Below are 56,156 nucleotides of genomic sequence, written 5' to 3'. Positions count from 1 at the left end.
CCTACGCCCTGCCCCGCCCCACCGACCCCCAGGGCGGCTTCACCGGCCCGCTGTACCTCGCCCAGGAGTACCCCTGGTGGCTCAGCGACGGCCTGACCCGCCTCCAGCTCACCGAACAGGGCCGCCCCCTGGACCTCACCGCCGGCGCCCCCGCCCGCGGCACCTCGCTGCCCGGCCTGCTGCGGCTCACCCACGACCTCGGCGGCGGCCTCGCCCTCACCCTGGACCTGCGCTTCGCCGGCAACCGCACCGCCCTGCTCCGCGCCCGGCTCGCCAACACCGGCCCGGCCGTACGGACCCTCGCCGCCGCCTGGACCGGCCGGCTGCTGCGCCCCGCCACCGGCCCCCAGCGCGAGGCACCGAAGCTGGTCGCCGCCGAACGCGGCGTGGAGGTGCGCTTCGCCAAGGTCCGGCAGACCTGGGACTACCTCACCGACGGCACCGAACGCTTCGCCGTCCGCCACGCCCGGCCCGTCCGGGTCGTGCTGAGCGCCGACGGCGACGGCCACCGCACCGAACTCGCCGAGCCCGTACGGCTGGCGCCGGGGGAGACCCGCAGCCTGGACTGGACCGAGAGCTACACCTTCACCGAGGCCGAGTACGCCCGCGCCGCGAAGGAGGCGGACGCCGCGCTGCGCACCCCGGAACGGGTCGCGGCGGAGGGCACCGCCCGCTGGCACGGGTACCTCGTCCGCGCCACCGAGGGCGTCCCGGCCGCCCGCCGCCGTACCGCCGCCAAGTGCGTCCAGACCCTGGTCACCAACTGGCGCAGCCCGGCCGGAAGGATCCGGCACGACGCCGTCACCCCCACGCTCTCCTACAAGTGGTTCAGCGGGGTCTGGGCCTGGGACACCTGGAAGCAGGCCGTCGGCACCGCCGCCTTCGCCCCCGGCCTCGCCGCCGACCAGATCCGCGCCGTCTTCGACCACCAGGTCCCGTCCGGCTCCGCCGAGCGCCCGCAGGACGCCGGGATGGTCCCCGACTGCGTCTTCTACAACGACCAGACCACCGGCGGCGGCAACTGGAACGAGCGCAACTCCAAGCCCCCGCTGGCCTCCTGGGCGGTCTGGGAGGTCTACCGGCGCAGCGGCGACCGCGCCTTCCTGCGCGAGATGCTGCCCAGGCTGACCGCCTACCGGGACTGGTGGTACCGCACCCGCGACCACCTCGGCGAGGGCCTGTGCCAGTACGGCGCCACCGTCGACCCGGCCAACGCCACCGCCGAGGACTGCCGGGAGGCGGCGGCCTGGGAGTCCGGCATGGACAACGCCCCGCGCTTCGACACCTCCGCCGTCGTCCCCAACCGGGACGCGCACGGCACACTGCTCGGCTGGTCGCTCGACCAGCGCTCGGTCGACCTCAACGCCTACCTCGCCGCCGACCACCGCCACCTGGCGCTGATCGCCGCCGAACTCGGCGACCGGCCCGCCGCCGACCGGCTGCGCGCCGGCGCCGACCGGATCGACACCGCCGTGCGCGACACCATGTACGACCCGGCCACCGGCTGGTTCCACGACACCGACCTGGGCACCGGCGCCCGGCTCACCGCCCGCGGCCGCGGCATCGAGGGCGCGATCCCGCTCTGGTCCGGCACCGCCACCGCCGCCCAGGCCCGTACCGTCCGCCGGCTGCTGCTCGACCCGGCCGAGTTCGGCACCGCCATGCCGTTCCCGACCGTGGCCCGCAGCTCGCCCTCCTTCGACCCCGGCGGCTACTGGCGCGGACTGGCCTGGCTCGACCAGACCTACTTCGCGATCGAGGGTCTGCGCCGCTACGGCTGGGAGCAGGACGCCCGGCGCACCGTCGAGCGGCTGCTGGCCACCGCCGCCGGACTGGCCGGCGACGGCCCGGTGCGGGAGAACTACGACCCGCTGACGGGGGAGGGGCACAGCTCGACCAACTTCAGCTGGTCGGCGGCGCTGCTGCTGCCCCTGCTGCGCACCTGAGCGGCTTTGTCTCCGGGCCGTCCGACCAGGCATGATCGGGGCATGGTCGAACGAGTCATTGCAGCGTGTGACGGAGCAGCCAAGGGCAACCCCGGGCCGGCGGGCTGGGCCTACGTGGTCGCGGACGCCACCGGGGCGCCCCAGCGCTGGCAGGCCGGCGCGCTCGGGCACAGCACCAACAACGTGGGCGAGCTGACGGCGCTGCGGCAGCTGCTGGCCGCGACGGACCCGGCGGCGCCGCTGGAGGTGCGGCTGGACAGCACCTACACCCGCGACTCGGTGACCAAGTGGCTGAAGGGCTGGAAGCGCAACGGCTGGAAGACGGCGGCCGGCAAGCCGGTCGCCAACCAGGAGCTGATCCAGGCGATCGACGCCCTGCTGGAGGGCCGGGACGTCACCTTCGTGTACGTGCCGGCCCACCAGGTGGACGGCGACCCGCTGAACGCCATCGCCGACAAGGCCGCCAGCGACGCCGCCCGCACCCAGCAGGACGCCTCCGGCACCGCCGCCGACCTGCCCGTCCCCGACCCGGCCGCCGCCTCGAAGGCCCCCAAGGCGCGCAGCACCCGTACGGCATCCGTGTCCTCCACCGGCGGCACGGGCGCCGCCAAGCGGAGCGGCGGCTCGCGCACCCTGAACGCCCGCTTCCCCGGCACCTGCCCGTGCAGCCGCGGGTACGCCAAGGGCGACAAGATCACCAAGGTCGGCAGCTCCTGGGGCCACCCGGAGTGCGCCGCCGCCCACGCCTGACCCGCCGCCCCGTCCGACCGCGAGTACGCCGACGCCGCCGGGTGAGTATCCGTACTCATGCGGTGGCCCGGCCCGGCGGTGGACGATGGTGATCATGAGGAATCGCGCAACGAAGGACGGGCCTGGCCGCCGCACGGCCGTGCGGGTCACGGCGGTGGCCGGGGCCGCCGGGGCCCTGGTGCTCGGCACGGTCGGGTACACGGCGTACGGGGCGGCGGAGGCGGTCTGGACGGGCAAGCCGTACCCCGTGGCGGACCCGGCGGCCGTCGCGCGGCACCTCGACGCCCGGACGCAGACCGTCTACGAGGCCCTCGCGCTGCGCCCGGAGGCGACACCGGCTCCCGACCACCGCGGCGACGACGGGATCACGGCCCGGATCTACGGCGCCTGCTCCGCCCGGGGCCTCTCCCACCTCCTGGAGAGCATGAACGACACCGGCGCCGACCAGCCCCGCACGGCCGCCCTGCGCGCGCGGTTTACCCTCACCGGGGTCACCCGGCCCGAGTGGGAGGAGGCGGTCGGACGGGCCCGGCAGAGCCTGACCGCCCAGGGCTGGACGGTCGCCTCCTCCGACGAGTCCGCCCCGGTCCCCAGCCTGACGCTGACGCCGCCGGACACCGGCCCGGGCTCCCTCGCGGAGAGCGCCTCGCTGCGCTTCGACCCCGCGTACCACACCCTCGAGGTGAGCGCGGGCAGCGAGTGTGCCAGCTACCCCGACGGCACCGCGGTGGACCAGGAGGGCCGCCCGGCCGACCTGCCGACCGGCACGGCGCCGACCCGGCCGCCCGGCCGGTGACCGCGGCCGGCTCCGGCCGGAGGTGAACAGCCGGGCGCCGCGCACCGTACAGACGAGTGGGCGGGGCCCGAAGGGAGGTGAGCCCGGTGATCGTCTCGGAGACGGCGGAGTTCCACGTCGGGGACAGGGTGTGGGTCTACCGCGAGTCCTCCTACGCCGCGGTCGAGTGCGCCGTCGTGGTCGGCGCCCCGGCGGACCGCAGCCTGCGGCTGGAGTACGGGGACGGTCACCGCGGCCACCTCCGCGAGGGCCGGGTCGAGCTGCTCGACCCGCGCTCCCGGCGGCCGTCGGGCGGCTGACCGATGAGGCGCGGCCGGGAGCACGCGGCCGGAAACGCGCGACCGGAAACGCGCGACCGGCCGACCGCTCGGGGGCGGTCGGCCGGTCGGGTCGGTACGGCTACGCCCCGGCGGGGGCGGTCGTCCTGGCGATCTCCTTGATGTCCTGGAAGGTCAGGCCGGCCTCGTTGTAGACGCGGGCCCGGACCTCCGGGATGCCGAGCGCGGCGAGCTCCTTGAGCTGGGCGGCGGTCAGCGGAGTGGCGGCGGGCAGGTCCTCCGGGTCCTCGTCGTCGGAGTCGTCCCCGGCGGTGGCCAGGCCCAGCACCGCGTCCATCAGCTGCTCGTCGGTCACCTTGACGGCGTCGGCCGGGGCCTGGACGTTCGGGGCCGCCTGGCTGAAGGCGAGCTTCACCGGGAAGTTGACGCCCGGCTCCACCTTGTCGGCCAGCTGGGCGAGGTCGAAGGTGGCGGAGGAGAAGGCGCCGTCCTTCAGGTAGAGGTCGACGCCGATCCTACGGTCCGGCACGTCGCTCGGGGCCTGGTCCGGGAAGTCGCCCAGCTGCTTGGGGAACTTGGCGGACAGCGGCTTGACGGCCTTGAACATCTCGTCCACCAGCTGCCGGGCCGGGGCGCTCACCCAGAGGTGCTCGGTGCCGTCCTTCTTGCCCTTGTCCTCGTACGTGACGGTGCGGCCGATCACGTCCTTGATCGAGTTGAGGAGCTGGTTCTGGAGCTCCGGGTCGAGGGTGGGGGCGGCGCTCGGGGCGGCGGCCCTCTTGCCGTCGGACTCCTTCGCCTGGTCCGCGAGCGACTGGAGGTCGAAGGAGACCCACTTGCCGGCCAGCACGTCCCCGACCGGCTTCAGCTGCTCGGGCATGCCCTTGCGCAGCTCGTCCACCACGGACGGGTCCTCGCCGGCCAGCTTGACCAGGCCCTTGGCGTCGGCGTGCAGGTACCCGGTGGCGTCGACCTGACGGTACTCCAGCAGCGCGGTGCCGCTGCGGTCGGCGAGCACGTAGGAGACGCGCACCGACTTGTCGAGCGTCAGGTCGGTGTTCTTGTCGGCCTTGGCGGCGTCCCTGAAGGCCTCGACGTCCTTGAGCGGCTTGTCGGCCGAGATGGCGACCGAGACGGAGAGGCCGGAGATCGCCTTGGCGGTCTTCTCGTCCATGTCGCCGTCGCCCCGGGCGGCACCGATCATGCCCTTGCCGCCCTTGTGCTCACCGGAGTTGGCGAACGCGGCGACCTGCTCGGGGGTGGCGTCGATGGACAGGGTGAAGCCGGCCGACTTGCCGTCGCGGATCTTGTCGAAGGCCTTCGACACCTTCTGCGCGGCGGACAGCTGCTGGACGGTGCCGCAGGCGGTGAGGCCGGTGGCGAGCACGGAGGCGGTGACGGCGACGGGCACGGCCCCACGGGCGGCCTTGCGGATGGCGGTGTTGATGGTGCGACTCCTGTTGATCAGGCCCGCCCGGTGAGGCGGACCGGTCCCTCCCCTGTGACGCACAACGCCACAGCGCCCACACATGTGATCACATTTTCGGCAAGAGGTCATTCGATTATTTGGCGTGGTCTTTAACCAGAACGGCCAAAAACATGACCAAAACCCGGAAGTCGGGCCCGAGGAGCCTTCCTGATTCCCGGAATCCCGCACGCGGACGGGCCGCCGTTCGTACGATCGGCTCCGTCCGGGACCGGCGGGAGCCGCTGCCGGCCGAGGGAACCGGTGGGAGGGGGAGCGATGGGGCCCGTGGGCTGGATCCTGACGGTCGTGCTGGTGGCCGCCGGAGCGGTGGCCTGGCTGATGCTGCGCTACCCCGGGGGCTGGCGGTGCGCCTTCGGCCCGGAGTACGCCGAGCACCGGCGCGACCTGGACGCCGCCCGAGGGAAGCTCCGCGACCTGAAGCGCGAGGCGGGCCGCGAACGCGGCAGGGCCCGCTCCGCGGTCGAAGCGGCCGAGCGGGCCCACGCGAGCCGGGTCGGCGAGGCCCGGGCGCACCTGGACCGGCTCCGGTCCCCGGACCGGGGGTCGCTGAGGTCCTCCCTCGGGGACAGCCTGCGGCTGTACGACCCAGGGCCTGTCTTCGAACTCGCGTCTGCGGGGCGACGCCGGGGCCGCACCTCGCCGCGTTGTCGTCGGTCGCCAATGCTCCGCAGTGGCTCCCTCCTCCGCCTTGCGATGCACGCACCCCAACGCCGCCCCGCCCGCCCTCCGGGCGGACGACGCGAGTTCGAAGACAGGCCCTAGTACTGGAAGTGACGGCCGAGGGCCGTACGGCGGAGTACCCGCTGCACGAGGTCGCGCTCCTTGACGAGTACTCCGGCACCGACGGCCACGTCTACGTGGCGCTCCCGACCGGCCGTCGGCAGATGGTCTCCGTCCCGCTGGACGGGACGCCCGAGGCCGAGGTCCGGAAGTTCGTCGTCGAGGTGTTCAACGCCGCCGCCGACGCCAAGGCGGCCACGGCCGAACGCCAGGCGCTCGTGCCCCGGGCCGAGGCCGACCTGCGCGAAGCGGTCGAGGACACGGCCGAGCAGGAGGAGGCCCGGCGCCGGCTCGCCGACGTGCTGGCCCGCCAGAAGGCGGACACGCGCATCCCCGGGGCCCGCCGCGAACTGGACGAGGCACGGGACCGGTGGCAGAGGCTCACCGGCCGGCGGCCGGTGTAGCCGGGCCGCCGCCCGTCAGGCCCGGTGCACGCCCTAGCCTTCGACGACCTGGACCTTGTCGGCCTGCATCCCCTTCTGGCCCTGGACCGCCTCGAACGTCACCCGCTGGCCCTCGACCAGGGACTTGAAGCCGGCCCCCTCGATCGACCTGAAGTGCACGAACAGGTCCGGGCCGGACTCCGGGGTGATGAACCCGTAGCCCTTCTCGTCGTTGAACCACTTCACGGTGCCGTTCTGGCGGTCGGCCATGTCCACTCCTTGCACAGGGATCACACTGACCGCGCCAGTCTCTCACGCAGCGGAGCCGCTCCGACGCGAAGCGCAGCGGCGGCCGCCGGGACGTTCGCGGTGACCGTGCCCCCGACCTCCGGTACGGCCTACTGGGTGGCGTCGCAGTCCTGACAGCGGCTCGTCGCGGAGCGCTGGGTGTTGCCTCCGGTGGCGTGCAGCGGGTTGGAGGCGGAGAGCCGGCGCCACGCCCCCGGCGAGGGGTCGAGCACCCAGCCGTAGACCGGCGGTTCGACGTCGGCCGGGAGGATGTGGGGGCAGCCCGGCAGATGCGCCTTCCGGCTGGCGTGGACGATGATCGCCGACGGCGGCCAGCCGTCCCACTCGGTGCCGGGTGCGCCCTCGCGGGGCTGCGCCCGCGGAGCGCAGTCCGCGCAGTTGCTCAACTCGTGGCGGCAGTAGTCCATCGGTCCTCATCCCGTCCGGCTCGCGCCCGAGTCTACGGGTGTGTGAGTGGCGGATCGGCCTGAGCCGGGGAGGCCGGCCGCCCGCTCTGCCGACGGCTAAGTCGGGCCCGGGCGGGGGCCGGTCCTCACTACAGTCCCGTTCCATGACGATGGTCACCACGCGTACGGTCGAGTACCCGGCCGACGGAATGACGATGATCGGGCACCTCGCGCTGCCCGCCGGAACCGGCCGCCGGCCCGCGGTCCTGATCGGGCCCGAGGGGCCCGGCCTGAACGACTTCCAGCGCCGCCGGGCCGACGCCCTCGCCGAACTGGGCTACGTGGCACTGGCCTTCGACCTCCACGGCGGGCGCTGGATCAGCGACCCGCAGGAGATGCTGGCGCGGGTGATGCCGCTGCTCGACGACCCCGACCGGATGCGGGGCATCGGCCACGCGGCCCTCGACGTGCTGCTCGCCGAACCGCGGACCGACCCCGAGCGGATCGCCGCCATCGGCTACGGCACCGGGGGCGCGATCGCGCTGGAACTCGGGCGTGACGGCGTCGACCTGCGGGCGATCGGGACGGTCAACGGCCTGGTCACGGGCCGCCCGGGGGAGGCCGCCCGGATCCGCTGCCCGGTGTGGGCCGGGGTCGGGTCGGAGGACCCGATCATGCCGCCCGAGCGGCGGGACGCCTTCGCCGCCGAGATGCAGGCCGCGGGCGTCGACTGGCGCCTGGTGGTCTACGGCGGCGCCCAGCACGCCTTCCACCACCCGACGGTCGGCCACGCCGTGCTCCCCGGCGTCGCCCACCACCCGCGGCAGGCCCAGCGGGCCTGGCGCGACATCGTCGGCCTGCTCGCCGAGTGCCTGCCCGTACAGGAGTGAGCCCCGGCCCCTGCCCGTCGACCGACCGGGTCGACGGGCAGGGCGGGCACCGGGGCGGGGCCCCTTGCCGGCGGACGTCCTACAGGTGGACGTCGGAGACCTCGAAGGTTTGCACGGTACGGGCGTTGAAGTAGGACCAGAACCGGGTGCCGCGCATCACGGTGTCCGCGTGCTGCTGGTAGCGCTCACCGCCGGCGTCCGTCCCGGTGGCCCACCGCTCGACCAGGGCACCGTCCTGTCCGGGCCTGCCGAACCGGGAGAGGTCGAAGTTGATCCACTGTCCTTCCCCGTAGTTCACGGCGACGATGACCAGCTTGTGGTTCACGCTGTCGTAGGCCGCGACGGCGTCGGGGTGGCCCGCGTCGATGATCGTCATGCCGGGGCGGATGTGCCGCATGTACTGGGCGAGCAGGAAGTACTTCGGGTTGACGGCGCCGATCACCCCGTTGGTGAGGGTGATCGCCCCGTAGTTCTCCCAGTCGAGGATCTGCCAGATGACCCATGCCGTGGGGTGCAGCCAGCGCAGGTCGAAGTTGAGGTTCCGGGCGAGCTGGAGGCCGCTGGTGTCACCGTCGCCGTACTCGGACATCCAGATGTTCTTGCCGTCCGCCGCCACCATCTTGTACAGCGCGTCGCGGTCACCGTCGACGTCGTAGCCGTGGACGTTCACCCGTCCCACGGCCGCGCGGGTGGCGGCGTCGAAGTCGGGGTTGTCGTGCCAGTTGTACGCGGCGCTGCCGACGCCCCAGTCGTCGAGGCCCGCCACCATCATCCAGTGCAGGCCGCGCGCGTCCAGCTGGGTGCGGGTCTGCCGGATGATCTCGGCCAGTCGGGGCCGGTCGTAGTGGCAGCCCTCCTGTCCGCCGACGAAGTCCGGCGAGTATCCACCCCAGTTGGCCCCCGGCTCGTTGACCGGTTGGACGGAGGTGAAGTCGATGCCCCAGTGGTCGTGGGCGTACCGGGCCACCGTCGCCATGTACGCCGCGTGGCGGCCGAAGTTGTCGTCCCGCAGGTTGCAGCTCCAGCCGTCCGGCGCTCCGCGGGGGTCGTCGTTCTTCAGCATCCACCACATCGGCGAGTTGCTGAAGAGCTCGAACCTGTCGGCGCCGCGGTCCCGGGCCAGCCACATCATGTCGCGCTGGTGCGCGTCGGCGTTCCAGTTCCAGCTGGACGACTGCGGGTCCGCGGAGGCCCAGTCGAGCTGGTAGCCCTCGATCTGCTTGAAGCCGTCCAGTGTCGGACCGGGCTTCATCGTCCTGCCGCCGATGCTGTTCGTTCCCGAGCCGCCGACGTTGTAGCGGACCACGTTCATCCCCAGCCCGGGTACCGTCTGCCCCTGGAACCGGACGGTCTTCCGGCTGAACAGCACATCGGCCAGGTCCTCCCGGGGGCCGAGCTGGTTGGCCCACCAGGCCAGCGAGGTGCCCCACCCTTCCCAGGTCCCCCAGTTGGCCGACGGATTCACCGTCGTGGTGAAGTCGGCCCAGGCCGGTCGGGCGGCGGAGAGCACCGCCATCGCTCCGACCGGCAGGCCCACCAGTCCACGCAGAACCGTACGACGTTCCATCAAATCCCCCTGAACGGAATCCGCGCGCCCGGATGTGGGGCGTGCGCGAAGCGCTCAGTCTGCACCACCGGCGAGAGGCGGAACCAGTGTGGTGTTGATCACTTCCCGGCCCTGTGGTCTGCCGGTCTCACGGAGCTGTGGTGTCCCCGGATTCCGGGCCGAGGGGCTGGGTGAGCCGCAGGGCGGTGTCGATCAGCGGGACGTGGCTGAAGGCCTGGGGGAAGTTGCCGACCTGGCGCTTGAGGCGCGGGTCCCACTCCTCGGCGAGCAGGCCGACGTCGTTGCGGATCGACAGCAGGCGCTCGAACAGTTCGCGGGCCTCGTCGGTGCGGCCGATCAGGGCGAGGGCGTCGGCGAGCCAGAAGGAGCAGGCGAGGAAGGCGCCTTCGTCGCCCGGCAGGCCGTCCACTCCGCCGTCGGTGGGGTAGCGCAGGACGAAGCCGTCCTCGGTGGACAGTTCGCGCTGGATGGCCTCGATGGTGCCGATGACGCGCTTGTCGTCGGCGGGCAGGAAGTCGACCTGGGGGATCAGCAGCAGGGAGGCGTCGAGTTCGGCTGAGCCGTAGGACTGGGTGAAGGTGTTGCGGTCCGGGTCGTAACCGTGCTCGCAGACCTCGGCGTGGATGGTGTCGCGCAGCGCGCGCCACCGCTCCAACGAGCCCTGTTCGTCGGTCCGTTCCAGCAGTTCGATGGTGCGGTCGACGGCGACCCAGGCCATGACCTTGGAGTGGACGAAGTGGCGGCGGGGGCCGCGGACCTCCCAGATGCCCTCGTCGGGGTTCTGCCAGTGGTCCTCGAGGTAGTCGATCAGGCGCAGTTGGAGCTGGTGGGCGTGGTCGTTGCGGACGAGGCCGGTCATGTGGGCGAGGTGGAGGGCTTCGACGACCTCGCCGTAGACGTCGAGCTGGAGTTGTCCGGCGGCGCCGTTGCCGATGCGGACGGGCTGGGAGCCCTCGTAGCCGGGCAGCCAGTCCAGCGAGGACTCGGTGAGTTCGCGTTCGCCGGCGATGCCGTACATGATCTGGAGGTTCTCGGGGTCGCCGGCGACGGCGCGCAGGAGCCATTCGCGCCAGGCCTTGGCCTCGTCGCGGTAGCCGGTGCGCAGCAGGGAGGAGAGGGTGATGGCGGCGTCGCGCAGCCAGGTGTAGCGGTAGTCCCAGTTGCGTTCGCCGCCGATGTCCTCGGGCAGGGAGGTGGTGGGGGCGGCGACGATGCCGCCGGTGGGGGCGTAGGTGAGGCCCTTGAGGGTGATCAGGGAGCGGATCACGGCTTCGCGGTAGGGGCCCTGGTAGGTGCACTGGTCGGCCCAGTCGTGCCAGAAGTCGGCGGTGGCGTCGAGTGCCTGGGCCGCGTCCGGCTGGTCGGGTGCGGGGAGGTGGGAGGCCTGCCAGGTGAGGGCGAAGGCGATCCGCTCCCCGGCGGTGACGGTGAAGTCGGCGTAGGTGGTGAGGTCGCGGCCGTAGGTCTCGGCCTCGCCGTCCAGCCAGACGGAGTCGGGGCCGGCCACGGCCACCGTGCGCGACTGCCCGCCCTCCTCGACGCGGCGGACCCAGGGGATCACCCGGCCGTAGGAGAAGCGCATCCGCAGTGCGGAGCGCATCCGCACGGTGCCGGAGACGCCCTCGACGATCCGGATCAGCTGCGGGGCGGCGGTACCGCGCGGGGGCATGAAGTCCACCACCCGCACGGTGCCGCCGTCGGTGTCCCACTCCTGCTCCAGGATCAGCGAGTCGCCCCGGTAGCGGCGGCGGTCGGCGGGCACGGCCGGGGCGGCGGTGTCGCCGCCCGGGCCGAGCCGCCAGAAGCCGTGCTCGTCGGTCCCCAGCAGGCCGGCGAAGACCGCCGGGGAGTCGAAGCGGGGCAGGCAGAGCCAGTCGACGGAGCCGTCCCGGCCGACCAGGGCGGCGGTCTGCATGTCGCCGATCAGCGCGTAGTCCTCGATGCGGGCGGGCACGGGCGTTCTCCAGAGTGGTGCGGAAGGGATGGGAGAGGGGAAGAGCGGGGGCTAGCCCTTGGACGAGCCCGAGTTGGCGTCGCGCACGAAGTGCCGCTGGAAGCAGAAGAACAGCAGCGCCACCGGGAGGGTGGAGACGAGCGCCGCCGCCAGCTTGAGCGGGTACTGGGTGCCGGAGCCGAGGCCGCCGGCGACGAAGTGGGCGAGTCCGGTGGTCAGGGTGTCGTGGTCGCTGGACTGGGTGGAGACCAGGAAGTGGGTGAACTCGTTCCAGGAGCCCTGGAAGGAGAGCACGGTGAGGGTGATCAGGGAGGGCCGGGACATCGGCAGTACGACCGACCAGAAGATCCGGAAGGTCCCGGCGCCGTCGATCCGCGCCGCCTCCTCGATCTCGCGCGGCACCGACTCGAAGAACTGCTTCATGATGAAGATCCCGGCGGCGTCGACCAGCAGGGGCAGGACCATCCCGCTGTAGGTGTCGAACATGCCGAAGCTCTTCAGCACCAGGAACTTGGGGATCAGCAGCACCACGCCCGGCACCGCCATCACGGCGAGCACGAAGCCGAAGAGCAGCCGCCGGCCGGGGAACCTGATCCGGGCCAGCGCGTAGCCCGCCATCGAGTCGAACAGCACCCGGCCGGCCGTGACCAGGACGGTCACCACCACGCTGTTGCCCAGCCAGCGCAGGAACGGGACGTTCTCCACGCCGTCCGCCAGCCCGAGCAGCCGCCGGTAGGAGGCGAGGGTGCCGCCGTCCGGGAGCAGCGACATCGGGTGGGCGGCCGCGTCCGGGTCGGTCTTGAAGCTGTTCACCAGTTGCAGCAGGAACGGCAGCAGGTAGATCAGCGCGAAGCCGGCCAGGGCCGCGTAGCCGAGGAGGCGCAGCGGTCGGGGGAAGCGGCCGAGGACCGGCCGGTCCTCGGCCCGCGGGGCGTCAGTGCGCGGCACGTCGGGCTCCCTTCCGCCCCGGCTTGCCGTCCCGTTCCCGCAGCACCCACCGCTGGACGGCGGTGAGCAGCAGGATCAGGCCGAGCAGGACGAAGGCGATGGCGGCGCCCTGCCCGTAGTCGGCGTTGTCGAAGCCGGAGGAGTAGGACAGGTAGGCGGGAGTGAGGGTGGTGTTGCCGGGGGCGCCCTTGCCCATCACGTAGACCTGGTCGAAGACCTGCCAGGTGGAGATCAGGCCGAGGGTCAGGACGAGGAACAGGACGGGCCGCAGCGCGGGCAGGGTGACGTGGCGCAGCAGTTGGCCGCGGTTGACGCCGTCCAGGGCGGCGGCCTCCTCCAGTTCGCGCGGGATGTCCTGGAGGGCGGCGAGGAAGATCAGCATGAAGGTGCCGGAGGTGGTCCAGACCGCCATCAGGATCAGGGTGGACATCGCGACCGAGGGCCCGGCGAACCACTCGGACCAGGAGAGTCCGAGCGGCCCGCCGGCGGTCGGCGCGGGCTGGTCGACGCCGAACCAGCCGAGGACCAGCCAGACCAGTCCGCGCGGGTCGGCGAACCAGTTCGGCCCCTGGACGCCGAGCCAGCCGAGCATCCGGTTGACGGCGCCGCTGCCCTGGAAGAGGAAGAGGAAGACCGTCGAGACGGCGATCGAGCTGGTGACGGACGGGAAGTAGAACACCGTGCGCAGGGCGCCCCGGCCGCGCAGCATCCGCTGGTTGACGGCGATGGCGAGGAAGAGCGCCAGCCCCGTCTGGAGCGGCACGGTCAGCACCACGTAGTACAGGGTGTTGCGCAGCGAGGTGGCGAACAGGGTGCGGTCCAGGCCGTCCTGGGTGAACAGCCGCCGGTAGTTGTCCAGGCCGACGAAGTCCGCGCTGCCGCTGAAGGGGTTGGACTGGCCGTCCCAGTGCAGCAGGCTGACCCACAGGGCCATCGCGATGGGCAGGACCATGAAGAGCCCGAGGACGAGGACCATGGGGCCGGTGAACAGCCAGCCCCACGCTCCCTCGCGCAGGCCGCGCCCGGCCTTCGTCCCGGCGGTGCGGGCCGTACGGGCGGTGCGGTCGGTACGGGCGGCGCTCTTACTTGGCATTCTTGAGCGCCTGCTCGCCGTTGCGCTGGAGGCTGCCCAGGACGGCCGCCGGGTCTCCGGTCTTCAGCGACTGGAGGTCGGTGTTGAACTGGGTGAGCACCTGGTTGAACCCGGCGATGGTGACCGGCGGCTGGGAGGTGGCGACGCCGTCGACCCAGGCCTTGGACTCCGGGTACTGCTGGGCGTAGGTGGCCAGCGCGCTGGTGCGCGAGGGCATCACGCCGAAGGCCTTGGAGAACTCCAGCTGCTGGTCGGCGCTGGTCAGGTGCTTGACCAGGTCGACGCCGGCGGCCTGGTGGGTGCTCTTGGCGGCGATGCCCCAGCAGTTGCTGAAGGCGAGGGTACCGGGGCCGGCCGGGCCGGCGGGCAGCGGGAGCACCTTGTACGGGACGTTCGGGAAGTCCTTGGCCATCGCCCCCTTCAGCCAGTTGCCCTCGATGGTCATCGCGGCCTTGCCCTTGCCGAGCGCCTCGCCGCCCCAGCCGGCGTCCACCTCGGCGACGTACTTGGCGGAGCCGGCCTTCATCATGGACTGGAGGTACTCCAGTGCCTGCTTGTTGGCCGGGCTGTCGGCGGTCATCGTCTTCTGCTCGGGGTCGGTGATCCAGCCGCCGGCCTCCTTCAGCAGGGCGCCGACCCGCTGGTAGTCGGGGGCGGTGACGAGGCCGGTGACGCCGTCCTTGGTGAGCTTGGCGGCGTCGTCGGACAGCTGCTGCCAGGTGGTGGGGTAGTCGGCCTCGGTCAGGCCGGCCTGCTTCCAGAGGTCGGTGTTGATCGCCAGGCCCAGGGTGGAGCTGTCCTTGGGCAGGCAGGTGAGCTTGCCGTCGTTGCTGAAGGCCTTGCGCAGCTGCTCGGAGAAGTCCGCGGCGTCGGGTATCTGGTCGCCGTAGGCGTAGAGCGAGCCGCCCTTGGCGTAGTTCGCGAACTGGTCGGAGTTGACGTAGAAGAGGTCCGGCGGGGTGCCGCCGGCGAGGGCCTGGCCGAGCTGCTGGTTGATGTTGCTGGCGATCTGCACCGTGACGGTGTTGCCGGTCTGCTGTGCCCAGGCGGCGGTGGCCGCCTTGACCGCGGCGGTCTCGGCCTCGCCGGAGGTGGCGATCAGCACCGTCAGGTCCTGCTTGCCGCCGGAGGACTGCTTGGCCGTCGAGTCGCCGAAGCCGCCGGAGGAGGAGCAGCCGGTGACGGCGCCGAGGGCGACGGCCGCGCAGACGGCGGCCGCGGCGAGGGTGCGGGAGGTGGCCATGCGTGATCTCCTTGCGAGGGTGGGGGATGGGTCGGAGACGGCTCGGGGGAGCGGTGTCACACGCTTTCGCGGAGCACCAGTTCCGGTTCCAGCAGGACGTGTTCGGTCGGCCGTTGCCGGTCGCCGAGCCGGTCGAGCAGGAGCCGCATGCACTCGCGGCCGACCGCGTCGAGCGGCTGGGCGAGGCTGGACAGCGAGGGGAAGAGCAGGGGGGCGATCGGCGAGTCGTCGAAGCCGATGACGGCTGCCTCCGGGCCGGGGGTGCGGCCGTCGTGCCGCAGCGCCTGGTACCAGCCGAGGGCCAGGGTGTCGCTGGCGGCCACGACCGCGGTCGCGCCGGCCGCGAGCAGCCGCTCGGCGGCCTCGGTGGCGCGCTCCGGGTCGTCCGGGCTCTCGGCCCGGCGGCCCCGGGTGGGCAGGCCGAGTTCGCGCATCGTGCTCTGCCAGCCGCGGGCGCGGTCGTCGCCGACGCCGGAGCCCTTGGGCCAGCCGAGGAAGCCGATCCTGCGGTGGCCGAGCCCGGCGAGGTGCCGGACGGCGGCCGAGGTCCCGGCGGCGCCGTCCACGTCGACCCAGTCGCCGACGTCCCGGCCGCTCCAGGTGCGGCCGAAGGCGACGTACGGGACGCCCTGTTCGTGCAGCCAGCCCTGGCGGCGGTCGCCGCGGTCGGTGCCGCTGAGCACGAAGCCGTCCGCGCCGTGCTCGTCCAGCAGTTGCCGGTAGCTGGTGAGCTCGTCGTCCCCGGGGGCGACGGCGAACAGCACCACCCGGTAGCCGGCCCGGTCGGCGGCCTCGGAGAGCGAGTGCAGGAACCGGTCCAGGACGGGGGTCGCGACGCCGGTGCTGCTGGAGCGGATGCCGTAGCCGATCAGCCGGCTGGCCCTGGTCTTCAGGGCCTGCGCGGCCCGGTGCGGCCGGTAGCCGAGCTCGTCGATGGCGCGCCGGACCCGCTCCAGCGTCTGCGGGCGCAGCAGCTCGGGCGAGTTGATCGCGTTGGAGACCGTCTGGCGGCCCACGCCGGCCCGGGCGGCGACCATTTCGAGGGTCACGGCGGACCCTGTCCTGGGCCGGGGCGATGAGTGTGCATGCATGACGGCGATCCTAGGTTCTGTCTCCATCGACATGAATGTTGGAGCGTTCCAATCCGGGGTTCCATCATCCCCACCAGGGGGGTTAATGTCTTGGAACGCTCCAACGGCAGAAAGGTTGCGCCCGGGTGGAAGCAACTGTCAAGCCCCCAGCAGAGGATGAAGAGACCATGTCAGCGATGGAAGCGATTGACCTGCAGCCGTTCCTGCACGACGCCCGGCTCTCCGTGGCCGCCCCGAGCTTCTGCGCCTCCCGCCCCGACGGCCGGTTCGCCAGGGGAGCGGACGGCTTCTTCCACGGGGACCGCCGGATCCTCTCCCGCCTGGAGGCCACCGTCCCCGGCGTCCCCAACGCCCCCGTCGCCACCGCCGAGGGACCGGACGGCAGCACCACCTTCGTCACCGTGCTGCGCGGCCTCGCCGAGCGGACCGCCGACCCCGCCACCACCCTGGAACGCCGCCGCGAACTCGCCCCCGGACGCCTCACCGAGCGCTACACCGTCCACAACGGCGGCGACCTCACCGCCCGGCTGCGCCTGGACCTGCGCGCCGAGAGCGACTTCGCCGCGATGGACACCGTCAAGGCCGGCCGCGCCGACACCCCGCTGACCGCCGGCGCCGACGGCGACGACGCACTGCGCTGGAGCCGGGGCCCGCTCACCGCCGTCCTCGCCCTCACCCCGGCCCCCGACCACCTCGACCCCGCCACCGGCACCGCCGGCTACGACATCGAACTCGCCCCCGGCCAGTCCTGGCACGCCGTCCTGGAGTGCACCGCCGAACACGCCGAGGGCGACCTCTTCCCCGCCCCGCCCGCCGACGCCGCCCCCTGGCACACCCCCGAGGTCACCGGCCGCGAACACGACCTCGGCCACTGGCTCGCCCGCTCCCACCAGGACCTGCGCGGCCTGCTGCTCACCGACCCGCTGAGCCCCGCCGACACCTTCCTCGGCGCCGGCGCGCCCTGGTTCCTCACCCTGTTCGGCCGCGACTCGCTCTGGGCGGCCCGGATGCTCCTCCCGCTCGGCACCGAGCTCGCCGCCGGCACCCTGCGCACCCTGGCCCGGCGCCAGGGCCGCGCCGTCGACCCGGCCACCGAGGAGCAGCCCGGCAAGATCCTGCACGAGGTCCGCCGCGCCGAGCAGCACCTCGACACCGGCGCCCACCTGCCGCCCTGCTACTTCGGCACCGCCGACGCCACCCCGCTCTGGCTCGTCCTGCTGCACGACGCCTGGCGCTGGGGCCTGCCCGCCGACCAGGTCGAGGACCTCCTCCCGCACGCCGAGGCCGCCCTCGACTGGCTGGAGCGGTACGCCGACGCGGACGGCGACGGCTTCCTGGAGTACGTGGACAGCACCGGCAGCGGCCTGTCCAACCAGGGCTGGAAGGACTCCTCCGACAGCATCCGCTTCCGCGACGGCCGGATCGCCGACGCCCCGATCGCGCTCAGCGAGGTCCAGGCCTACGCCCACGAGGCGGCGGTCAAGGCGGCCGACCTGCTGGAGGCCTTCGGCCGCCCCGGCGCCGAGCACTGGCGGCAGTGGGCCGAGCGGCTGCGGGAACGCTTCCGCGACAGCTTCTGGACCGAGGACGGAAACGGCCGCTACCCGGTGGTCGCCCTCGACGGCGACAAGCGCCGGGTCGACTCGATCGCCTCCAACATGGGCCACCTGCTCGGCACCGGCCTGCTCGACGCCGAGGAGAGCGCCCTGGTCGCCGCCCGGCTCACCGCCCCGGGCATGGACAGCGGCTACGGGCTGCGCACCCTGGACGCCGCCGCGGCCGGCTTCAACCCGCTCGGCTACCACACCGGTTCGGTCTGGCCGCACGACAGCGCCATCGCCGTCCACGGCCTCGCCAAGGCCGGACTGCACGAGGCCGCCGAGCCGCTGGCCGCGGGACTGGTGCGCGCCGCCGCGGGCTTCGACCACCGGCTGCCCGAGCTCTTCGGCGGCCATCCGCGCGAGCACTACGCCCGTCCTGTCCCGTACCCGGCGTCCTGCCGCCCGCAGGCCTGGGCCGCCGCCTCCGCCGTGACGGTCCTCCAGTCGCTGCTCGGCCTGGAGGCCGACGCACCGGGCCGTCGGCTGACGGTCCGGGCGCGGGTGCCCGCCGGGTACGAGTCGCTGCGGATCGACGGGCTGACGGTGGCCGGACTGCCGATCGAGGTGACCACCGACCACACCGGCGCGGTCCGGCTGCGGGCGCCCGAGGGCTTCACGGTCACCGTGGTCGACTGACCGGCGGCACCGCGGTGCGCCGACGGCGCTTCGGTCGCGCGGAACACAGGTCGGCTCCGGCTCCCGGGTGGGAACCGGAGCCGAACCGGGAGTTCCGGTGGTTACCGCAGGACGTCGACGAGGATGACGGCACCGAGGACGACGGAGGCCAGGAGCCCGACCTTCACCGGCGTCAGCCGGTCCCGCACCTGGGCGCCCGGCCGGACGCGCTCGCCCGGCTCGGTGCTGAGCTCCCACCAGTTGACGACCCGGCGGAAGTCCGTGTCGAAGTCCGCCGACGGGTAGAAGGTGCTGCTCTGGAGGGCCGGAAGCGAGCGGCGCCGGCCGTCGACGGTGTGGATCCGGGCCGCGCGCGTGCCCTCGCTCATGCCGAAGCCCTTGGTCTCCCGCACGTCGATCCAGGCGATCTGCTGCCAGGAGTAGGTGCGGCCACGGCCGAGCCCCCAGCAGAGGGTGATCCCGTCGGCACCGACCCGGCTCCAGCACCGCATGGTGGCGTAGCGGCTCGGGACGGCGATCACCAGGGTCCCGGCGACGATCAGGAGCGTCGGGACGAGGCCGAGCCTCTTGTAGCCGATGACCAGTTGGGCCGCGAGGATGATCGCGAGCAGGCCGAAATCGGACCAGGACGGGCGGAACTTGTCTTTCCCCCGGAAGATCAGTTCGTTCACAGGGCGCACCCTACGCCCCGGTCGCCGGGCCCCGACAGGGCGGGGTCCCCGTGACGGGGCCCGGCGGACGGGACGTCACGGCAGGTAGTACGTCAGCAGATCGGACGTCAGCGGCGGGAACAGCGCCCGGTGCAGCTCCTCGTCCCCACGCCCGTACACGTCCGGCCGGATGCGGCTCAACCCCTCCAGCCCGTACGGCCCGAAGAGCAGCGCCGCCAGCGCGTCCGGCGCCACGCCCACGCCGCCGCCCGGGCCCGTGCCCTGCATCGTGCCGCCCGTGACCACCGAGCCCGGATCCCGCTCGCCGAGCGGGATCCGGTAGTGCGCGCGGTAGGTGGAGAGCAGCAGTTCGCCGTCGGCGCGGTCCAGGCCGGCGGCGGCGAGGCGTTGGCGGAACAGGGGGCGCAGCCGGTCGAGCAGCACGGCCGGATCGGGGACGCGGACGTAGTACTGCTCCGCCTCGGCGCGCGGGGTGTCGTCCAGCAGCCCGTGCCAGACGGTGGCCGGCAGGGTGCCGGGCCGGTGCACCACCTGGAGCCGCGCCTCGGGCGCCAACGCCGCCACACCGGCCAGCAGTTCGCGCGCCGCCCGCTCGTCCGCGGCGGCCGCCTCGACCAGGTGGAACTCGCCGTCGTCCACCGGGGTGGTGCGGCCCACCGCCACCACCTCGCCCGCGCGCTCGACCACCCGCAGGGTGCTCGCCTCGTGCGCCAGCAGCCAGCGCCAGCGGGCGGGGGCGTGGCCCATCGCGAGGTCGAAGCCGCGCTGCGCCTGCTCCTGGAGCGTGGCCAGAGCGGGCAGGTCCGCCGCTCGGGCGGTGCGCAGCGCGGGGGCGTCCCCGGCGCCGACGGCGGGCGGGGCGGTGAGCAGCGGCCGCGAGACCGGGATGTCGATCGCGTACTCGTAGCCGAACAGCCGGTAGAAGTACGGGATTCCGATCATCACCTGGACCACGTGCCCGCGCGCGGCGGAGCGTGCGTGCGCCCACCGCAGCAGGGCCCGGACCAGGCCGCGGCCCTCGTACTCCCCGTCGGTGGCGACCATGTCGACCTGCCCGGCGGGCAGTCGGACACCGCCGAGGCGCAGCTCCTCGTCCAGCAGGGTGGCGGTGGAGACGACCCGGTCGCCGTCGACCACCACGGCGCTGGCCGACCGGCCGGCGTCCGGGTCCTCGACCACCAGGCGGTGGTCGAGCGCGTCCCCCGGGTCGCCGCGCTCCGTGAGCAGCGCGCCGATCCGCTCCTCGTCCTCCGGCCGGGACTCGCGCAGGAGCAGGCCGCCGGGCAGGGCCGTCGGCAGGGCAAAGGGTTCGTCAACGGTCATTCCCGGACCCTCGCACCGGTGGCCGCGCGCGGCCAAGGGGTTTTTGCCGAACCGGCAAGGAAGAGCGGGAACACGCCTGATGTGGAGGGGAGTTGGCGAGATCGTACCCGTCTCGGGCGTGGTCGGGTTGACCGTGGCCACGACCGGAGGGTTGGCTTCCTCCTGGGGGACGGGGGAGTGCGGGGGAATCCACGAGGAATCCAAGGGGAGGGGAGCCCATGAAGACGACGACGCTCCGGGTGGTCTGTGTCCTGGCGGCCGCGCTGCTGGCAGGCACCGCGGCACCGGCGGCCCACGCGCGGCCCGAGCCCGCGGCCACGCTCACGCTCACGTCCGCATCCGCGTCCGCGAGCGGTGACCCGGTCCGGGTGAACGTGAGCCCCGACGGCGCGCCCGCCGACGACTGGTCCGAGCCGCTCGGGCTGAGCGCCGACGGCCGGTACGCCCTGTTCACCTCGCTGGCCTCGAACCTGGTGCCCGGGGACACCAACCGCCTCTACGACGTCTTCGTCCGCGACCTGTGGACGCGGCACACCGAGCGGGTCAGCCTCGCCGACGACGGCGCCCAGCTGGACGGCTCCACCAGCCAGGCGGCGATCAGTGCCGACGGCCGCTACGTCGCCTTCAGCAGCGACGCCGCCAACGCCGTCCCCGGGAACGGCAGCGGCCGCACCGACGTCTACGTCCGCGACCGCCTGACCGGCCGCACCGAGCTGGTCACCGCCGGCACCGGCGCCGGAAACTCCGTCAGCCCCGCGATCAGCGCCGACGGCCGCTTCGTCGCCTACTCCTCGGACCGCGCCGACCTCGCCCCCGGGGCGGGGGCCGGCACCGCCAACGTCTACCTGACGGACCGCCGGACCGGCGGCACCCGGCTGGTCAGCACCGGGCAGGGCGGCGCCCCCGCCGACGGCGGCTCGGTGGAGCCCTCGCTCAGCGCGGACGGCCGGACCGTCGCGTTCCGGTCGAAGGCGGCCAACCTGCTGCCGGCCGCCGCGACCGGCCCGACCGCCCGGCCCGCCGAGCCCGCCGTGAAGCCGCCGCCCGCCCGCCAGCTCTTCCCGCTCTACGTCTACGACACCCGCACCGGCCGGATCGAGGGCGCGAGCGTCGACGCGAGCGGCACCCTGCGCGACGCCGTGCGGCAGAGCCGGCTGAGCCCCGACGGCCGGTTCGCGCTGTTCCGGGTGTTCGAGCCCGGCCAAGGCGCCACCCGCGTCCCGCTCCTCGCCCGCGACCTGCGCACCGGGGCGGTCACCGAGGTGGCCCCCGCCGGCACCCAGCCGGGCGTCATGACGGCGGACGACCGCTGGGCCTACTTCGTCTCGGACGACGCCGGCCTGGTGCCCGGCGACACCAACGGCGCCCCGGACCTCTTCCGGCGGGACCTGAGGACCGGCCTGGTCGAGCGGGTCGCCGAGGGCGTCGGCCCGTCCTTCGCGCCCGCCGTGGACGCGTTCGGCACCACCCTGCTGTTCGGCGCCCTGAACGGCACCGGCTCCGACGTCCTGGTGCGCTACCTGCCGCCCCGCTGACCGGCCGCGGCGCCCGGATCCCGCAGGGTGCGGCGCGCCGCGACCAGGGTGAGCAGGCCCCACAGGACGGCCAGCGCCGCGGTGACGTAGACGCCGCCGCGGCGGAACGGGAGGTCCTCGTCCAGGGAGACCGGCGGGGCCCAGCCCGCCGGGTCGACCAGGACGTTCTCGGTGTCGCCGACGGCGTACGCCGAGCAGCCGAAGCCGCCGACCCGGGCGTGCGGCAGCGGCCGCCCGTCGGCGCGGCGCAGGTCGCAGGTCCAGCTGACGGTGCCGTTCTTGTCCTTGGCGCTGTGGGCCGCGGTGACCACCACCGCGGTCTCCACCCCGCGGTCGGTGAGGATCTGCGCCCGGATGCTCCCCGCCGGCAGCGCCAGCAGCAGCACGCCGAACAGGACGGCCGGCCAGATGACCAGGCCGCGGGGCCGGACGAAGCCGAGCCCGATGACGCCCGCCGAGAGCACCACGAACGCCAGGATGCCGCAGGGGAGTTCGTAGTCCGGGTTGCTGCCGAGCACGGCCAGGCCGACCATCAGCACCGGGGTGAGCACCCCGACCGGCCAGGCCGTCCGGCGGACCGCCTTCGGCGACAGCTGCGGCTCCGGGCGCCTGCGGACCCGCTTCGGCGGCCGGACCACCCCCTCCGCGAGCGGCCTCTTCTGCTTCTTCCTGCGGGCCATGCCTTCCCCCGTCCGTTCTTCCGTGGTGCTGGGGACAGTCTGACCGCCGCTCCCGGCACGCGGTACGGAGGGGCGGGGCGGTGACCGCCCGTCAGGCCCTCGACGCGGGTGTTACCGACGAGTTCATCACATGCTCGCCCGCTGTCTTGCGGGCCGTGCGGGGAGCCGAGTTGGATACACAACATCCCTTGACCCGACGGGTCCACGACAACACCCGCGATGCCCTCCTGGAGGCCCGATGCCCCTGTCGTCCGTCCGCCGCACCCTCGCCGCCGGTGCCGCCGCCACCGTCCTCGCCGTGCTCGGCGCCGCCCCGGCCTCGGCCGAGACCGCCCCGACGACCGCGCCCCCGCTCGACGTGCTGACCTACAACACCTTCCTGATGAGCACCTCGCTCTACCCCAACTGGGGCCAGCAGTACCGGGCGCAGGCCATCGCCTCGGCGGACTTCTTCCAGGGCCACGACGTGGTCGTGCTGGAGGAGGCCTTCGACAACGCGGCCTCCGACGCGCTCACCGCCAAGGCCTCGGCCGCCTACCCGTACCACACGCCGGTGGTCGGCCGCTCCACCAGCGGCTGGGACGCCACCTCCGGCAGCTACAGCTCCACCACCCCCGAGGACGGCGGCGTCACCCTGCTCAGCAAGTGGCCGATCCTGCGCAAGGAGCAGTACGTCTTCAAGGACGCCTGCGGCTCGGACTGGTTCTCCAACAAGGGCTTCGCGTACGCGGTGCTGGACGTCAACGGCCGCCGCACCCACGTGGTCGGCACCCACCTCCAGTCCACCGACTCCGGCTGCGCGAGCGGCCAGGCCGCGGACATCCGGGCCAAGCAGCTCACCGCGATGCGCGCCTTCCTGGACGCCAAGCGGATCCCGGCCGACGAGCCGGTCCTGGTCGCGGGCGACCTCAACATCGACTCGCACGGCTCCGAGTACCAGGCGCTGCTGAGCAACGGCAACCTCGCCCCGGCCTCCGCCCGCACCGGCTGGCCGAACTCCTTCGACACCGTCGACAACTCCATCGCCGCCTACCGCTACCCGGGCGAGCCCAAGGAGGACCTCGACTACGTCCTCTACCGGGCCGACCACGCCCGCCCGCAGCAGTACGTCAACGAGGTGGTCCGGGTGCACAGCGCGCCCTGGACGGTCAGCAGTTGGGGCAAGAGCTACACCTACACCGACCTCTCCGACCACTACCCGCTCGCCGCGCACTGACCGGCCGGATCCCCCGGGGGTGTGGGATGCGTCACCCGTGACGCCGCGCGGGCGGTTCGGCCCCTTACGATCCTGAACGCCGAGGTCGGGCGCCGTCGTACCCCGGCGGCGCCCGCCCGGCAGCCAGCGATCCGGCCCGAGGAGAAGCGCACGTGACCACCCCCAACGCCGCGCCCGACAGCTACTACCAGCGCACCGGCGACCACACCTACAAGCCCACCGTGCAGGCGCAGGGCGCCTGGCACCCCGACGAGCAGCACTTCAGCCCGCTCGGCGGCCTGATCGTGCACGCCATCGACCGGTACCGGGCCGACCAGCGAAGGGCCGACCAGCAGGGGGCCGGCCGCCCCGCCGACGGCCTGGCGCTGGCCCGGATCAGCTACGACATACTCGGCCTGATCGCCCTCGACGAGTGCGAGATCACGGTGGAGACCGTCCGCCCCGGCCGCACCATCGAGCTGGTCGAGGCCACCGTGACGATCGGCGGGCGCGCCGTGGTCCGGGCCCGCGCCTGGTTCCTCGCCGAGCTGGACACCACCGCCGTCGCCGGCACCCACGACGAGCCGCTGCCCGCGCCCGAGGAGTTCGAGCCCTGGACGATGCGCGGGGTCTGGGGCGGCGGCTACATCGCCTCGATCGACGTCCGCCGCCGGGAGAGCGCCCCGGGCCGCGCCGCCGCCTGGCTCTCCACCCCGGTCGAGCTGGTCGCCGGGGAGCCCAGCGGCCCGCACGCCTCCTTCGTCATGCTGGTGGACACCGCCAACGGCATCGCCGTGCGGCAGAGCCCCACCGAGTGGATGTTCCCCAACACCGACCTGACGATCCACTTCCACCGCCGCCCCGAGGGCGGCTGGACCGGCCTGGACACCAGCGTCAGCTTCGGCCCGGCCGGGCACGGCGTCACCAGCACCGTGCTGCACGACGTCCGCGGGCCGCTGGGCCGGGCCGAGCAGATCCTCACCGTCCGCCCGCAGCACGCGGGCTGACGGCGCCCGGTGGTGCGGGCGTCGCGGCCCGCACCACCGGGGCGGGTCCTCAGCCGGTCAGCGAGTCCATGAAGGAGCTCACCGAGAACACGGCCTTGCCGGGGCCCGCCGGGCCGTACCCGGGCGGGGAGGAGAGGCCGAACTCCTCCAGGGTGCCCCGGTAGGTCTGCAGCAGCCGGATGTGGTACTCCAGCGGCGCGCCCTGCGGGTTGGCCTTGCCGAGCGGGGTGGTGGGCTCGGGGCACCAGGTGGTGAAGCGCGGCACCACGCCGCGGGACATGAAGAAGCGCAGGCCCTCCTCGGTGGAGGCGATCGCCTCGTCCACCGTGGTGAAGCCGAAGGGCTCGGCCATCTCCACGCCCGCGACGAAGTTGGGGATCACGTTCTCCGGGCCGAACACCTCGGTGGAGTCGAGGATCCGGCGGTGCCACTCGTCCCGGCCGACGTAGCGCTCCTTGCCGGGGCAGTAGAGCTCGAACAGCCGCTTGTCCCATACCTCGAAGTTGGGGTGGTAGATCCGCACGCCGTAGTCGTGGAAGCGCTGGACGTCCTCGCGCGGCAGCGCCTGGGCCACCACCTTGCCGATCCAGCGGCCGGGGAAGCGCTCCTCGATGGCCTTGGCGTACTGCCCGTAGAAGTCGGCCTCGTCCCGGCCGCCGACGTGCGAGGTGATCGCCCCGCCGGTGAGGGTGTACGCCTGGGAGGCCCGGGCGGTGTCGTGCCGGTCGATGATCGCCAGCGCCTCCAGCACCTCCTCGACCGGCTTGACCCCGGTGTACGGGCGGCCGGCCGCCTTGTGCTGGCGCCAGTTGTGGTTGATGTCGCAGTACTGGCACTCCTCCTTGGCGCCGAAGTACTGGCAGACCCGGAACACCGTGAGGTAGATCAGGTAGCCCCACTGGATGGTCGGGGCGACCTCCATCACCGACTTCCCGTTGGCCAGCGTGTGCCGGTAGTAGTCCGGCATCGGCGGCAGGCCGACGTCGGCGATCCGCGCACCGTCCAGGTAGAGGCCGAGCGTGCCGTCGTCCCCGGCGCCGACCCGGTACGGCGAGTCGGGGTTCACCCGCACCGACACCACCGTGCGGCGCAGCCCGTACGGCCCGCCGGTCAGCACGACCTCCTCCGGTGGCCGGTTGAGCGCGGCCGCGCCCAGCTCGGGCAGCGTGCGGTGGTCGAAGGAGAAGATGAAGTACGACTTCGGCTTGACCTCGCCGCCCCCGTCGGCGCCCGCGCTGCCGCTCAGCGCGGACTCGTCGAAGGCCATGCCGCCGCGCAGCAGGTCCTCCTTGATCACCGCCTCCCGGGGCACGTCGGGATAGCGCTCCATGAGCTGCTCCACGAGTGCGGTGCGGCTGCGGGCCTGGCTCTCCATGCGCTGGTCTTCCTTCCTGGCCCCGCCTCCTCGACGGCGCCGTGCCCATTCTGTCCCGCCTTACGCGCCCGGCCGCGCACCGGGCCCGGCCCGGGACGATCGACCGGCCCCCGGCGGGCGGCCGTGGGTGATTTCGTTTCGCGTTCGAACAGCCCGCGCCACGAGCGGGACGACGCGGCCGGCGGGAGCGGGACACGCGCGAGTGGCGGCAAGTTGACGCGCGGACGGGCGGCTCGGCGGGCGGGTTCGCGGCGGGAGTGCGCAGGTGCGGGGCGGGGTGATGCACGACGGGGGCGTGCCCAAACACCCGCATGGGGAACGTTCACCCTATCGGGTGATGAAGATCGTCTGGTGCGATGCGGAACGCGCCTTCGCGCCTACGGTGGTGAACCGAGCGAGACGGGGCCGGAGACCGGAGATCCCGTTCGAGGCGGGTGGGATGACGACCCGTCATATTGTGCGACCCCCTTCAGAGGAGGCTCCATGCCCCTGTGCGCCAGGCCGGACACACCATCCGGGCCCGTCACCGCCCCGGTGGTGGGCCCATGAGCTCCCCCGCGATCGAACGGATCCTGCGCGGGCCCAGCGGACTGGGCACCTCCGGGCTGCAGTTCAGGCCGCAGGCCCCGGCGGACGAGGTCTCGGCGCCCCAGGCTCCGACGCCCGAGGTCCCGGTCGAGGTGGTCCCGGCCCCCGAGGCGACCGCGACCGTGACCGAGGCCACGACGGTGACCGAGACCGCGGCGGCGACGCCCGGGTTCCGGGTGCCGTCCGCCCACGTCCTGCCCGTCCCGACCGCCGCGACCCCGACCCCGGCCGCCGCCGGGTCGGCCGCCGAGGCGCCGAGCGGCGGCAAGCCCCGGAGCGGCGACCCGATCCCCGGCCTTTACCACCACCCGATCGCCGAGCCCGACCCGGTGCGGGTGGAGGCGCTGAGCGCGAAGCTCAAGGCCTGGGCGATGGAGGAGATCGAGCTCTACCCGCCGGAGTGGGAGAAGGACTTCAACGGCTTCTCCACCGGGCGCTACATGGTGGCCTGCCACCCGGACGCGCCGAGCGTCGACCACCTGATGCTCGCGGCCCGCCTGATGGTGGCCGAGAACGCGGTGGACGACTGCTACTGCGAGGACCTCGGCGGTTCGCCGATCGGCCTGGGCAGCCGCCTGCTGCTCGCGCACACCGCGCTGGACCCGCTGCACACCACGTCGGAGTACCACCCGGGCTGGGAGGCCTCGCTGAGCTCGGACGCGCCCCGGCGCGCCTACCACTCGGCGATGGAGTACTTCACCCGGGCCGCCACGCCCTCCCAGTCGGACCGGTTCCGGCACGACATGGCGCGGCTGCACCTGGGGTACCTGGCCGAGGCCTCCTGGGACCAGGCGGACCACGTCCCGGAGGTGTGGGAGTACCTGGCCATGCGCCAGTTCAACAACTTCCGCCCCTGCCCGACGATCACGGACACCGTCGGCGGCTACGAGCTGCCCGCCGAGCTGCACGCGCTGCCCGCCATGCAGCGGGTGATCGCACTGGCCGGCAACGCCACCACCATCGTCAACGACCTGTACTCGTACATGAAGGAGCTGGCCAGCCCCGGACTGCACCTGAACCTGCCGGTGGTGATCTCCGAGCGCGAGGGCGTCTCCCGCAAGGAGGGCTACCTGAAGGCGGTCGAGGTCCACAACGAGCTGATGCTGGCCTTCGAGGCCGAGGCGGCCGCCCTGGCCGTGTCCTGCCCGGTGCCGACACTCGTACGGTTCCTGCGCGGTGTGTCCGCGTGGGTCGACGGCAACCACTACTGGCACCAGACCAACACCTACCGCTACACCCTGCCCGACTTCTGGTGACACCGGCCCCTCCGGGGGCACCACCTCCCGTCGGCAGCGCACTTCCCTTGATGACCGACCCCTTGACCATCCGCTAGGAGCTGACCCATGTCCGTGACCGACGACATCACCACCCCCGGCAACACCATCCCCGGCCCGGCGACTCCGTACCAGGGCGACATCGCGCGCTACTGGGACCACGAGGCCCGTCCGGTCAACCTCCGCCTGGGTGACGTCGACGGCCTCTACCACCACCACTACGGCATCGGCGCGATCGACCAGGCCGCGATCGGGGACCCGGCCGACGCCGAGCGCGAGAAGAAGGTGATCGCCGAGCTGCACCGGCTGGAGTCCGCCCAGGCCGACGTGCTGCTCGGCCACCTCGGCGACATCCGCGCCGACCACACCCTGGTCGACGCCGGCTGCGGCCGTGGCGGTTCGATGGTGATGGCCCACCAGCGCTTCGGCTGCCGGGTCGAGGGCCTGACCCTCTCCACCCAGCAGGCCGACTTCGGCAACAAGCGCGCCGCCGAGCTGGGCATCGGCGGGTTCGTCCGCTCCCAGGTCGCCAACATGCTGAACATGCCCATCGAGACCGGCTCGGTCGCGGGCTCCTGGAACAACGAGTCCAGCATGTACGTCGACCTGCACGACCTGTTCGCCGAGCACTCCCGGGTGCTGAGCGTCGGCGGCCGGTACGTGACCATCACCGGCTGCTGGAACCCGCGCTACGGCCAGCCCTCGAAGTGGGTCTCGCAGATCAACGCCCACTTCGAGTGCAACATCCACTCCCGCCGCGAGTACCTGCGGGCGATGGCCGACAACCGCCTGGTGCCGCAGGCCGTCATCGACCTGACGCCGGACACCCTGCCCTACTGGGAGCTGCGGAACACCACCTCGCTGGTGACCGGCATCGAGGAGGCGTTCATCGAGTCCTACAAGGACGGCTCCTTCCAGTACGTGCTGATCGCGGCCGACCGGGTCTGATCCGGTAGCACCGCACGACGGCGGCCTCCCCGTACCCGCGGGGAGGCCGCCGTCGTTCGCACGAGGGCCGGCTACGGCCGGGTGAAGGTGAGGTGGGTGACGCCGCTCGGGCTGCTCACCGCCTCGGTGCGGAAGCGCTGCTCCAGCCCTTCGAGCCCGTCCCAGAGCCGCTCGCCCCGGCCGAGCAGCACCGGCACCACGACCACGTGCAGGTGGTCGACCAGATCGGCGGCCAGGAAGGCGCGGACGCTGCTCGGGCCGCCGCCGATCCGCACGTCCAGGCCGCCGGCCGCCTCCCTGGCCCGGCGCAGCGCCTCCTCGGGGGAGGCGTCCAGGAAGTGGAAGACCGTCCCGCCGTCCATCTCCACCGAGGGGCGCGGATGGTGGGTGAGCACGAAGACCGGGGTGTGGAACGGCGGGTTCGGCCCCCACCAGCCCCGCCAGTCCTCGTCCTGCCAGGGTCCGCGCTGCGGGCCGAACTTGTTGCGGCCCATGATCTCCGCGCCGATGCCGTCGGCCCAGGTGCGGGCGATCGCGTCGTCCACGCCGGTGCTGCCGCCCTCCTCGCCCTGCATCCGCCGGAACGTCCGGGTGCCGAAGAACCAGCTGTGCAGCCGGCCGCCGGCGTGGCCGAACGGTGCGTCGAGGCTCTGGCCCTCGCCCGTGCCGTAGCCGTCCAGGGAGATCGAGAAGTTGTGGACCCGGACCAGGGACATCGCAGCCTCCGCCGCTCGGCGCCTCGGCGCGCACCGGTCGGCCGCGCCCCGTTTCGCGGGCCACGCTAACCCGCGGCTCCGATGCCATGACGTTCCGTCACCGTCCCGGGCGTGGCGGGTGGGACGGGTGCGGAGCGCGTGGAGGAAGGGGAGGGGAGCGGGGGAGAAGCGGTGCAGCCGTCACGCTATTGTCGTGCCTTCTTCATCCTGAGCACGCCCGGGCGGGCGATGCTTCGTCAGGCTGCCCGGGAGCAGGGCGGCCGGCATCCCACGACTTGGGGGACCGTTCCGATGACCGTACGCCGCACCCTGACCGGACTCCTGGCCGCCGGCCTGATCGCCGCCGCGGCCGCGCTGATCCCGACCGCCCCGGCGGACGCCACCACGGCCGGGCCGGGCGACCTGCCGTTCGGCTCCGCGACCACCGTCGGCCTCCACAACACCTACGACCCGGCGGCCTTCCCGTACCTCGCCCAGGGCCTGGACACCGGCACCGGCATGATCGAGCTGGACCTCTGGCCGAACATCTTCACCAAGCGGTGGCAGGTCAGCCACTCCAACCCGTTCGGCAACTCCAACAACTGCACCGCCGCGAGCACCCCCGCCCAGCTGTACGGCGGCAGCACCGACCAGTACCTGGAGAACTGCCTGGACGACGTCCGGGTCTGGCTCGCCGCGCACCCGGGCGCCGGGCCGCTGGTGATCAAGCTGGAGCTCAAGCCGGGCTACTCGGCCGACCTCGGGATGGGCCCGGACCAGCTGGACGCGCTGATCGCCGACCACCTGGGCTCCGCCGTGCTGCGCCCGGCCGACCTGTTGGCCAAGCCCGGCGGCGGCTCGTACGCGAGCGTCGACGAGGCGGTGCGGGCGGGCAACTGGCCGCGCCGCTCGGCGCTGGCCGGGAAGGTGCTGCTGTACGCGATCCCGGGCACCGTCGAGCTGGGCAACCCCTTCGACACCCTGCACACCGACGTGGAGCAGGGCCGGCACCTGCGCGACCTGGCGGCGGCGGGCCGGATCGGCCAGGCGCAGGTCTTCCCGTCCGTGCTCGGCGCCGCCACCGGCGACCCGCGGAGCCAGTACACCGGCGCGGACACCTCGATCCGGCCCTGGTTCGTGGTCTTCGACGGCGACGCCTCCACCTTCGTCAGGACCATCGACACCGCCTGGTACGACAACGCCCACTACCTGCTGGTGATGACGGACTCCCACCTGGTCGCCCCGGAGATCAGTGCCACCGACCCGACGGCCGACCAGGCGAGGGCCCGCACCGAGCAGCTGGCGAAGGCGCACGCGAGCATCGTCTCCAGTGACTGGCGCCGGCTGGCGTCGGTCCAGTCGCTGGTGCTGTCGCGCGGCTGACCTGGTCAAGTCCTGGGAGGGTCGGCGAAGTTGACCGGAGGTGAAGAGTTGGAACGGGGCTTCCGGAGGGCCCGGAGGATCGCCATCCTGGTTGTCATGACCCGAACTCTACGCGCGTGGAAGACCCGCGTCGCCGCCACCGCCACCGTCGCCCTGGTCACCCTCGCGCCGATCGCCGTCGCCACCGAGGCGCACGCCGCGGTGAGCGGCTCGGTGTGCCTGTCGGCCCTGCCCTCCCAGGCCCACACCACCCTCAACCTGATCGCCTCCGGCGGTCCCTTCCCGTACAGCCAGGACGGCGTCGTCTTCCAGAACAAGGAGCGCGTGCTGCCCGCGCAGGCGACCGGCTACTACCACGAGTACACCGTGGTCACCCCGGGCTCGCCGACCCGCGGCACCCGTCGCATCGTCACCGGCAAGCAGTACCACGAGGACTACTACACCGCCGACCACTACGTGACCTTCCGCAAGGTCGACTTCGGCTGCTGACCCGGCCACCGCTCCACCGGACAGCCCCGGGCCCCGGCGCCGCACCCCGCGCCGGGGCCCGGGGTTTGCGCTCGGGGCCCGTCCGGTAGCGTCGGCGGCGTCCCGGCAACGACTCCCGGAGGTTCCCGTGCCGCAGATCCTGGTCGACCACTCGGCCGAACTCGACTTCGACCGGACGGCGCTGGCCGCCGAGGTCCACCAGGCGATCACCGAGGTGATCGACACCACGGTGGCGGACTGCAAGACGCTCTTCCGCCCCGCCGGCGGCCACCGGGTCGGCGACGGGACGAGCGGCGAGGCCGCGGTGCTGGTCGAGGTGAAGATCCTGGCCGGCCGCAGCGCCGGGCAGCGCGCCGAACTGACCGCCCGGGTGCTCGCCGCCCTGCGCGCCCGGATCGCCGGGCCCGCCGCCATCGGCGTCCAGGTCACCGAACTCGACCGGGACACCTACCGGTTCGTCCACCACCCCGGGCACTGACCCGGAAAGCGGCGACGGCGCCGGGCCCGCGGGCCCGGCGCCGTCATCGTGCGGGACGGATCAGTCCGTCGGGCAGCGGATGCCCGCGGCCGGGACGGTCCCGTCGAGCAGGAAGGCGTCCACCGAGGCGCGCACGCACTTGCTGGCGCCGTACCCGGTGTGGCCCTCGCCCTCGCGGGTGACCAGGACGGCGTTGCCGAGTTCGGCGGTCAGCTTCTCGGCCCAGGCGTACGGGGTGGCCGGGTCGCCGGTGGTGCCGACCACCACGATCGGGGCGGCGGCCGTGTTCTTGACCGCGTGCGGCCTCTCCGTCGAGGCGGCCGGCCAGATCCGGCAGTCCGGGTCGAACAGCGCGGCCATCGGGTCGTGCTTGCTGACCAGCGGGGCCTTGGCGGCGAGGTCGGTCAGCGCGGCCTGCAACTGCTCGCCGGCCGGGGCGTCGGTGGCGCCGTCGGCGCAGTGGATGGCCGTGTAGGCGTCCGCCGAGGGGCGGTACTTGCCGTCCTTGTCGCGGCCGTTGTAGCCGTCGGCGAGGTCCAGCAGGTAGTCGCCCTTGCCGCGCACCATCGCCCAGCCGATGGAGTTGCGCAGCCCGGTCCAGGCCTTCTCGCCGCCGTAGAGCCGGCTGAGCACGCCCGTCCAGGCCGCGCTGGAGGTCAGGGTGCGGCCCTTCTCCGTCTTGAGCGGCTTGTCCTTGAGCCCGTCGAGGAACGCGGCGAGCTTCTGCGCCGCCTGCTCGGGGTCCTTGCCGAGCGAGCAGGCGTCCTTGGTGACGCAGTCCGCGGCGAAGGCCTTCAGGGCCCGCTCGAAGCCGCCCTGCTGCTCGATGTTGTGCTGGACCAGCGAGGTGGAGGCCGAGGTGGCGCCGTCCAGGACGAGCCGGCCGACCTTGTCCGGGAACTCCTCGGCGTACAGCGAGCCGAGGTAGGTGCCGTAGGACAGGCCGAGGTAGCTGAGCTTCTGGTCGCCGAGGGCGCCGCGCAGCACGTCCATGTCCCGGGCGCTGTTGCGGGTGCTGACGAAGGGCAGGAGCTGGGCGTACTTGGCCTGGCAGGCGTCGGCCAGCTGCTTGCCGTGGTCGGCCGCGGGCTGGTCGGTGGTCAGCCAGTCGTCCCGGGTGCGGTCGTCCAGGCAGTTGAGCGGGCTGGTGCCGGCGGTGCCGCGCGGGTCGAAGCCGACGATGTCGTAGCGGTCGTGCACCGGGCCGTCGAAGCCCTTGGGGTCGTAGGTGACCATCCCGACGCCGGAGCCGCCAGGGCCGCCGGGGTTGATCAGCAGCGAGCCGATCCGCTGGTCGGGCTTGGTCGCCGGGTTGCGGACCACGGCGACGTCCAGGGTGCCGACCTCCGGTGCGGCGTAGTTCAGCGGCACCTTGAGGGTGGCGCACTGGAGCGCGGAGATGTCCTCCTCGTTCTGCGGGTCCTTCTGGCAGGGGCCCCAGGCGAGTTGCTGGCCGTAGAACGCCTTGAGGGCGGGGTCGGCGGCGCCGGTGGGCTTGGGCGTCGGGGTCGGGGCGGCGCTCGGCGTCGCGACGGCGGCGGCGTCCGGGGAGGCCGAGGGCGCGGCGGCGGTGCCGCCTCCGCTGGTGCAGCCGGCCAGCAGAGCGGCGGTGGCGAGGGCTGCGACGGCGGCGGGCAGGGCGCGCCGCGGGGTCCGGGTGATCATGGAATGCACGGCACAGGAATATCACCTGCCTGTCACATCAGTCACATGGGATTCTCAGAGTGCTCTGCGTCAACGGGCCGGAGCACGCCGCCCACCGGCCGCGAGAAGTGATTCCGCGGCGGTCCGAACGGTGCCATGCTGAGGTCATGACAGAAAGCAGTGCGGTGGCACCGCTCCGTCACCAGGCGGAAACCGGTGGGCGGCGGCGGGAGTTGGCCGCGGCGACGGTCGGATCGGTGGTCGAGTCCTTCGACTGGAACATCTACGCCGTCCTCGCGCCCTACTTCGCGGCGGACCTCTTCGGGCACGGCAAACACGGCGTCAGCGGCGTGCTCGGCGCGTACGTCACCTTCGCGGTGGGCTTCGTCGCCCGGCCGGTCGGCTCGTACCTGATCGGGCGGCTCAGTGACACCCGGGGACGGCGCTTCGCGCTCAGCCTCGGCATGGCGGTGATCGCCGTTGCCAGCCTGGGCATCGCCGCCGTCCCGGGCCAGCGGAGCATCGGGGTCTGGGCGGCCGTGCTGGCCGTGCTCGCCCGGGTGGTGCAGGGGCTCGCCTTCGGCGGGGAGGCGCCGAGCGTTGCCGCGTACGTGACCGAGACCGCCCCGCGGCGGCACCGCTTCGCGTTCAGCTCGGTCTCCTACGGCGGGATCATCCTCGGGTCGCTGCTCTCCTTCGGCGTGCTCACCCTGCTGATCCACACCCTCGGCAAGTCCGGCCTGGAGAACGGCGGTTGGCGCTGGGGCTTCGTGGTCGCCGCGCTGCTCGGGCTGGCCGCCGTCTGGGTGCGGCGGTGGGCGCCGGAGAGCGCCGAGTTCCACCGCGCCCGGGAGCGGGCGGGCCGCACCGCCCGCCCGCCGTTCCTCCGGACGCTGCGCGAGCACCGCTGGGCGGTGCTCACCGTCTTCCTCAACACCCTGGGCGGGACGGTCGGTTACTACTTCGCGCTGGTGTACCTGCCGCAGTACGCCGCCGCCTACCACGTGATCGGCAAGGAGGAGGCGGCCTCCTTCATGACCGTGGTGCTCGGCGTGGTGCTGGCCACCATGCTGCTCACCGGCGCCGCCGCCGACCGCTTCGGCCTGCTGCCCGTCGCCCGGATCGGCTTCGGCCTGCCGATCCCGCTGGTCGGGGTGCTGCTCGCCGGGCTGCGCCAGGGCTGGCTGCCGTTCCAGGTCGTCGCCGTGCTGCTGGGGATGCTGGTGGCCACGGTGCTCGGCACGCTCAACGTCTTCACCGGGCTGCTGTTCCCGACCGAGGTGCGGGCGGTCGGCCTCGGCGTGGTCAACGCGGCCACCATCGCCGCGTTCGGCGGCACCTTCCCGCTGCTCGCCGAGTGGCTGAGCGGCCGGCACTGGCTGGGCGTGATCCCCGCGTACGTCACCGTGTGCACGGCCGGCCCGGCCCTCGCGCTGCTGACGGCGATGAAGGTGCCCTCCTTCGCCGAGGCCGTCCGCGAGACGGAAGGAGCGGTTCAGCGGACACCCGGAACCGCCTGACGGACAGTCATCGGCTGTGGTTGAGTGGTCCGGACCACTGCTGAACGGGGAGGGCTGGCGTGGGCATCGACGCACCGGGTACCGACATACCGGACACCAACGCAAGGGACGGCGACCTGCCGGAGGACTGCGGGCCCGACGGCTGCGGCTCGGACGACTGCGCGCCGGGGGGCCGCGTGTCGGAGAGCTGGCTGACCGAGGCCGGGTTCGAGGAGCCGCCGCCGGTGGACCTGCGCACCGACCGGGCGCACTCCGCCCGGGTCTACGACTACCTGCTCGGCGGCAAGACCAACTTCCCCGCCGACCGCGAGGTCGGCGACCGCGTCCTCGCCGAACTGCCCGGCGTGCGCGAGGACGCCACCGCCGCCCGCGCCGTGATGCGGCGGATGGTCCGCCGGCTCGCCGGGGTGCACGGCGTCCGCCAGTTCCTGGACGTGGGCACCGGCATCCCCACCACGCCCAACCTGCACGAGATCGTCCAGGCCGTCGACCCGGCCTGCCGCGTGGTCTACGTCGACAACGACCCGATCGTGCTCGCCCACTCGCGGGCCCTGCTCACCAGCACCCCCGAGGGCCGTACCGCCTACGTCCAGGGGGACCTGCGCGAGCCGGAGCAGTTCCTCGCCGACCCGGGGGTGGCCGCCACCCTGGACCTCCGCGAGCCGGTCGCCCTGACGCTCATCAACATCGTCCACTTCCTCTCCGACGAGGTCGCGCACCCGCCCGTCCGCAAGCTCCTGGACGCCCTGCCGGCCGGCAGCTTCCTCGCCCTCTCGGCCGGGACCGCCGACATCGCGCCGGAGCGCGCCGGGATCGCCACCCGCCGCTACGCGGAGGCCGGGATCGACCTCCACCTGCGCTCGCGCGAGCGCGTCGAACGCTTCTTCAGCGGGCTGGAACTGGACGACCCGGGCGTCGTCCTGGTCGACCGCTGGCACCCGGATCCCGCCGGGGACCCGGTGCCGGGCGAGGGGAAGGTCGGGGTGTACGGGGGAGTCGGCCGCAAGGCGTAGGCGCCCGTCCCTGCGAACGGGCCCTGTGGACGGGCCCTGCGAACGAGGCCTGAGAACGAAGCGTGCGAACGGAAGCTGCGAAAACGATCGTCTTTACGTGCACATGTCATTAAAGTGACTGCCTGTCGAACCCCCACTCGGCAGGCGGAGTCCTCATGACCATTGCACGCAGGTCCATCCTCAAGGGCACCTCGGCGGCCGGAGCCGCCCTGGTGGCCGCGGCCTCGACGGCGGGCGCGCAACCCGCGGCCGCCCAACCGGCCGACGACGCGCCCACCAGCCCGCTCCTGCAGACCACCCCGCACCGCTCCGGAACGGCCGCGGTGTCCGGGCTGCACCTCCAGTTCGGCACCGACGCCGGCACGGAGATGACCGTCTCCTGGCTCACCCCGCAGTCCGTGCGCCGTCCGCAGGTGCGGTACGGCTCACCGGACGGCGGCCTCGGCCGGGTCGTCCAGGCCGAGACCCGCACCTACCGGGACTCGATCGACAAGGTCGAGGTGTACGTCCACCACGCGCGGCTCACCGGCCTGCGCCCGGGCACCACCTACCTCTACAGCGCCGGCCACGACGGGGCCACCCCCGAGACCGGCACCTTCACCACCGCCCCGCGCGGCCGGGCCCCGTTCACCTTCACCAGCTTCGGCGACCAGGCCGCGCCCAACCTCCGCCGCCGGATCACCTTCCCCGACGGCATGCCCTCCCCGCTCGGCAAGTACCCGGTGTTCATGAGCAGCCAGGTCGGCACCGCGGCCTCCGCCGACATCGTCGCCGCGGTCGAACGCGTCGGCCCGCTGTTCAACCTCATCAACGGCGACCTCTGCTACTCCTCCTACGCCGGCCGCCACGGCCAGAGCCGCACCGCGACCTGGGCCGACTGGTTCATCAGCAACAGCCGCTCCACCCGGCTGCGGCCCTGGATGCCCTGCGTCGGCAACCACGAGAACGAGGGCGGCAACGGCCCGATCGGCGCGCTCGGCTACCAGGCGTACTTCTCCCTCCCCGACTCCTCGGCCTCCTCCGACGAGGAGACCCGGGGCCTGTGGTACGCCTTCACCGTCGGCTCGGTGCGCTTCATCAGCCTCGCCAACGACGACGAGGCCATCCAGAACTCCGGCGACGTCTACCTGCGCGGCTTCTCCGGCGGAGCCCAACGGCGCTGGCTGGAGCGGGAGTTGCGGGCTGCGCGGAACAACCGGGCGATCGACTGGATCGTGGTCTGCATGCACCACCCGATGATCTCCAGCTCGAAGCACGGCTCCGGCAGCGACCTCGGCCTGCGCGAGACCTGGGGCCCGCTGTTCGACGCCTACGGGGTCGACCTGGTGGTGTGCGGCCACGAGCACTACTACGAGCGCTCCCACCCCGTCCGCGGCACCCTGCCCAACGACGCCCACACCCCGGTGCCGACCAGCACCCGCACCGACATGGTCGACACCGGGCGGGGCACCGTCCACATGGTCATCGGCGCCGGCGGCAACGCCGCCACCACCCAGGACGACCTCTTCGAGCAGCCCAAGGGCCGGGTCGTCATCGGGCTGGAGGACCCGAAACCGGGCGCGCCCTACCGGGAGTCGATCTGGCTCACCGAGGACGCGCCCTGGGCCGCCGTCCAGGACCGCGAACACGCCCACGGCTTCGCGGCCTTCGAGGTCGACCCGGGCGACCGGCGCGGCGGCACCACCACCATGAAGGTCACCTACTACACCTTCGACGGACCGCACGGGGACCTCACCCCGGTGGACACCTTCACCCTGTACCGGCGCCGGACGGACGGGCGCGACGGCTGACCGCCACCGTCACCGCCACTGACCGACACCGGCGCCGGTGTCGGTCAGCGCCGGAACAGGCCGGTGAGCACGTCCCACCAGCCGCGGCGCTGCGCCGGGATCGTCGGGGCCGCCGGGACGCCCCGCTCCGGCGCCGCCTTCGCCTGTTCCGCCCCTGTCTCCACCCCTGCCCCTGCCTCCGCCTCCGCCTTCGCGTCGGCCTCCGCCAGCTCCGCCTCCGCCACCGAGAGCGGGTCCGGCTCGATGTCGCGGGCGGTGAACTCCACCGGCAGCGCCGTCAGGTGCCGGGAGATCCAGGCCGAGCTCCAGACCAGCTCCTCCTCGGGCACCGCGAGCCGGACGTCCGGCAGCAGGGTGAGCAGGATGTCGATCCCGGCCTCGGCGACGTGCCGCCCGATGTCCTGGCCGGGGCACTCGTGCGGCCCGGCGCCGAAGGACAGGTGGGAGCGGTTGCCGTACAGCGGGGCCGCCAGGTCGGGGCGGACCACCGGGTCGACGTTGGCCGCCGCGAGCCCGAGCAGCAGCAGGTCCCCGGCCCGGACCTGCTGACCGCCCAGCTCGGTGTCGGCGGTCGCCCAGCGGCCGGCCACCAGGGACATCGGCGGGGAGTCCCAGAGCACCTGGTCCAGCGCCTCGCCCAGGGTCATCTGGCCGCCGGAGAGGTGGGCCCGGAAGCGCGGGTCGGTGAGCACCATCTTCAGCGAGTCGGCGATCAGGTTGACGGTCGTCTCGTTCGCGGCGAGCAGCACCACCCGCAGGTGCTCCATCACCTCGTCCTCGGTCAGCCCGGCCGGGTGCGCCAGCAGACGGCTGGTCAGGTCGTCGCCGGGGTGCTCGCGCTTGAGGGCGATGGTCCGGCGCAGACCGGCGACCACGTACTCGTTGCTGGCGATCGCCGTCTCGGTGCCCTTCATCAGGTCCCGGGCGGCGGTCACCAGCTGCGGTCCGTACTCGTCCGGCATGCCGAGCAGCTTGGTCATCACCAGCATCGGCAGGTGCTCGGCGAACTGGGAGATCAGCTCGGCCTGGCCGGTCGGCCCGACCACCTGGACCAGGTCGGTGGTGAAGCGGCGGACGTGGCGGCGGATGCCGCGCCGGTCGAAGCCGTTCAGGCCGTCCAGCAGGGCCCCGCGCAGCCGGCGGTGCTCGTCGCCGTCGGCGAACACGCAGATCGGCTGCCAGGCGACCACCGGCAGCAGCGGGGAGTCGGGCGGGACCTCGTTGTTGCGGAAGGCGTTCCACAGGCGCGAGTCCCGGGAGAACAGCGTGGGGGTGCGCATCACGGTGATGTTGGTGCCGTGGCCGAGCACCAGCCAGGCCGGGTGGTCGCCGTGCAGCAGCACCGGGGCGACCTCGCCGTGCTCGGCGCGCAGCTTGTCGTACAGGACCGTCGGGTCGGCCTCGGCCTCCGGGCCGTACAGGCGGCGCAGGCCGCCGGGGCCGGTCGGGGCGATGCCGCCGCCCGCGTGGGCCGGGCAGCCGGGCGGCGGGGCGGTGGCCGGCGCGGAGCCGACGGATTCGGGGCCGGCGGGTTCGGGGATCGGGGTGGTCACGGGGTCTCCGGTCGCGGGTGGGGTTCGGTGACGAGCGGACGGGCTCGGGCGGACGGTGGGTGGCCGGCGAGCGGGCGCGGGAGCCGGCTCAGCGGGTGGCCGGGACGGCCAGCTCGTACAGGTAGTGCATCAGGGTCATCAGGGTGTCCCGGCTGGACTCCCGGCTGCGCGCGTCGCAGCTGACGATCGGCACCTCGGACGGCAGGTCCAGCGCGCTCCGCAGCTCGTCGAGCGGAACGGCCGGGGCTTCCGGGAAGCTGTTGACGGCCACCACGAAGGGCACACCGCGCTCCTCCAGCCGCCCGATCACCTCGAAGCTGACCTCCAGCCGCCGGGTGTCCACCAGGACCACCGCGCCCAGGGCGCCCTCGAACAGGCCGTTCCAGAGGAACCAGAACCGCTCCTGGCCGGGGGTGCCGAAGACGTACAGCACGAGCCGGTCGCTGATGCTGATCCGGCCGAAGTCCATGGCCACGGTGGTGGAGGTCTTCTGCTCGACGCCGGTCGGGTCGTCCACCCCGACCCCGGCCTGGGTCATGGTCTCCTCGGTGGTCAGCGGGCGGATCTCGCTGACCGCGCTGACCAGCGTCGTCTTGCCGACGCCGAAGCCGCCGACCACCACCACCTTGACCGCCGTGGTGACGGAGTCCGGCAGCAGGTCCGCCCCGGTCGGCCCGACCACCGAGTCAGAGCCGCTGAAGTCCATGGATCACCGCCTCCAACAGGGCACGGTCGGGGAGTTCCGCCGCGGGCACGGCGGCGCTGCGGGCCTCGATCAGCCCGTCGTCGAGCAGGTCCGCCAGCAGCACGGTGACCACGCTGACGGGGAGCTCCAGGTAGGCGGAGACCTCCGCGACCGAGAGCGGGGAGCGGCACAGCCGCAGGATCGCGGCGTGCTCCGGCTGGTGGGCGGGGGTCGGCTCCGCGCGGGAGACGATCAGGGTGACCAGGTCGAAGACCCCCGGCCCCGACGGGCCGCTGCGGCCCCGGGTGATGACGTACAGCCGGTCGGGCTCGGGGCCGTCCCAGCCGCCCTGCGCGGCCGTCATGCCACCGCCTCACTGTGCTCGTTCATGTGCCCGTCCCGCCGCCGGAGCTCGGCGCGGCAGGGCGGGACGGGTGGCGGTTCACGCGACCGCCTCGGGGTTGCGCGGCGGCGTGGACAGGTGCTCGCCGATCCGGGCGACCAGGTCGCGCATCTGGTGGCTCACCAGCCCGGCGTCCACGCCCTCGTCGGCGAGCACCGCGAGGTAGGCGCGGTCACCGGCGGCCATCAGGTAGAAGTAGCCGCCGTCCACCTCGATCACCACCAGCCGCATCGAGCCGTCGCCGTGCGGGAACTCGTGGCCGATCGCGCCGGCCAGGCTCTGCAGCCCGGCACAGGCGGCGGCGAGGCGGTCGGCGGTGTCCGGGTCGGTGCCGTACTGGGCGATCCGCAGGCCGTCGGCGGACAGCACGATGACGTGGCGCACGCACGGGACGCTGTGCGCGAGGTCGTTGAGGATCCAGTCCATGTTGCTGCGGTGCGGAATCACTGCTCGCCTTTCCCTGCCGTCTCTTCACTGGTGTGTGCGGCGCTGGTGCGTCCGGCACCCGACTGCCCGGCGTCCGTTCGTCCGGCACCGGTCTGTTCGGCGTCCGTGGCGCGCCCGGCGCCCGCCGGTCCGGACGGGCTCGGCCCGGTCCCCTTGATGCCGTCCATGAACGCCTCCAGCCACAGGCCCGGCTGCTTCGGCTCCTTGGCGGGGCGCGACGCCTGGGCCGGCGGGCCGGCCAGCGGACCGGGCGGCTGCGCCGTCGGCCCGCCGGGCTGCGCGGTGCCGCGCTGGGCGGGGCGCGCGGCAGCGCCGAAGCCGCCCCGGGGCATCATCGGACGGCTCCGCCGGCGCTGCGGCAGGCCGTTGGGCGTCCACTCGGTCACGATCACCTCGTCGTCCCCGGCGCCCGGGCCGGAGGGCCCCCACGGGTTGGTCGAGCCGTAGGACGGCCCGACGCCGGCCGAGGTCGTCCGGGTGCCCCAGGGGCGGCCCGCGGCCGCGTGCCGGGGCGGGTTCGCGGGCAGCGGGCGGGGGCCGGAGAAGGCGCCGATGCCGTGCGCCCGCCCGGTCGGCGGCGCGGTGGTGAGCAGCTCCTGCGGCACGACCAGCACCGCCCGCACGCCGCCGTACGCGGAGCGGCGCAGCGAGATCTGGAAGCCGTACGCCTGGCAGAGCCGGCCGACGATGGCGAAGCCCAGCCGGGGGGACTCGGTGAGGTCGTCGAAATCCTTGGAGACCATCGCCTCGCGGATCGAGCGCTCGGCGCGGAACCGGGCCTCGTCGGTGAGGCCGAGGCCGCCGTCCTCGATCTCGATCGCCATCCCGCTCTGCACCTCGGAGGCGCTCAGGTGCACGTGGGTGTGCGGCGGGGAGTAGCGGGTGGCGTTGTCGAGCAGCTCGGCGACGGCGTGGATCAGCGGCTCGACGGCCGGCCCGGTGACGGAGATCTGGGCCACCGGGTGCAGGTCCACCCGCTGGTACTCCAGGATCCGGGACATGCCGCCGCGCAGCACGCTGTAGAGCGCGATCGGACGGGTCCACTGGCGGCCGGGGCGGGCGCCGGACAGGACGGCGATGCTGTCGGCCAGGCGGCCGCTCAGCGCGTTGCCGTGGTCCAGGCGCAGCAGGTCGTCGAAGACCGCCGGGTCGTTGCCGTGCCGGTCCTCCATCTCCCGCAGGTCCTTGGCCTGCCGGTGGATGATGGCCTGGACCCGGCGGGCGATGTTGACGAAGGCCCGCTCGGCCGAGTCGCGCCGGCTGACCTCGTCGTCGACGGCCTTGGCGACGGCCTCGGTGACGGCCACCAGGGAGCGGCGGAACCGTGGCGAGACGGGCGCCTCGCTCTCCTCGAACGGGCGGGTCAGGACGTCGAAGGAGTACCCGTACCGGGCCCCGGCGACCACCCTGCGCATCTCCACCCGGGCGAGCCGGTCCAGCTCGTCCTCCTGCCCGGCCAACCTGCGTTGCCACTCCTCCACCTGCCGGGCGTGCAGGTCACGGGACTCGCTCAGGGCCCGCCCCCGGCGGGCCGACTCGGCGGCCACCACGGCCACCAGCACGGTGCCCGTCGCCCCGCACCACAGCACCCCGGCCCGGGCCCCGGCGGACACCGCCACCGCGGCGACCGCCACGGCCGCCGCCATCACGGCCGTCGGCAACAACCAGCCGAGCAGGGGCGCTCGGCGCCGTCTGGCGGGTGACGATCCAGCTCGAAGCATTCAGCATCCTCAAACGATCGGAACAGTACGGACAAAAGCGGGGGGAGCGGCTCCGGAGGCGTGGTGGTGCAGCATAGCCAAGTTCAGGACATCCTGACCGAAAGTCAAAAATACCGTCCCGCAACCGACTTGTGGCAATCTGCCGGACAGTCCCGACATTTCGCACGCCAGTCGCAACCGGAGCGGCCACCGCCCACCCACCAGGCTTCTCGTCGCGCCGCCCGCGCGCCGCCGACCCGCGCCGGATTCGCTCATGCGAAGGGTTTCCGCGCCAAGTCCCCGCGTCTCGCGCCGAGTTCGTGCTAAGCGCGGTGACTCCGGTCAACCGGAGGCGCGGCAATCACCCGGAAGGGGAACCGCAGCCGGGCCCGGCGAGCCGCACCGCGCGAGCCCGATTCCGCTGCGTCCGGTGCGCCGCCCCTCCTAGGGTCGTCGCATGAACGATCACGACAGCCGAACACCGGCCGCACTGGGTCGGACCCTGCGCCACCTCATGGGCGACGCGGTGTGGGCGGGCATGCTGGAGGAGGCCTTCGAGCGCCGGCACCCGATCGGCGCCACCCTGCTGCGCCAGGGCGAACCGGGCACCCACGTCCTCGCCCTGCGGACCGGAGTGGCCAAGGTCAGCCGGCGGGAACGCAACGGGGACGTCCGGCTGCTGGCCTTCCGCGGCCCGGGCGAACTCCTCGGCGAGGTGGCCGTCCTGGACGACGGCGTCCGCTCCGCGAGCGTCCAGGCGATCTCGGACTGCACGGTCGCGGTCCTCACCAAGGAGGCCTTCCTGCGCTTCGTCGCCGAGCGGGGGCTGTTCCCCGTGATGGTCCGCTACGCCATGGGCCGACTGCGGGAATCCGACCTGGCCCGGATCGGCGGCGACGTCGTCCCCCGGCTGGCGGCCGCCCTGGTCGCCCTGGCCGACCTCTCCACGGGCCTCGCGCAGACGCCCGGCCGCCGGATCGAACTCGCCCTGACCCGGGACGAACTGGCCCAGCACCTCGGCGTCTCCCGGAACACCGTCACCGCGGGCCTCACCGCCCTGGCCGCCCACCGCGTCGAAGCCGGCCGCAAGTCCATCGCCCTCGACGACCTCCCCGCACTCCGGCGCGCGGCTGACGTTCCACGCGACTGACGCTCCGTCCCAGCACTCCTTTGACCCGCGCGGCCTCGAATGTGACATCCGTCACTCGCGTACCGCACCGAGCGAGCACACCGCGCGACGCCGGATCGCGAAGCTTGGTGGCGCAAGGTCAGCACGGGAACGACAAGGAGCAGAGAATGACGGAGTTCGACCAGCCGATGCCCGAGGCCAGCGCCCTGCCGTACAGCCGCAGCCGGCACCTCCCGCCGTACCGGGGCATCGTCGCCGTCGACGCCAAGGACTTCACCGGGTACCCGGCGATCGAGCACGGCACCATCAGCGCGAACGTGCCGCAGCTGCTCCGACTCTCCTTCGAGCGGGCCGGACTGGGCGAGGTCTGGAAGGACCGGCGGTTCCCCAACTCGACCGGCGACGGGTACGTGTTCGGCTTCGACCCGGCCTGGATGCCCTTCCTGATCCACCCCTGGCTGAACACCCTCCAGGAGGTGCTCACCGAGTTCAACGTGCACTCGGTCGGGACGGTGCGCATCCGGCTGCGGGTCAGCCTCAACATCGGCCCGCTCCCGGACGACGGCGGCGAGTTCGACGGCAACGGCACCCCGCGCAACGACACCCACCGGCTGCTCGACTCCCGCCCGGTGAAGGCCATGCTGGCCGCCTCCAACGCGAGCATCACCCAGGTCGCCGCCATCCTGTCCGACCGCTGCTACCAGGACGCGGTGGCCGGCGGCTTCACCGGGCGCCACCCCGACCACTTCATCGAGGTGCCGGCCACCGTCGAGGGCAAGCGCTTCGACCAGCGGGCGTGGCTGTACGTGCCCACGCCGTCCGGGAACCTGTACGACCGCAGGATCCTCGGCGACGCGGTGGTGGAGGAGCAGGAAGGACGGGAGGAGAAGGAGGGACGGGCGAAGCGGGCGGCGGACGGAAGCGGGGAGCAGCGCCGCGCGCCGCGCACGGCGGTGAACCAGCGGGGCAACGGCAGCAACCTGAACGCCGGCACGGTGCACGGCAGTCAGACCGTCACCAACGTGCGCGGTGACTCCTACGGCGGCGACCGCGTGGAGGGGCACAAGGTGGGAACGGTCAACGGCAACCTGGGCGACATCGTCCACGGCGACAAGAACGAGCACCGCCGGTGAACCCCGACGAGCGCCTGGCCATCGAGGGGCCGTCCGGCGCACCGGGTGACCGTGACCGGGGCTACGACCGAGGCCTCGACCCCGACCTCGACCCCGACGACCTCGAAGGCGATTTCACGGACCGGTTCGCCGCGTGGGGATCGGACCGCCCGTTCATCTACGCGCCGGGTGGCAACATCAACACCGGCTCCGTGTACGGGGACCAGCGCGTCGAGAACGGCGCCGCCGGGGCCGCCCCCGGTGGCGGCGAGCGGGTGGAGGCGCAGGACGGCCCCATCTCCGGGATGGAGGTCCTCGCCGCCCGGACGGGATTCGCGAGGCCGGACTGCTTCCCCGAGGCGCTGCGCACGCTCGGCACCCGCCTGCTCTTCCTCGCCGGTGAACCCGGCACCGGGCGCCGTACCACCGCCCTCAACCTGCTGGTCGAGAGCAGCGGGAACAGCCTGGCCCTGCGCGCGCTCGACAGCGACTCGGACCTGTCGTCCTGGCGGCCGACGCACGCCGAGGCACGCGGTTACCTGGTGCACGGCCTCTCGCCCACGGTCCGGCTCGGACCGGCCTCGATCGCCAAGCTGCGCCAGCGGCTGGAGGACACCAAGGCCTTCATGGTGGTCATGCTGCCGGACGACGCCGACCGGCTGCGCGGCGTGGCCCGCGATCTGGACCTGAGCCCGGTGCGCTACAGGCCTCCGTCGCCGCGCGCGGTCTTCGACGCGCGCCTGGAGGCCGTGGTGCCCCACGAGGGACGACGCCGGGCGCTGCTCCAACGGCTGGAAGCGGACCTGGACGAACTGCTGGCGCCCGAGCTGATGCCGGCCCAGGTCGCCGAACTCGTGGACGAGGTGAGCCGGTCCGGAGATGACGGCCCCGACCCGGCCGACCTCGGCCAGCGGCTCAGCTTCCTCGCGGAGACGGAGGTCCCCGACCTCCTGAAGGAGATCCGCGAGGACCCGGACGCGCTGGCGTTGCTGCTGGTCACGAGCGTCCTGGAGGGCCTCGACCACCGGATCGTCCGGAACGAGACCGACCGGTTGCTCAAGCTGGCCGACGGCCGCCTGGACGCGGTGCTGAGGTCGGGTGCGGAGGGGGAGGGCGAGCAGAGCCGGCCGACGCGGGGCGAGCCCCCGCGGCCGAATCCCCGATTCGTCTTCCGGCGGTCTCTGGACGAGTTGTTGGCGATCATCCGGGCCGAGTACGCGCCGGGTGGGACGTGGAGGACATCGAGCTACTCCTACACGGTGGAGCCGATCCGCTTCAAACGGCACCGGCAGGCGGAGACGGTTCTGCGGCACGTGTGGCGGCAGTACGGGGAGGTCTCGGGACTCCTGACCGAGTGGATCAACACGGTTCCCGGTACCGAGTCCGACCTGGCCGAGCCCATGGGCCGAGTGGTGGGGCTCGCCACGGGGTGGAGCGGCGGCCGTCAGGCACTGCTTCACATTCGCAGGTTGGCCAGGTCCGAGCACACGCAGAGCCAGAGCATCGCCGCCTACGCGTTGGGGATCGCGGCCCAGGACCCGATTCTCGTCAGCGAGGTGAAGCACCGCCTCGACCGCTGGAGCTTCAACGGCGGCTGGCAGCTCCGGTCGACCACGGCCGCTGCCTGTGGAGGAGACTTCGGAGCGGCCCGACCGGAATTCGCGCTCTCACTGCTCCGGCGCTGCTATCGAGGGGAAGAGGAGGCCGAGCGCACCGTCGCCGTGAACGTTCGCTGGGCACTGGGGAGCCTCTTCGCGGGAGGAAACCAGGCGGCCGTTTTCCGCAAGCTCATGGAGTGGGCGGACCAGTCGAAGAATGACGCCGCGCTCGCGTACACGGCCTTCCTCGATCTCCTTCGAGACCCGTCGTGGTTTCAGCAACAGCTTCCCGTGCAAGGCGAGTTCAGTGAGCCGGTGATCGCCTTCGTCCGGCACTGCCTCAATGACGAGGCCCTCTTCCAGCGTTCGTGCACGTGGCTGCTCGCTTGGTGCCGTCGGGCGGTCTGGGACGAACCCCTCCGCACCGGGGTGGAGACGCTGCTCGCGGCGCTCGCCCGGGAGATGCGCCCCGGCGAGCTGAGGCTGATGGTCGAGATCGACAGCAGTGACAACCCCGACCTCGTCGGCCGCGACATCGCCCACCGCGCCCTGGAGGCCTGGCGGCGCGGCGAGCCGCAGCCGTTCCGCTCCGCCCCTGCCTTCGGAGGCCCCCGATGACCGTCGACACCGACCCGCCCGTCTACACCCAGGCCACCCGTGCCCCCTGGCGGGAGATCCTCCGGCACCGGTGGTCCGGTCGGCGCGACTGTGCCCTGGTGCTGGGGGACCGCCACGGGCTCTACCAGCAGCTGGGGAAGGGCCGCCCGCGACCGTCGGGCATGGGGGCGGAGGACGGGGTCGCCGCGCGGCTGGGGTTGCGCGGTTTCGACCAGGCGTACCTGGTGGACCTCAACGAGCGTCCGGGCGTGCGAACGGTCCGTCTCCGCACCTCGTACGGCACGGAACCGCTGGAGGTCCACTTCCTGTGGTGGGTCCACGACGCCGCGCGGGTCGTGCAGACCCGGACCAACCGGGGCGGGCTGCCGGTCCGCAAGGACCTCGACGTCCGACTGCGCCAGCTCAGAGAGCAGTTCGCCGCCTCGGGCACCAGGTTGGGCCCCGACGAGCTGGTGCAGTACCTCGCGGCTCCGTACGTGCTGCCCCACTACGGCCTCGGCTACCGCGTCACGGACGTCTCCGCCTCCGAGCATGGCAATGAACTGCGTCTCGGGGAACCGGACGTGACGGACGTGCCCTTCGACTGGACGGTCAAGAGCGAGGAGGAGTACGCGTTCTGCCGGCGCCAGGTGCAGGAGGGTCCGGTCGCCCTCGCGGCCCTCTGGTTGGCCAGGAAGCCCGATGAGGTGAGCGACGTCCTGGACTGGGTGGTCAAGAACGGCGACCTGCTGCGGGGCGAGACCACCTGGGAGGACCAGATGGCGCTCATGCTGGGCAAGTTGACGGGGCAGGAGCAGCAGGAGCTGTCCAAGATGCTGCGCGACCGCCTGGTCGCCCTCGGACGGCAGGTCCCCGGGCCCGCCTCGTACCCCTCGCAACCCCCGCAGCCCCCGGGGCCGGGGCCGGACTTCGTCAAGCTCCCCACGCACGTCAACGGCTGGTCCGGCGGTGTGCCGAACGGGAGTCCGCGGTGACCGGGGCGGCGCGTGTGCGGATACGTGTGCGTCGGCCGCCGTCGCGGCGGCGCACGGTCGCCGGGCCTCGCGGGCGCTCCAGGGGCAGGAGCCGCCGGCCGACCGCGCCGACGGCGGCGTCCAGCCCGCCCTCGGTGTCGGCGATGGAGCGCCTGATGGCGGCCAACAGCGCGGAACTCGTCCGGGCCGACACCAAGGCCGCCGTGTTCCTGGCGTTCACCGGTGCGGTGCTCGCCACGTTCATCCCCTTGGGCGGCGGCGCCGGTGCCGGCTCCCTGGCCTGGCTGGTCCCGCTCCTGCGGTGGAGCGCCACGGCCAGCGCCCTGCTGGCCGTCGGCTGCTTCGCCTCCGCGCTGGTGCCGCGCCACCGCAAGGGGCGGCGGGGTGGTGCGGACGGTCCGGGGTACTTCGAGCACATCGCGCCGGGGGCGGGCCCCGAGCGGCTGCGCCGTGCCTTCGAGCGGGCCGGGCACGACCCGGCGGGGCCGCTGTTGTCGGCGCTGGCCGGTACCAGTGCGATCATCCGCGCGAAGTACCGCTGGATCGAGGCCGGCACCGCCCTGCTCCTGCTGACGCTTCCGCAGTTCGCGCTCACCCTCCGGCCGCTGTGACAGCGGGCGGCTGACGGGCCCCGGCCGCACCCCGGCCGGGGCCGGTGGCGCGACCGGAGGCAACAGATGTTGCGCCACCAGGCAATAGCTGTTGACGACCTCCGCCGAAGCTCCGTACAGTGCCGGGCCATGGAGACAGGTGATCTAGGTCGGCGGGTGGCGGAGGACGTGGCCGGTGGCGGCGGCGTGGAGGGGCTGCGGCGGTTGTCGGGGGTGATCGAGGCGCTGGAGGGGCGGCGGACGGAGCTGGTGGAGGAGCTGCGGCGCGGGCGGGAGGCGACCTGGGAGGAGATCGGGCGGGCCTGCGGGATGACGCGGCAGGGGGCGACCAGGCGGTGGGCCGGCAGGCTGCGGGCGCGGTCGTTCGGCGTGGCGGCGGACGCGTACCAGCACGGTCGGCCGGGCTACCCCCGGGCGCTGGTCGGCTCGGCGGTGCCCCGGGAGGCCCGTCGGGTGCTCGACCTGGGCGCCGGGACGGGCAAGTTGACCGGGCTGCTGGTCGAGGCGGGCCTGGACGTGGTGGCGGTCGAGCCCGACGAGGGGATGCGGGCCCGGCTGGCCGCAGCCGTGCCGAAGGCGGCCGTCCGGGCGGGCTCGGCCGAGCGCATCCCGCTGCCGGACGGCAGCGTGGACGCGGTGGTGGTGGCCCAGGCCTGGCACTGGTTCGACCAGGCGGCCGCCGTGCCGGAGATCGCCCGGGTGCTCGCCCCCGGCGGGACGCTCGCGCTGGTGTGGAACGTCCGGGACGAGTCCGAGCCGTGGGCGGCCGCCCTGGGCGTGCTGATGCACCGTTCGGCGCCGCAGCGGATCGACACCCGGCCGGCCCTCCCGGCGCCGTTCGGAGCGCCCGAGCGGTTGGAGATCCGCTGGGAGCACGTCACCACCCGGGCCGGGATCGTCGACATGGTCGCCTCGCGCAGCTACGTGATCGCGCTGCCCGAGGACGAGCGGGTCCGCCTGCTGGCCGACGTCGAGCAGCTGCTCGCCACCCACCCGGACCTGGCCGGCCGCGAGGAGATCGCCCTCCCGTACGTGACGAGGTGCACCCGTGTCCGCCTCGGCTGACCTGATCACCCTCCGCCCGCTGGGTGTCGCCGACGCCGAACCGTACCGGCGCTTCCGGCTGGCCGCGCTGCGCGAGACACCGAGCGCCTTCACCTCCAGCCACGCCGAGGAGGCCGGCAAACCCCTGGCCGCGACGCTGCGCCGCCTCGCCGAGGCCCAGGACGGGCCGGGCACCCTGATCGGCGCCTTCGACAACACCGCTGCCGCACGCGGCAGAGGCGCATTGGTCGGCACCGCCGGCCTGAAGGTGCCCCGCCGCGGTCAGGAACGGCACAAGGCCACCCTCTACGGCATGGCGGTGGCCCGCGACGCCGCCGGCCGGGGCATCGGCCGCGCCCTGGTGCGCGAGGTGCTGCGCACGGCGGCCCGGGACGGGCGGCTGCGGCAGGTCCTGCTGACCGTCTCGGAGGGCAACGAACCGGCCCTGCGGCTCTACACCTCCTGCGGCTTCGAGGTGTGGGGCCGGGAGCCGCAGGCCGTCCTGGTCGCCGGCCGGCCCGTCGCGAAGCTCCACATGGTGTGCCTGCTGGACGGGGAACGGGCGGCGGCGGCCGGGCGCTGACACCGGGTCGGTCGGTCCCGACCGCCAGGATCCCGCCCATGGATCCCACCCGCCCTCGCCGGTCTCGACGCTCACCCCTGGGCGGCCGTGCCGTACCTGGCCCGGATCGCCGCCGCCTGGGCGGTCGGCCGGACGGGGGAGGGCGGGGCGGTGCGGGCCCAACCGCTCGACCTGGCCGGTGACCACGAGGCCGCAGTCACGCACTGTCGCGCGGCCGCGGAGCAGACCACCAGCCGCTCCGAGCGGGAACACCCCCTTCGACAGGCCCACCGAACCTCCTGTGCCGGCACGCTGGACGATGCTCGGCCGCAGCCGCAGCCGCAGCCGCAGCCGCAGCCGCAGCCGCAGCCGCGGGCTCCAGGGCAGTCGCCGCGGCACGGCCGGCTTCATGCCGCTGACCTGGACGTGACGGCTACGGCACCTCACCACGAGCGGAAATAAGATCGCCACGAGCGGAGTTCGGTGAGGGAAGTCTGCCGTTTCAGGAGGGGTCATGCGAGCGATTCAGATGTCCGAAGTGGGCGGTCCCGAGGTGCTGCGACTGGTCGATATCGATCAACCGACGCCGGGCCCGGGCCAAGCGGTCGTGGAGGTCGCCGCAGCCGGGGTCAACTTCCTCGACGTCTACCACCGTGAAGGCCGGTACAGCGTCCCGCTGCCCTTCACCCCGGGCGCCGAGGGCGCCGGAACGGTCGTCGAAGTCGGACCCGGCGTCGCTGACGTCGCAGTCGGGGACCGGGTCGGTTGGGTGGAGATTCCCGGCGCGTACGCCGAGCGGGCCGTCGTGGACTCCTCCCGGCTGGTGCCGCTGCCCGACGACATCGGCTTCGAGACAGCCGCCGCGGTGCTCCTCCAAGGCATGACCGCGCACTATCTCGTCAAGGACGCCTACCCGGTTCAGGGGGGCGACACGGTGCTCGTGCATGCGGCTGCCGGTGGCATGGGGCTGCTTCTGACCCAGCTCATCACCCATCTCGGCGGCAGGGTGATCGGCACGACGTCGACCACGGCGAAGGCCGAGCTGGCGAAGCGTGCCGGGGCCGCCGAGGTGATCCTCTCCTCCGCGGTCGACGATCTCGCAGCCGAGGTGAGGCGGCTCAACGGCGGTCAGGGACTGCCGGTTGTCTTCGACGGCGTCGGCGCGGACACCTTCGATGCGAGCCTCGCCAGCCTGCGAACCCGCGGCCATCTCGTGCTCTTCGGCGCGGCAAGTGGTGCCGTGCCGCCGTTCGATCCGATTCGGCTCGCCCACGGCGGTTCGCTGACCCTGATCCGGCCCAGCCTCGGGCACTACATCGCCGATCGGTCCGAACTGCTCCGACGGGCCGCCGATGTGTTCGAGTGGGTGCGCTCCAAGGCGCTCGAGGTCACCGTGACGGGCCGTTACGCACTGTCCGAGGCCGCCCAGGCCCACAGCGATCTGGAGGCTCGGCGTACCACGGGCAAGCTGCTCGTCGTACCCGATGCGGCCGCTGTTTGACGCCGCGAGGAGACGCAGAGCTGATCGAGGGCGACGAGGTCGGGGATCTTGGAGGCTGCGCCCTCCTGGCCGACCCGGGCTGACCTCACGGGTCCCGCCCGTGACCGGAGCCGATTGTCAGTGCCCGGTCGTAGCTTGTGGGGTGTCGGCGGGCGGGTCCCGCCGGCCCCCGCTTCCCTTGCCCGAAATCTCCGTCGCCCGAAAGGGGACCGCGCCGTGTCCGTCGCCGTGGAAGAGCAGGTCACGTACCTCGAACTGTCCGAGGACGAGGGGAGTGCGCACAAGTTCTACGAGGTGCGGCTCGTCGGCCAGGTGGTGACGGTACGGTACGGGCGGATCGGCGAGCCCGGGCAGAGCAAGGCGACGACGTACCCGAGCCCGGAGAAGGCGGCCTCGGCGGCGGCGAAGAAGATCGGCGAGAAGGTCCGCAAGGGCTACGCCCCGGCCGTCCGGGGCGTGCGCCAGCGCCGGGAGGTGACCAGGCGGCAGATCGTCAGCAGCCGCTCGACCGCCCGCCAGGCGCCGCTGCTGTGGCGCTTCCGCTCCGGCTCGCCCGCCTTCGGGATCTTCGTCGGCGAGGAGCACGCCTGGGTCGGCAACGAGCGTGGCGACGTCTACACCCTCACCCACGACGGCGAGGTGACGGCCCGCTACGGCCTGCCGGACGGCGTGAAGTGCATCGTCGCGGACGACTGGTGGATCTACGCCGGCTGCGACGACGGCAAGGTGTACGACCTGGGCGGCAAGATCCCGCGGGTGGCGTACGAGATAGCCCAGGACGTGGACATCTTCTGGCTCGACATCCACGACGGCGTGCTGGGCGTCGCCGACGAGCGCGGCGGGCTGACCACGGTGGACCACGAGGACGAGTTCCAGTGGCGCCGTCAGGCCGACGGCCGGTCCGGCTGGATGGTGCGCTGCGACGCCGACGGCGTCTACCACGGCCACTCGCGCGGGGTCGCCCGCTACGACAACCGCAGCGGCGACCAGCGCTGGTACACCCCCACCCGGGGCGGGGTGCTGTTCGGCTGGCAGGAGGCCGACGAGGTGTTCGCCGGCACCGGGCAGGGCTGGGTGCACCGGCTGCGCAAGTCGGACGGCGCCGAGGTGGCCGCCTACCGCTGCGACGCCGGCGTGTTCTCCTGCGCGGCCTCCCCGGACGGCGAGTACGTCTTCGCGGGGGACAACCACTCCTCGGTGTACTGCTTCGCCGCCGACGGGACGCGGCTGTGGAAGCTCGCCACCGGCTGCGGCTCGGCGTACAGCATGCAGTACCGGGAGGGGCGGCTCTACCTGGTGACGACGGACGGCTCGCTGGCCTGCCTGGACGCCGGCGAGCAGGCGGTGCGGGCGGCCGAGGACGGCACGCTGCCGAAGACCGCCGAGGTCAAGGGCGCGGGCTGGGAGCCGGTGCGGGCCGGCGCCGGGCTGGAGACGGTCGCGGTGGCCACCGCCCGGACCGGCGGCGAGGTCGAGGTCGAGTGCGTCCAGGACGGCACCCGGCTGCGCGTGCGGGTGCTCTCGCAGGGCTACGACCCGTCCTGGCGGGTGCAGTTCCCCAAGGACATCCGGATCCCCGGGGCCCGCTACTTGGTCGCCGAGGTCCGGGAGTCCGCCTCGGGCGGCTTCTACCGGGCACGCGGCGAGATCAAGCGCCTGCTCTGACCGGCGACTTGATGCCTGGTGACGGTGATCCGGCTCGGGGCGGCGGCTTCCCGAGGTTGTCCGGTTTTGGCGGGTAGGTCTGGTGGCGCGTGCATATGCGGCGGTGTTACCCCGGTAGTCTTTCCGCCGGGCAGCCCCTGAGCGTTGAGACCAGCGCCGGACAGGAGAGCACTACGTGAGCACAGCGCACATCGGCCCGGGCGACTACAGCCACGTGCCGAACCCGGAGCAAGCCCTCAAGTATGCGATTCAGCACATCGCGGGTGAACGCGTTGAGATCGTTGAGGGTGTCATCACTCCCGTGTCGCCGTCCTGGGAGCATGAGAACACCGTCGATCTGATCCGCTTGCAGATCGGACCCCGCCAGCGCGAACTCGGATTGCGTTCAGGCTCGGGCAACCTCGACCTGCCCGGTACCGAGAACTACTACATCCCGGACCTGGCCCTTGTGCCGGTGAAACTGGCGGTGAACAACCCCGGTGCGTTGCTTCCCGATCAGACCGTCCTCGTGGTCGAGGTCACGTCCCCGTCGAACGCCGACACCGACCGGACGGTGAAGCGCCGCCGCTACGCCCAGTTCGGTGCGCCGCTCTACCTCCTGGTGGACCGGCAGGAGCGGGCGTGCACGCTGTTCTCCCAGCCGGGTGCGCTCGGTTACACCAGGGTGGAGGGGCCGCACCCGTTCGGGGTGCCGGTGCGGCTGCCCGAGCCGTTCGAACTGGACGTGGACACCAGCGAGTTCTGAGCCGTCGGCGGTTCACGAGGTGGCCGTAGCCGCCGGCCGTGTCGAGGGTGTCGACGTCCATGGTGCTCCCCCGGGAGTCGTGCGGTCGGTCAGTCCTGGCCGGGGGTCCAGCCGAGGGCGGGGCCGAGGCGGGTGGCCAGGTCGGTGAGGATCTGCGTGTAGTCCTCGTGCTCGAAGGTGAACGGCAGCGCGAAGGCGACCTCGTCGATCTCGCGGTAGCCGGCGTGGGCGTGCAGCCGCTCGACGAGTTCCTCGGTCGTGCCGACCAGGTCGGGGGCGAACAGCAGCCGGGCCGGGCCCTGCGGGGCGAGGGTGCGCGGGGCGCGGGCGAGGGCGTAGGCCTGGTACTTGGCGCGCTGCTCGGGGGTGGCGCTGTCGGTGGGGATGACCACCAGGCCCTGGGAGACCCGGGCGCGGTCGCCGTCGGGGTGGCGCTCGCGGAAGGCGCGGATCTGGGCGGCCTGGATGGCGGCGAAGTCGAGCGGCTCCGCGTCGTCGCCCTCCGCCTTCACGACGCTGCTGGTGAGCAGGTTGAGCCCCTGCTCGCCGGCCCAGCGGGCCGAGCGCAGGCTGCCGGCGCCGTACCAGAGCCGGGAGGCCAGCCCGGGGGAGTGCGGCTGGACACGGCGGGAGTACACCTCGATGCCCTCGGTGCCGGCGAAGTCGGAGGCGTCCTCGCCGCGGACCAGGGCGAGCAGCCGCTCGGCGCGCCGGGGGCTGAAGTCCTCCTGGTCGCCGGTGTCGGGGTAGAGCGCGTCGCGCAGGTGCGCGTAGTGGGTGGGCGGGCCGACGCTGAAGCCGGGGTTGAGCCGCCCGCCGGAGAGCACGTCCACGGTGGCCAGGTCCTCGGCGAGCCGCAGCGGGTTCTCCCAGCCGAGCGGGGTGACGGCGGTGCCGAGCTGGATGCGGCTGGTGCGCTGGGTGGCGGCGGCGAGCACGGCGACCGGGGAGGAGATGCCGTACTGGAGGTGGCGGTGGCGCAGCCAGGCGCTGTCGAAGCCGAGCCGCTCGCCGAGGGTGATGAGGTCGAGGGTGGACTCGTGGCCGCGGCGCGGGTCCGTCTCGTCGAAGAGCCCGATGGTGAGGAAGCCGAGTTTCCGCAGCGGTCGGGGGTTCGGCGACATGGTGGGCTCCGCGGGGTGAGGGGCGGCCCGGGGGCGGGCCGGTCGGGTGGTGCGTTTCGAACGTACGCAGCCGCCGCGCCGCCCGACAAGATCGACGCGCGATCCGGACACCGGCCCGCAACGGCCCGCAACGGTGCGCAACACGGCGACACGTACGGCGGCGGCTCCCACCCCGTCGGGCCGGGTGGGAGCCGCCGCTACGGGGCGCCGTCAGCAGCTGCGCAGCTCCGGGCTCTGGTTGCGGATCTGGTTGTGCAGCGAGGTGAACTCGCGGTACGCCGCGCCGTCCTCGGTGCCGGGGCGGAAGGCGCCGACCCGGTGGCAGTTGACGAAGGCGAGCTTCACCCCGAAGTGGTTCTCCAGGCTGCCGCGGATCGCGTTGCTGGCGAGGGCGCGCAGCAGCTGGGCGCGCTGCTCGTCGCTGGGCGTGGTGTTGTCGGTGGTGAACTCCGCTTCGCCGGCCGCGAGTTCGGTGCTGAGCCCGGCGACGACCTGGTAGGCGTACGGGAGCGAGGCGCGCACGGTGTCGAGGAACTCGGCCTCGTCGACGCGGCCCTGCTGGGCCTGGGCGAGGAGGGCGGGGGAGACGTCGAGCGACATGGGTGTCCTCTTTCGGGGGGTGCGTCGGGGTTTCGGGAACGGGTCGGGCTTCGACCCGTGGCGGGCAGGGGTCACCCGCAACGGTTATCGAAGATGAAAACCATTACGGGGAAGACTCTCCCGGTCACCCTGACGCCCTGTCAAGCACCTCCCCCCGAAGGGCTGACGGCGGGCGGCATCGGCACCCGGCTGACCTTGATGACGAACACCGCGATCGCCACCGCCAGCGCGGCGAACACCAGGCCCAGCTGGAAGGCGGTGGCGATCCCGTGCACCAGCACCTGCGAGGAGTAGGGCTCCGGGAGCCGGCCGGTGGCCCGGAACTGGGCGGCCTGTT

At 73.1% G+C, this 56,156-nt stretch carries 51 protein-coding genes (2 of these 51 only partly in view); 28 read left to right on the top strand and 23 right to left on the bottom strand.

Annotated elements, in window-relative coordinates:
* The 4 genes from AMK13_RS18620 to AMK13_RS18605 all read left to right on the top strand — a co-directional run.
* Positions 1 to 1,946, top strand: the 3' portion of a protein-coding gene (locus AMK13_RS18620; RefSeq protein ID WP_241852936.1) for an MGH1-like glycoside hydrolase domain-containing protein. The gene continues 226 nt to the left of window position 1, outside the view; the window shows 1,946 of its 2,172 coding nt (coding positions 227–2,172); the start codon falls outside the window, past its left edge; the stop codon is at positions 1,944 to 1,946.
* A 42-nt stretch (positions 1,947 to 1,988) separates the two neighbouring features.
* On the top strand, positions 1,989 to 2,696 hold the full coding sequence (locus tag AMK13_RS18615) for a ribonuclease H family protein (protein ID WP_074003190.1): 708 nt from the start codon (positions 1,989 to 1,991) through the stop codon (positions 2,694 to 2,696).
* A gap of 94 nt (positions 2,697 to 2,790) precedes the next feature.
* On the top strand, positions 2,791 to 3,492 hold the full coding sequence (locus tag AMK13_RS18610) for a hypothetical protein (RefSeq protein ID WP_143204567.1): 702 nt from the start codon (positions 2,791 to 2,793) through the stop codon (positions 3,490 to 3,492).
* 86 nt (positions 3,493 to 3,578) lie between these two features.
* Positions 3,579 to 3,791, top strand: a complete 213-nt coding sequence (locus AMK13_RS18605; RefSeq protein ID WP_049650531.1) for a hypothetical protein — start codon at positions 3,579 to 3,581, stop codon at positions 3,789 to 3,791.
* A gap of 100 nt (positions 3,792 to 3,891) precedes the next feature.
* Here the strand turns inward: AMK13_RS18605 and AMK13_RS18600 are convergent, their stop codons facing one another.
* Entirely contained in the window at positions 3,892 to 5,181 is a 1,290-nt protein-coding gene (locus AMK13_RS18600) for a hypothetical protein (protein WP_074003188.1), read from the bottom strand.
* Positions 5,182 to 6,029: 848 nt separating this feature from the next.
* On the opposite strand from AMK13_RS18600, the gene AMK13_RS18590 reads away from it, so the two are divergent.
* Complete coding sequence (locus tag AMK13_RS18590) at positions 6,030 to 6,443, top strand: hypothetical protein (protein ID WP_074003186.1); 414 nt, start codon at positions 6,030 to 6,032, stop codon at positions 6,441 to 6,443.
* Positions 6,444 to 6,476: 33 nt separating this feature from the next.
* On the opposite strand, the gene AMK13_RS18585 is transcribed toward AMK13_RS18590, so the two are convergent.
* Positions 6,477 to 6,692, bottom strand: coding sequence for a cold-shock protein (locus tag AMK13_RS18585; protein ID WP_049650536.1), 216 nt, complete (start codon positions 6,690 to 6,692; stop codon positions 6,477 to 6,479).
* A gap of 128 nt (positions 6,693 to 6,820) precedes the next feature.
* The gene (locus AMK13_RS18580; protein WP_107418772.1) at positions 6,821 to 7,138 is read right to left on the bottom strand and encodes a hypothetical protein; all 318 of its coding nucleotides are present in this window, start codon (positions 7,136 to 7,138) and stop codon (positions 6,821 to 6,823) included.
* Positions 7,139 to 7,281: 143 nt separating this feature from the next.
* Here AMK13_RS18580 and AMK13_RS18575 point away from each other — a divergent pair, with 143 nt between their 5' ends.
* Entirely contained in the window at positions 7,282 to 8,007 is a 726-nt protein-coding gene (locus AMK13_RS18575; RefSeq protein ID WP_074003185.1) for a dienelactone hydrolase family protein, read from the top strand.
* Between the two features lie 79 nt (positions 8,008 to 8,086).
* Here the strand turns inward: AMK13_RS18575 and AMK13_RS18570 are convergent, their stop codons facing one another.
* The 6 genes from AMK13_RS18570 to AMK13_RS18545 all read right to left on the bottom strand — a co-directional run bounded on the left by AMK13_RS18570 (position 8,087) and on the right by AMK13_RS18545 (position 15,861).
* Entirely contained in the window at positions 8,087 to 9,574 is a 1,488-nt protein-coding gene (locus tag AMK13_RS18570; RefSeq protein WP_074003184.1) for a glycoside hydrolase, read from the bottom strand.
* 127 nt (positions 9,575 to 9,701) lie between these two features.
* Positions 9,702 to 11,528, bottom strand: a complete 1,827-nt coding sequence (locus tag AMK13_RS18565; protein ID WP_107418771.1) for a glycoside hydrolase family 15 protein — start codon at positions 11,526 to 11,528, stop codon at positions 9,702 to 9,704.
* Between the two features lie 51 nt (positions 11,529 to 11,579).
* Positions 11,580 to 12,476, bottom strand: a complete 897-nt coding sequence (locus tag AMK13_RS18560; RefSeq protein ID WP_079272266.1) for a carbohydrate ABC transporter permease — start codon at positions 12,474 to 12,476, stop codon at positions 11,580 to 11,582.
* Entirely contained in the window at positions 12,463 to 13,569 is a 1,107-nt protein-coding gene (locus tag AMK13_RS18555; protein WP_241852935.1) for a carbohydrate ABC transporter permease, read from the bottom strand. Before AMK13_RS18555 ends, AMK13_RS18560 begins: the two co-directional genes overlap by 14 nt.
* Positions 13,559 to 14,812, bottom strand: coding sequence for an extracellular solute-binding protein (locus tag AMK13_RS18550; protein WP_049650543.1), 1,254 nt, complete (start codon positions 14,810 to 14,812; stop codon positions 13,559 to 13,561). The genes AMK13_RS18555 and AMK13_RS18550 overlap by 11 nt, the downstream gene beginning before the upstream one ends.
* A 56-nt stretch (positions 14,813 to 14,868) precedes the next feature.
* Positions 14,869 to 15,861, bottom strand: coding sequence for a LacI family DNA-binding transcriptional regulator (locus AMK13_RS18545; protein WP_310593080.1), 993 nt, complete (start codon positions 15,859 to 15,861; stop codon positions 14,869 to 14,871).
* A gap of 218 nt (positions 15,862 to 16,079) precedes the next feature.
* Here AMK13_RS18545 and AMK13_RS18540 point away from each other — a divergent pair, with 218 nt between their 5' ends.
* Positions 16,080 to 18,140, top strand: coding sequence for an amylo-alpha-1,6-glucosidase (locus AMK13_RS18540; protein ID WP_107418770.1), 2,061 nt, complete (start codon positions 16,080 to 16,082; stop codon positions 18,138 to 18,140).
* 101 nt (positions 18,141 to 18,241) lie between these two features.
* Here the strand turns inward: AMK13_RS18540 and AMK13_RS18535 are convergent, their stop codons facing one another.
* Complete coding sequence (locus AMK13_RS18535) at positions 18,242 to 18,811, bottom strand: PH domain-containing protein (protein ID WP_074003181.1); 570 nt, start codon at positions 18,809 to 18,811, stop codon at positions 18,242 to 18,244.
* A gap of 75 nt (positions 18,812 to 18,886) precedes the next feature.
* The gene (locus AMK13_RS18530; protein WP_074003180.1) at positions 18,887 to 20,134 is read right to left on the bottom strand and encodes a GNAT family N-acetyltransferase; all 1,248 of its coding nucleotides are present in this window, start codon (positions 20,132 to 20,134) and stop codon (positions 18,887 to 18,889) included.
* Positions 20,135 to 20,352: 218 nt separating this feature from the next.
* Between AMK13_RS18530 and AMK13_RS18525 the strand changes: the two genes are divergently transcribed.
* Positions 20,353 to 21,669: a PD40 domain-containing protein gene (locus tag AMK13_RS18525; protein WP_074003179.1), complete on the top strand. Its 1,317-nt coding sequence runs from the start codon at positions 20,353 to 20,355 to the stop codon at positions 21,667 to 21,669.
* Here the strand turns inward: AMK13_RS18525 and AMK13_RS18520 are convergent.
* Positions 21,651 to 22,349, bottom strand: a complete 699-nt coding sequence (locus AMK13_RS18520; protein ID WP_074003178.1) for a hypothetical protein — start codon at positions 22,347 to 22,349, stop codon at positions 21,651 to 21,653. The genes AMK13_RS18525 and AMK13_RS18520 overlap by 19 nt on opposite strands.
* A gap of 238 nt (positions 22,350 to 22,587) precedes the next feature.
* On the opposite strand from AMK13_RS18520, the gene sph reads away from it, so the two are divergent.
* On the top strand, positions 22,588 to 23,565 hold the full coding sequence (gene sph / locus AMK13_RS18515; protein ID WP_049651569.1) for a sphingomyelin phosphodiesterase: 978 nt from the start codon (positions 22,588 to 22,590) through the stop codon (positions 23,563 to 23,565).
* A gap of 152 nt (positions 23,566 to 23,717) precedes the next feature.
* Positions 23,718 to 24,551 carry a thioesterase family protein gene (locus AMK13_RS18510; RefSeq protein WP_074003177.1) on the top strand — a complete coding sequence of 278 codons (834 nt, stop codon included), beginning with the start codon at positions 23,718 to 23,720 and terminating at the stop codon, positions 24,549 to 24,551.
* 49 nt (positions 24,552 to 24,600) lie between these two features.
* Here AMK13_RS18510 and AMK13_RS18505 read toward each other — a convergent pair whose 3' ends face one another.
* On the bottom strand, positions 24,601 to 25,926 hold the full coding sequence (locus AMK13_RS18505) for a radical SAM protein (protein WP_049651571.1): 1,326 nt from the start codon (positions 25,924 to 25,926) through the stop codon (positions 24,601 to 24,603).
* 545 nt (positions 25,927 to 26,471) lie between these two features.
* On the opposite strand from AMK13_RS18505, the gene AMK13_RS18500 reads away from it, so the two are divergent.
* Complete coding sequence (locus AMK13_RS18500; RefSeq protein ID WP_241852934.1) at positions 26,472 to 27,770, top strand: family 2 encapsulin nanocompartment cargo protein terpene cyclase; 1,299 nt, start codon at positions 26,472 to 26,474, stop codon at positions 27,768 to 27,770.
* Positions 27,771 to 27,857: 87 nt separating this feature from the next.
* Entirely contained in the window at positions 27,858 to 28,736 is an 879-nt protein-coding gene (locus AMK13_RS18495) for a geranyl diphosphate 2-C-methyltransferase (protein WP_074003176.1), read from the top strand.
* 71 nt (positions 28,737 to 28,807) lie between these two features.
* On the opposite strand, the gene AMK13_RS18490 is transcribed toward AMK13_RS18495, so the two are convergent.
* Positions 28,808 to 29,452, bottom strand: coding sequence for a dihydrofolate reductase family protein (locus AMK13_RS18490; RefSeq protein WP_074003175.1), 645 nt, complete (start codon positions 29,450 to 29,452; stop codon positions 28,808 to 28,810).
* A 291-nt stretch (positions 29,453 to 29,743) separates the two neighbouring features.
* Here AMK13_RS18490 and AMK13_RS18485 point away from each other — a divergent pair, with 291 nt between their 5' ends.
* From AMK13_RS18485 to AMK13_RS18475, 3 genes are all read left to right on the top strand, one after another.
* On the top strand, positions 29,744 to 30,814 hold the full coding sequence (locus AMK13_RS18485; RefSeq protein WP_063780152.1) for a phosphatidylinositol-specific phospholipase C domain-containing protein: 1,071 nt from the start codon (positions 29,744 to 29,746) through the stop codon (positions 30,812 to 30,814).
* Between the two features lie 96 nt (positions 30,815 to 30,910).
* On the top strand, positions 30,911 to 31,303 hold the full coding sequence (locus AMK13_RS18480) for a ribonuclease domain-containing protein (RefSeq protein ID WP_074003174.1): 393 nt from the start codon (positions 30,911 to 30,913) through the stop codon (positions 31,301 to 31,303).
* A 127-nt stretch (positions 31,304 to 31,430) separates the two neighbouring features.
* Complete coding sequence (locus AMK13_RS18475; protein WP_074003173.1) at positions 31,431 to 31,781, top strand: 5-carboxymethyl-2-hydroxymuconate Delta-isomerase; 351 nt, start codon at positions 31,431 to 31,433, stop codon at positions 31,779 to 31,781.
* Positions 31,782 to 31,841: 60 nt separating this feature from the next.
* On the opposite strand, the gene AMK13_RS18470 is transcribed toward AMK13_RS18475, so the two are convergent.
* The gene (locus AMK13_RS18470; RefSeq protein ID WP_074003172.1) at positions 31,842 to 33,446 is read right to left on the bottom strand and encodes an alpha/beta hydrolase; all 1,605 of its coding nucleotides are present in this window, start codon (positions 33,444 to 33,446) and stop codon (positions 31,842 to 31,844) included.
* 146 nt (positions 33,447 to 33,592) lie between these two features.
* Between AMK13_RS18470 and AMK13_RS18465 the strand changes: the two genes are divergently transcribed.
* From AMK13_RS18465 to AMK13_RS18455, 3 genes are all read left to right on the top strand, one after another.
* Entirely contained in the window at positions 33,593 to 34,945 is a 1,353-nt protein-coding gene (locus tag AMK13_RS18465; protein WP_079272265.1) for an MFS transporter, read from the top strand.
* Between the two features lie 191 nt (positions 34,946 to 35,136).
* Positions 35,137 to 35,958, top strand: coding sequence for an SAM-dependent methyltransferase (locus AMK13_RS18460; protein WP_107086434.1), 822 nt, complete (start codon positions 35,137 to 35,139; stop codon positions 35,956 to 35,958).
* 155 nt (positions 35,959 to 36,113) lie between these two features.
* A complete protein-coding gene (locus AMK13_RS18455) occupies positions 36,114 to 37,748 on the top strand; it encodes a purple acid phosphatase family protein (protein WP_074003170.1) in 1,635 nt (544 codons plus the stop codon).
* A gap of 44 nt (positions 37,749 to 37,792) precedes the next feature.
* On the opposite strand, the gene AMK13_RS18450 is transcribed toward AMK13_RS18455, so the two are convergent.
* From AMK13_RS18450 to AMK13_RS18430, 5 genes are all read right to left on the bottom strand, one after another.
* A complete protein-coding gene (locus tag AMK13_RS18450) occupies positions 37,793 to 39,301 on the bottom strand; it encodes a cytochrome P450 (RefSeq protein ID WP_074003169.1) in 1,509 nt (502 codons plus the stop codon).
* A gap of 88 nt (positions 39,302 to 39,389) precedes the next feature.
* Positions 39,390 to 40,007 carry a GTP-binding protein gene (locus AMK13_RS18445; protein ID WP_074003168.1) on the bottom strand — a complete coding sequence of 206 codons (618 nt, stop codon included), beginning with the start codon at positions 40,005 to 40,007 and terminating at the stop codon, positions 39,390 to 39,392.
* A complete protein-coding gene (locus AMK13_RS18440) occupies positions 39,988 to 40,350 on the bottom strand; it encodes a DUF742 domain-containing protein (RefSeq protein WP_049660856.1) in 363 nt (120 codons plus the stop codon). Before AMK13_RS18440 ends, AMK13_RS18445 begins: the two co-directional genes overlap by 20 nt.
* Positions 40,351 to 40,428: 78 nt before the next feature.
* Positions 40,429 to 40,815: a roadblock/LC7 domain-containing protein gene (locus AMK13_RS18435; RefSeq protein ID WP_181970384.1), complete on the bottom strand. Its 387-nt coding sequence runs from the start codon at positions 40,813 to 40,815 to the stop codon at positions 40,429 to 40,431.
* Between the two features lie 17 nt (positions 40,816 to 40,832).
* Positions 40,833 to 42,500 (bottom strand): ATP-binding protein, encoded by a 1,668-nt coding sequence (locus AMK13_RS18430; protein WP_198959382.1) that lies wholly within the window; start codon positions 42,498 to 42,500, stop codon positions 40,833 to 40,835.
* A gap of 493 nt (positions 42,501 to 42,993) precedes the next feature.
* Between AMK13_RS18430 and AMK13_RS18425 the strand changes: the two genes are divergently transcribed.
* The 10 genes from AMK13_RS18425 to AMK13_RS18375 all read left to right on the top strand — a co-directional run bounded on the left by AMK13_RS18425 (position 42,994) and on the right by AMK13_RS18375 (position 54,095).
* Positions 42,994 to 43,686 (top strand): Crp/Fnr family transcriptional regulator, encoded by a 693-nt coding sequence (locus AMK13_RS18425; protein WP_241852933.1) that lies wholly within the window; start codon positions 42,994 to 42,996, stop codon positions 43,684 to 43,686.
* A 146-nt stretch (positions 43,687 to 43,832) separates the two neighbouring features.
* Positions 43,833 to 44,798: a hypothetical protein gene (locus tag AMK13_RS18420; RefSeq protein ID WP_074003166.1), complete on the top strand. Its 966-nt coding sequence runs from the start codon at positions 43,833 to 43,835 to the stop codon at positions 44,796 to 44,798.
* Positions 44,795 to 46,993: a hypothetical protein gene (locus tag AMK13_RS43535; RefSeq protein ID WP_079272264.1), complete on the top strand. Its 2,199-nt coding sequence runs from the start codon at positions 44,795 to 44,797 to the stop codon at positions 46,991 to 46,993. Before AMK13_RS18420 ends, AMK13_RS43535 begins: the two co-directional genes overlap by 4 nt.
* On the top strand, positions 46,990 to 47,967 hold the full coding sequence (locus AMK13_RS18410; protein ID WP_107418768.1) for a hypothetical protein: 978 nt from the start codon (positions 46,990 to 46,992) through the stop codon (positions 47,965 to 47,967). The genes AMK13_RS43535 and AMK13_RS18410 overlap by 4 nt, the downstream gene beginning before the upstream one ends.
* A gap of 155 nt (positions 47,968 to 48,122) precedes the next feature.
* Positions 48,123 to 48,578: a Pycsar system effector family protein gene (locus AMK13_RS18400; RefSeq protein WP_074003164.1), complete on the top strand. Its 456-nt coding sequence runs from the start codon at positions 48,123 to 48,125 to the stop codon at positions 48,576 to 48,578.
* Positions 48,579 to 48,734: 156 nt separating this feature from the next.
* Positions 48,735 to 49,643 carry a class I SAM-dependent methyltransferase gene (locus tag AMK13_RS18395; protein ID WP_241852932.1) on the top strand — a complete coding sequence of 303 codons (909 nt, stop codon included), beginning with the start codon at positions 48,735 to 48,737 and terminating at the stop codon, positions 49,641 to 49,643.
* Entirely contained in the window at positions 49,627 to 50,205 is a 579-nt protein-coding gene (locus AMK13_RS18390) for a GNAT family N-acetyltransferase (protein WP_074003163.1), read from the top strand. The genes AMK13_RS18395 and AMK13_RS18390 overlap by 17 nt, the downstream gene beginning before the upstream one ends.
* A gap of 493 nt (positions 50,206 to 50,698) precedes the next feature.
* Positions 50,699 to 51,685 (top strand): quinone oxidoreductase family protein, encoded by a 987-nt coding sequence (locus tag AMK13_RS18385; RefSeq protein ID WP_074003162.1) that lies wholly within the window; start codon positions 50,699 to 50,701, stop codon positions 51,683 to 51,685.
* A 216-nt stretch (positions 51,686 to 51,901) separates the two neighbouring features.
* Positions 51,902 to 53,350 carry a WGR domain-containing protein gene (locus AMK13_RS18380; protein ID WP_241852931.1) on the top strand — a complete coding sequence of 483 codons (1,449 nt, stop codon included), beginning with the start codon at positions 51,902 to 51,904 and terminating at the stop codon, positions 53,348 to 53,350.
* Positions 53,351 to 53,525: 175 nt separating this feature from the next.
* Entirely contained in the window at positions 53,526 to 54,095 is a 570-nt protein-coding gene (locus AMK13_RS18375) for a Uma2 family endonuclease (protein ID WP_079272261.1), read from the top strand.
* An 89-nt stretch (positions 54,096 to 54,184) separates the two neighbouring features.
* On the opposite strand, the gene AMK13_RS18370 is transcribed toward AMK13_RS18375, so the two are convergent.
* From AMK13_RS18370 to AMK13_RS18360, 3 genes are all read right to left on the bottom strand, one after another.
* The gene (locus tag AMK13_RS18370) at positions 54,185 to 55,219 is read right to left on the bottom strand and encodes an LLM class flavin-dependent oxidoreductase (protein ID WP_074003161.1); all 1,035 of its coding nucleotides are present in this window, start codon (positions 55,217 to 55,219) and stop codon (positions 54,185 to 54,187) included.
* A 210-nt stretch (positions 55,220 to 55,429) separates the two neighbouring features.
* Entirely contained in the window at positions 55,430 to 55,819 is a 390-nt protein-coding gene (locus AMK13_RS18365; RefSeq protein WP_074003160.1) for an SCO5389 family protein, read from the bottom strand.
* A 140-nt stretch (positions 55,820 to 55,959) separates the two neighbouring features.
* On the bottom strand, positions 55,960 to 56,156 hold the end of the coding sequence (locus AMK13_RS18360) for an MFS transporter (protein ID WP_074003159.1). The gene runs 1,348 nt beyond the window's last position; 197 of the gene's 1,545 nt are visible here — the last part of the coding sequence; the start codon falls outside the window, past its right edge; it ends in the stop codon at positions 55,960 to 55,962.

It is taken from the genome of Streptomyces sp. CB02056 (assembly GCF_001905545.1).
Classification (GTDB): domain Bacteria; phylum Actinomycetota; class Actinomycetes; order Streptomycetales; family Streptomycetaceae; genus Kitasatospora.
The sequence above is the reverse complement of the archived record's forward strand: the minus strand, read 5'-3'. Positions and strand labels throughout refer to the sequence as shown.

What these genes read in the sequence shown, in the direction of transcription:
- AMK13_RS18580 (WP_107418772.1), bottom strand. Translation starts at nt 7,138, where the DNA reads ATGGACTACTGCCGCCACGAGTTGAGCAACTGCGCGGACTGCGCTCCG.
- AMK13_RS18400 (WP_074003164.1), top strand. Translation starts at nt 48,123, where the DNA reads ATGGCGGCCAACAGCGCGGAACTCGTCCGGGCCGACACCAAGGCCGCC.
- AMK13_RS18495 (WP_074003176.1), top strand. Translation starts at nt 27,858, where the DNA reads ATGTCCGTGACCGACGACATCACCACCCCCGGCAACACCATCCCCGGC.
- AMK13_RS18550 (WP_049650543.1), bottom strand. Translation starts at nt 14,812, where the DNA reads ATGGCCACCTCCCGCACCCTCGCCGCGGCCGCCGTCTGCGCGGCCGTC.
- AMK13_RS18555 (WP_241852935.1), bottom strand. Translation starts at nt 13,569, where the DNA reads ATGCCAAGTAAGAGCGCCGCCCGTACCGACCGCACCGCCCGTACGGCC.
- AMK13_RS18385 (WP_074003162.1), top strand. Translation starts at nt 50,699, where the DNA reads ATGCGAGCGATTCAGATGTCCGAAGTGGGCGGTCCCGAGGTGCTGCGA.
- AMK13_RS18420 (WP_074003166.1), top strand. Translation starts at nt 43,833, where the DNA reads ATGACGGAGTTCGACCAGCCGATGCCCGAGGCCAGCGCCCTGCCGTAC.
- AMK13_RS18530 (WP_074003180.1), bottom strand. Translation starts at nt 20,134, where the DNA reads ATGACCGTTGACGAACCCTTTGCCCTGCCGACGGCCCTGCCCGGCGGC.
- AMK13_RS18585 (WP_049650536.1), bottom strand. Translation starts at nt 6,692, where the DNA reads ATGGCCGACCGCCAGAACGGCACCGTGAAGTGGTTCAACGACGAGAAG.
- AMK13_RS18570 (WP_074003184.1), bottom strand. Translation starts at nt 9,574, where the DNA reads ATGGAACGTCGTACGGTTCTGCGTGGACTGGTGGGCCTGCCGGTCGGA.
- AMK13_RS18490 (WP_074003175.1), bottom strand. Translation starts at nt 29,452, where the DNA reads ATGTCCCTGGTCCGGGTCCACAACTTCTCGATCTCCCTGGACGGCTAC.
- AMK13_RS18485 (WP_063780152.1), top strand. Translation starts at nt 29,744, where the DNA reads ATGACCGTACGCCGCACCCTGACCGGACTCCTGGCCGCCGGCCTGATC.
- AMK13_RS18480 (WP_074003174.1), top strand. Translation starts at nt 30,911, where the DNA reads ATGACCCGAACTCTACGCGCGTGGAAGACCCGCGTCGCCGCCACCGCC.
- AMK13_RS18455 (WP_074003170.1), top strand. Translation starts at nt 36,114, where the DNA reads ATGACCATTGCACGCAGGTCCATCCTCAAGGGCACCTCGGCGGCCGGA.
- AMK13_RS18365 (WP_074003160.1), bottom strand. Translation starts at nt 55,819, where the DNA reads ATGTCGCTCGACGTCTCCCCCGCCCTCCTCGCCCAGGCCCAGCAGGGC.
- AMK13_RS18575 (WP_074003185.1), top strand. Translation starts at nt 7,282, where the DNA reads ATGACGATGGTCACCACGCGTACGGTCGAGTACCCGGCCGACGGAATG.
- AMK13_RS18440 (WP_049660856.1), bottom strand. Translation starts at nt 40,350, where the DNA reads ATGACGGCCGCGCAGGGCGGCTGGGACGGCCCCGAGCCCGACCGGCTG.
- AMK13_RS18470 (WP_074003172.1), bottom strand. Translation starts at nt 33,446, where the DNA reads ATGATCACCCGGACCCCGCGGCGCGCCCTGCCCGCCGCCGTCGCAGCC.
- AMK13_RS18610 (WP_143204567.1), top strand. Translation starts at nt 2,791, where the DNA reads ATGAGGAATCGCGCAACGAAGGACGGGCCTGGCCGCCGCACGGCCGTG.
- AMK13_RS18525 (WP_074003179.1), top strand. Translation starts at nt 20,353, where the DNA reads ATGAAGACGACGACGCTCCGGGTGGTCTGTGTCCTGGCGGCCGCGCTG.
- sph (WP_049651569.1), top strand. Translation starts at nt 22,588, where the DNA reads ATGCCCCTGTCGTCCGTCCGCCGCACCCTCGCCGCCGGTGCCGCCGCC.
- AMK13_RS18615 (WP_074003190.1), top strand. Translation starts at nt 1,989, where the DNA reads ATGGTCGAACGAGTCATTGCAGCGTGTGACGGAGCAGCCAAGGGCAAC.
- AMK13_RS18435 (WP_181970384.1), bottom strand. Translation starts at nt 40,815, where the DNA reads ATGGACTGGATCCTCAACGACCTCGCGCACAGCGTCCCGTGCGTGCGC.
- AMK13_RS18425 (WP_241852933.1), top strand. Translation starts at nt 42,994, where the DNA reads ATGAACGATCACGACAGCCGAACACCGGCCGCACTGGGTCGGACCCTG.
- AMK13_RS18410 (WP_107418768.1), top strand. Translation starts at nt 46,990, where the DNA reads ATGACCGTCGACACCGACCCGCCCGTCTACACCCAGGCCACCCGTGCC.
- AMK13_RS18520 (WP_074003178.1), bottom strand. Translation starts at nt 22,349, where the DNA reads ATGGCCCGCAGGAAGAAGCAGAAGAGGCCGCTCGCGGAGGGGGTGGTC.
- AMK13_RS18500 (WP_241852934.1), top strand. Translation starts at nt 26,472, where the DNA reads ATGAGCTCCCCCGCGATCGAACGGATCCTGCGCGGGCCCAGCGGACTG.
- AMK13_RS18445 (WP_074003168.1), bottom strand. Translation starts at nt 40,007, where the DNA reads ATGGACTTCAGCGGCTCTGACTCGGTGGTCGGGCCGACCGGGGCGGAC.
- AMK13_RS18370 (WP_074003161.1), bottom strand. Translation starts at nt 55,219, where the DNA reads ATGTCGCCGAACCCCCGACCGCTGCGGAAACTCGGCTTCCTCACCATC.
- AMK13_RS18465 (WP_079272265.1), top strand. Translation starts at nt 33,593, where the DNA reads ATGACAGAAAGCAGTGCGGTGGCACCGCTCCGTCACCAGGCGGAAACC.
- AMK13_RS18540 (WP_107418770.1), top strand. Translation starts at nt 16,080, where the DNA reads ATGGAAGCGATTGACCTGCAGCCGTTCCTGCACGACGCCCGGCTCTCC.
- AMK13_RS18505 (WP_049651571.1), bottom strand. Translation starts at nt 25,926, where the DNA reads ATGGAGAGCCAGGCCCGCAGCCGCACCGCACTCGTGGAGCAGCTCATG.